General features: G+C 64.5%; 52 protein-coding genes and 1 tRNA gene (1 of these 53 only partly in view). 30 read left to right on the top strand and 23 right to left on the bottom strand.

Going from position 1 to position 56,157, the window contains the following annotated elements:
- The 8 genes from glmM to phoR form a co-directional block, all read left to right on the top strand.
- Positions 1-1,060: the 3' portion of a phosphoglucosamine mutase gene (glmM, locus tag BBA01S_RS15550; RefSeq protein ID WP_027817264.1), read on the top strand. Its footprint begins 293 nt before the window's first position; the window shows 1,060 of its 1,353 coding nt (coding positions 294-1,353); its start codon lies off the left edge, out of view; it ends in the stop codon at positions 1,058-1,060.
- Between the two features lie 423 nt (positions 1,061-1,483).
- Entirely contained in the window at positions 1,484-2,515 is a 1,032-nt protein-coding gene (gene pstS, locus BBA01S_RS15545) for a phosphate ABC transporter substrate-binding protein PstS (RefSeq protein ID WP_027817263.1), read from the top strand.
- A 241-nt stretch (positions 2,516-2,756) separates the two neighbouring features.
- On the top strand, positions 2,757-3,743 hold the full coding sequence (gene pstC / locus BBA01S_RS15540) for a phosphate ABC transporter permease PstC (protein ID WP_027817262.1): 987 nt from the start codon (positions 2,757-2,759) through the stop codon (positions 3,741-3,743).
- An 8-nt stretch (positions 3,744-3,751) separates the two neighbouring features.
- Positions 3,752-4,636, top strand: coding sequence for a phosphate ABC transporter permease PstA (gene pstA / locus BBA01S_RS15535; protein ID WP_407668312.1), 885 nt, complete (start codon positions 3,752-3,754; stop codon positions 4,634-4,636).
- A gap of 16 nt (positions 4,637-4,652) precedes the next feature.
- Positions 4,653-5,489 (top strand): phosphate ABC transporter ATP-binding protein PstB, encoded by an 837-nt coding sequence (gene pstB / locus BBA01S_RS15530; protein ID WP_027817260.1) that lies wholly within the window; start codon positions 4,653-4,655, stop codon positions 5,487-5,489.
- A 41-nt stretch (positions 5,490-5,530) separates the two neighbouring features.
- Positions 5,531-6,235, top strand: coding sequence for a phosphate signaling complex protein PhoU (gene phoU / locus BBA01S_RS15525; protein WP_027817259.1), 705 nt, complete (start codon positions 5,531-5,533; stop codon positions 6,233-6,235).
- Between the two features lie 124 nt (positions 6,236-6,359).
- Complete coding sequence (phoB, locus tag BBA01S_RS15520) at positions 6,360-7,061, top strand: phosphate regulon transcriptional regulator PhoB (RefSeq protein WP_027817258.1); 702 nt, start codon at positions 6,360-6,362, stop codon at positions 7,059-7,061.
- 116 nt (positions 7,062-7,177) lie between these two features.
- Complete coding sequence (gene phoR, locus BBA01S_RS15515) at positions 7,178-8,491, top strand: phosphate regulon sensor histidine kinase PhoR (RefSeq protein ID WP_027817257.1); 1,314 nt, start codon at positions 7,178-7,180, stop codon at positions 8,489-8,491.
- 113 nt (positions 8,492-8,604) lie between these two features.
- Here phoR and ppk1 read toward each other — a convergent pair whose 3' ends face one another.
- Positions 8,605-10,668: a polyphosphate kinase 1 gene (ppk1, locus tag BBA01S_RS15510; protein WP_027817256.1), complete on the bottom strand. Its 2,064-nt coding sequence runs from the start codon at positions 10,666-10,668 to the stop codon at positions 8,605-8,607.
- A 238-nt stretch (positions 10,669-10,906) separates the two neighbouring features.
- On the opposite strand from ppk1, the gene ppx reads away from it, so the two are divergent.
- Positions 10,907-12,496 (top strand): exopolyphosphatase, encoded by a 1,590-nt coding sequence (gene ppx, locus BBA01S_RS15505; protein ID WP_174479172.1) that lies wholly within the window; start codon positions 10,907-10,909, stop codon positions 12,494-12,496.
- A 103-nt stretch (positions 12,497-12,599) separates the two neighbouring features.
- Here ppx and BBA01S_RS15500 read toward each other — a convergent pair whose 3' ends face one another.
- The 4 genes from BBA01S_RS15500 to BBA01S_RS15485 all read right to left on the bottom strand — a co-directional run bounded on the left by BBA01S_RS15500 (position 12,600) and on the right by BBA01S_RS15485 (position 16,171).
- Complete coding sequence (locus tag BBA01S_RS15500; RefSeq protein ID WP_027817254.1) at positions 12,600-13,418, bottom strand: GNAT family N-acetyltransferase; 819 nt, start codon at positions 13,416-13,418, stop codon at positions 12,600-12,602.
- A 244-nt stretch (positions 13,419-13,662) separates the two neighbouring features.
- A complete protein-coding gene (sixA, locus tag BBA01S_RS15495) occupies positions 13,663-14,142 on the bottom strand; it encodes a phosphohistidine phosphatase SixA (protein WP_027817253.1) in 480 nt (159 codons plus the stop codon).
- Positions 14,143-14,242: 100 nt separating this feature from the next.
- Positions 14,243-15,865 carry an NAD(P)/FAD-dependent oxidoreductase gene (locus BBA01S_RS15490; protein WP_027817252.1) on the bottom strand — a complete coding sequence of 541 codons (1,623 nt, stop codon included), beginning with the start codon at positions 15,863-15,865 and terminating at the stop codon, positions 14,243-14,245.
- A 229-nt stretch (positions 15,866-16,094) separates the two neighbouring features.
- Positions 16,095-16,171 (bottom strand) — tRNA-Pro (locus BBA01S_RS15485).
- Positions 16,172-16,461: 290 nt separating this feature from the next.
- Between BBA01S_RS15485 and imuA the strand changes: the two genes are divergently transcribed.
- Genes imuA through BBA01S_RS15470 form a run of 3 tightly spaced genes read left to right on the top strand, consistent with a single transcriptional unit; the run spans position 16,462 to position 22,315 of the window.
- Complete coding sequence (gene imuA, locus BBA01S_RS15480) at positions 16,462-17,286, top strand: translesion DNA synthesis-associated protein ImuA (RefSeq protein ID WP_027817251.1); 825 nt, start codon at positions 16,462-16,464, stop codon at positions 17,284-17,286.
- The gene (locus tag BBA01S_RS15475) at positions 17,207-18,865 is read left to right on the top strand and encodes a Y-family DNA polymerase (protein ID WP_027817250.1); all 1,659 of its coding nucleotides are present in this window, start codon (positions 17,207-17,209) and stop codon (positions 18,863-18,865) included. Before imuA ends, BBA01S_RS15475 begins: the two co-directional genes overlap by 80 nt.
- A 30-nt stretch (positions 18,866-18,895) precedes the next feature.
- A complete protein-coding gene (locus BBA01S_RS15470) occupies positions 18,896-22,315 on the top strand; it encodes an error-prone DNA polymerase (RefSeq protein ID WP_042297296.1) in 3,420 nt (1,139 codons plus the stop codon).
- Between the two features lie 121 nt (positions 22,316-22,436).
- On the opposite strand, the gene BBA01S_RS15465 is transcribed toward BBA01S_RS15470, so the two are convergent.
- Positions 22,437-23,360, bottom strand: coding sequence for a dTDP-4-dehydrorhamnose reductase family protein (locus BBA01S_RS15465; RefSeq protein WP_027817248.1), 924 nt, complete (start codon positions 23,358-23,360; stop codon positions 22,437-22,439).
- A gap of 16 nt (positions 23,361-23,376) precedes the next feature.
- A complete protein-coding gene (locus BBA01S_RS15460) occupies positions 23,377-23,583 on the bottom strand; it encodes a heavy-metal-associated domain-containing protein (protein WP_027817247.1) in 207 nt (68 codons plus the stop codon).
- 156 nt (positions 23,584-23,739) lie between these two features.
- Here BBA01S_RS15460 and cueR point away from each other — a divergent pair, with 156 nt between their 5' ends.
- The 3 genes from cueR (at position 23,740) to BBA01S_RS41415 (ending at position 25,272) form a co-directional block, all read left to right on the top strand.
- Positions 23,740-24,156 carry a Cu(I)-responsive transcriptional regulator gene (cueR, locus tag BBA01S_RS15455; RefSeq protein ID WP_027817246.1) on the top strand — a complete coding sequence of 139 codons (417 nt, stop codon included), beginning with the start codon at positions 23,740-23,742 and terminating at the stop codon, positions 24,154-24,156.
- Positions 24,157-24,470: 314 nt separating this feature from the next.
- Positions 24,471-24,617, top strand: a complete 147-nt coding sequence (locus tag BBA01S_RS45900) for a DUF3563 family protein (protein ID WP_084162190.1) — start codon at positions 24,471-24,473, stop codon at positions 24,615-24,617.
- A gap of 268 nt (positions 24,618-24,885) precedes the next feature.
- Positions 24,886-25,272, top strand: coding sequence for a hypothetical protein (locus BBA01S_RS41415; RefSeq protein ID WP_042297295.1), 387 nt, complete (start codon positions 24,886-24,888; stop codon positions 25,270-25,272).
- A 23-nt stretch (positions 25,273-25,295) separates the two neighbouring features.
- On the opposite strand, the gene BBA01S_RS15440 is transcribed toward BBA01S_RS41415, so the two are convergent.
- Together BBA01S_RS15440 and BBA01S_RS15435 are read right to left on the bottom strand one after the other, a co-directional pair.
- Positions 25,296-26,141, bottom strand: coding sequence for a 23S rRNA (adenine(2030)-N(6))-methyltransferase RlmJ (locus BBA01S_RS15440; protein WP_027817245.1), 846 nt, complete (start codon positions 26,139-26,141; stop codon positions 25,296-25,298).
- A 206-nt stretch (positions 26,142-26,347) separates the two neighbouring features.
- On the bottom strand, positions 26,348-27,319 hold the full coding sequence (locus BBA01S_RS15435) for a potassium channel beta subunit family protein (protein WP_027817244.1): 972 nt from the start codon (positions 27,317-27,319) through the stop codon (positions 26,348-26,350).
- 290 nt (positions 27,320-27,609) lie between these two features.
- Between BBA01S_RS15435 and BBA01S_RS15430 the strand changes: the two genes are divergently transcribed.
- On the top strand, positions 27,610-28,413 hold the full coding sequence (locus BBA01S_RS15430) for a 3-hydroxybutyrate dehydrogenase (RefSeq protein ID WP_042297293.1): 804 nt from the start codon (positions 27,610-27,612) through the stop codon (positions 28,411-28,413).
- A gap of 15 nt (positions 28,414-28,428) precedes the next feature.
- On the top strand, positions 28,429-29,748 hold the full coding sequence (locus tag BBA01S_RS15425; protein ID WP_027817242.1) for a DUF3734 domain-containing protein: 1,320 nt from the start codon (positions 28,429-28,431) through the stop codon (positions 29,746-29,748).
- A 130-nt stretch (positions 29,749-29,878) separates the two neighbouring features.
- On the opposite strand, the gene BBA01S_RS15420 is transcribed toward BBA01S_RS15425, so the two are convergent.
- Positions 29,879-31,078 (bottom strand): amino acid aminotransferase, encoded by a 1,200-nt coding sequence (locus BBA01S_RS15420; RefSeq protein WP_027817241.1) that lies wholly within the window; start codon positions 31,076-31,078, stop codon positions 29,879-29,881.
- A gap of 434 nt (positions 31,079-31,512) precedes the next feature.
- On the opposite strand from BBA01S_RS15420, the gene uvrB reads away from it, so the two are divergent.
- From uvrB to BBA01S_RS46835, 7 genes are all read left to right on the top strand, one after another.
- Entirely contained in the window at positions 31,513-33,594 is a 2,082-nt protein-coding gene (uvrB, locus tag BBA01S_RS15415) for an excinuclease ABC subunit UvrB (RefSeq protein ID WP_027817240.1), read from the top strand.
- Positions 33,595-33,913: 319 nt separating this feature from the next.
- A complete protein-coding gene (locus BBA01S_RS15410) occupies positions 33,914-34,462 on the top strand; it encodes an iron transporter (RefSeq protein ID WP_027817239.1) in 549 nt (182 codons plus the stop codon).
- A 132-nt stretch (positions 34,463-34,594) separates the two neighbouring features.
- Positions 34,595-34,939, top strand: coding sequence for a cupredoxin domain-containing protein (locus BBA01S_RS15405; RefSeq protein ID WP_407668316.1), 345 nt, complete (start codon positions 34,595-34,597; stop codon positions 34,937-34,939).
- A gap of 83 nt (positions 34,940-35,022) precedes the next feature.
- Complete coding sequence (locus tag BBA01S_RS15400) at positions 35,023-35,868, top strand: FTR1 family iron permease (protein WP_027817237.1); 846 nt, start codon at positions 35,023-35,025, stop codon at positions 35,866-35,868.
- Positions 35,865-37,289, top strand: coding sequence for a 4Fe-4S binding protein (locus BBA01S_RS15395; RefSeq protein ID WP_027817236.1), 1,425 nt, complete (start codon positions 35,865-35,867; stop codon positions 37,287-37,289). The genes BBA01S_RS15400 and BBA01S_RS15395 overlap by 4 nt, the downstream gene beginning before the upstream one ends.
- A gap of 132 nt (positions 37,290-37,421) precedes the next feature.
- On the top strand, positions 37,422-37,829 hold the full coding sequence (locus BBA01S_RS15390; protein WP_027817235.1) for a GlcG/HbpS family heme-binding protein: 408 nt from the start codon (positions 37,422-37,424) through the stop codon (positions 37,827-37,829).
- A gap of 114 nt (positions 37,830-37,943) precedes the next feature.
- Positions 37,944-38,120, top strand: coding sequence for a hypothetical protein (locus BBA01S_RS46835; protein ID WP_156965959.1), 177 nt, complete (start codon positions 37,944-37,946; stop codon positions 38,118-38,120).
- Between the two features lie 89 nt (positions 38,121-38,209).
- Here BBA01S_RS46835 and hemP read toward each other — a convergent pair whose 3' ends face one another.
- From hemP to BBA01S_RS15365, 4 genes are all read right to left on the bottom strand, one after another.
- Positions 38,210-38,473, bottom strand: a complete 264-nt coding sequence (gene hemP / locus BBA01S_RS15380; RefSeq protein WP_027817234.1) for a hemin uptake protein HemP — start codon at positions 38,471-38,473, stop codon at positions 38,210-38,212.
- A 181-nt stretch (positions 38,474-38,654) separates the two neighbouring features.
- Complete coding sequence (locus BBA01S_RS15375; RefSeq protein WP_027817233.1) at positions 38,655-39,140, bottom strand: SRPBCC family protein; 486 nt, start codon at positions 39,138-39,140, stop codon at positions 38,655-38,657.
- Between the two features lie 41 nt (positions 39,141-39,181).
- Entirely contained in the window at positions 39,182-39,580 is a 399-nt protein-coding gene (locus BBA01S_RS15370; protein WP_027817232.1) for an OsmC family protein, read from the bottom strand.
- 158 nt (positions 39,581-39,738) lie between these two features.
- On the bottom strand, positions 39,739-40,629 hold the full coding sequence (locus BBA01S_RS15365) for a pirin family protein (RefSeq protein WP_027817231.1): 891 nt from the start codon (positions 40,627-40,629) through the stop codon (positions 39,739-39,741).
- Positions 40,630-40,751: 122 nt separating this feature from the next.
- Between BBA01S_RS15365 and BBA01S_RS15360 the strand changes: the two genes are divergently transcribed.
- Positions 40,752-41,768 (top strand): LysR family transcriptional regulator, encoded by a 1,017-nt coding sequence (locus tag BBA01S_RS15360; protein WP_042297289.1) that lies wholly within the window; start codon positions 40,752-40,754, stop codon positions 41,766-41,768.
- A 488-nt stretch (positions 41,769-42,256) separates the two neighbouring features.
- Here BBA01S_RS15360 and BBA01S_RS15355 read toward each other — a convergent pair whose 3' ends face one another.
- The 9 genes from BBA01S_RS15355 to BBA01S_RS15315 all read right to left on the bottom strand — a co-directional run bounded on the left by BBA01S_RS15355 (position 42,257) and on the right by BBA01S_RS15315 (position 50,109).
- Positions 42,257-42,676, bottom strand: a complete 420-nt coding sequence (locus BBA01S_RS15355) for an ExbD/TolR family protein (RefSeq protein ID WP_027817229.1) — start codon at positions 42,674-42,676, stop codon at positions 42,257-42,259.
- 18 nt (positions 42,677-42,694) lie between these two features.
- A complete protein-coding gene (locus tag BBA01S_RS15350; protein ID WP_027817228.1) occupies positions 42,695-43,429 on the bottom strand; it encodes a MotA/TolQ/ExbB proton channel family protein in 735 nt (244 codons plus the stop codon).
- Positions 43,430-43,513: 84 nt separating this feature from the next.
- Complete coding sequence (locus BBA01S_RS15345; RefSeq protein WP_027817227.1) at positions 43,514-44,248, bottom strand: energy transducer TonB; 735 nt, start codon at positions 44,246-44,248, stop codon at positions 43,514-43,516.
- A gap of 263 nt (positions 44,249-44,511) precedes the next feature.
- Entirely contained in the window at positions 44,512-44,772 is a 261-nt protein-coding gene (locus tag BBA01S_RS15340; protein ID WP_027817226.1) for a (2Fe-2S)-binding protein, read from the bottom strand.
- 272 nt (positions 44,773-45,044) lie between these two features.
- On the bottom strand, positions 45,045-45,911 hold the full coding sequence (murI, locus tag BBA01S_RS15335; protein ID WP_027817225.1) for a glutamate racemase: 867 nt from the start codon (positions 45,909-45,911) through the stop codon (positions 45,045-45,047).
- 127 nt (positions 45,912-46,038) lie between these two features.
- Complete coding sequence (gene bfr / locus BBA01S_RS15330; RefSeq protein WP_027817224.1) at positions 46,039-46,518, bottom strand: bacterioferritin; 480 nt, start codon at positions 46,516-46,518, stop codon at positions 46,039-46,041.
- A 249-nt stretch (positions 46,519-46,767) separates the two neighbouring features.
- Entirely contained in the window at positions 46,768-48,291 is a 1,524-nt protein-coding gene (locus tag BBA01S_RS15325) for a fumarate hydratase (RefSeq protein WP_027817223.1), read from the bottom strand.
- 81 nt (positions 48,292-48,372) lie between these two features.
- Positions 48,373-49,002: a TIGR00645 family protein gene (locus BBA01S_RS15320; protein ID WP_027817222.1), complete on the bottom strand. Its 630-nt coding sequence runs from the start codon at positions 49,000-49,002 to the stop codon at positions 48,373-48,375.
- A gap of 213 nt (positions 49,003-49,215) precedes the next feature.
- Positions 49,216-50,109 carry a DMT family transporter gene (locus BBA01S_RS15315; RefSeq protein ID WP_027817221.1) on the bottom strand — a complete coding sequence of 298 codons (894 nt, stop codon included), beginning with the start codon at positions 50,107-50,109 and terminating at the stop codon, positions 49,216-49,218.
- Between the two features lie 336 nt (positions 50,110-50,445).
- Between BBA01S_RS15315 and acs the strand changes: the two genes are divergently transcribed.
- From acs to BBA01S_RS41405, 5 genes are all read left to right on the top strand, one after another.
- The gene (acs, locus tag BBA01S_RS15310; protein ID WP_027817220.1) at positions 50,446-52,428 is read left to right on the top strand and encodes an acetate--CoA ligase; all 1,983 of its coding nucleotides are present in this window, start codon (positions 50,446-50,448) and stop codon (positions 52,426-52,428) included.
- A 119-nt stretch (positions 52,429-52,547) separates the two neighbouring features.
- Positions 52,548-52,913 carry a DUF4212 domain-containing protein gene (locus BBA01S_RS41410; protein WP_042297285.1) on the top strand — a complete coding sequence of 122 codons (366 nt, stop codon included), beginning with the start codon at positions 52,548-52,550 and terminating at the stop codon, positions 52,911-52,913.
- Complete coding sequence (locus BBA01S_RS15300) at positions 52,910-54,928, top strand: sodium:solute symporter family protein (protein WP_027817219.1); 2,019 nt, start codon at positions 52,910-52,912, stop codon at positions 54,926-54,928. The genes BBA01S_RS41410 and BBA01S_RS15300 overlap by 4 nt, the downstream gene beginning before the upstream one ends.
- 128 nt (positions 54,929-55,056) lie before the next feature.
- Positions 55,057-55,200: a hypothetical protein gene (locus BBA01S_RS46830; protein ID WP_156965958.1), complete on the top strand. Its 144-nt coding sequence runs from the start codon at positions 55,057-55,059 to the stop codon at positions 55,198-55,200.
- A 467-nt stretch (positions 55,201-55,667) separates the two neighbouring features.
- On the top strand, positions 55,668-56,157 hold a 490-nt coding region (locus tag BBA01S_RS41405; RefSeq protein ID WP_042297283.1), incomplete at its 3' end, for a contractile injection system protein, VgrG/Pvc8 family.

The raw sequence follows: 56,157 nt of genomic DNA, 5'->3' as shown, positions 1-56,157 counted from the left end.
CGCGGGCGTGGTGATCAGCGCCTCGCACAATCCGTACTTCGATAACGGCATCAAGTTCTTCTCCGCCGACGGCAACAAGCTGCCCGACGAAGTCGAGACGCAGATCGAAGCGCAACTCGAACTGCCGCTCGACTGCGCGCCGTCCGAGCAACTGGGCCGCGCCCGTCGCCTTGACGACGCGCGCGGACGCTACATCGAATTCTGCAAGAGCACGTTCCCGCAGGCGTTCAGCCTGCGTGGCCTGAAGCTGGTGGTCGACTGCGCGAACGGCGCGGCCTACGACATCGCGCCGCACGTGTTCCACGAACTGGGCGCGGACGTCATCCCGATTGGCGTGTCGCCGAACGGCTTCAACATCAACGACGGCGTCGGTGCGACCGCGCCCGACGCGCTCGTGCGTGCCGTGCGAGCGAATCATGCCGATCTCGGCATCGCGCTCGACGGCGACGCGGATCGTCTGCAGATTGTCGATGCGCAAGGCCGCCTCTATAACGGCGACGAACTGCTCTACGTGCTGGTCAAGGATCGCATGGCGACCGACGGCAAGGTCGAAGGCGCGGTCGGCACGCTGATGACCAATCTTGCGGTCGAACAGGCGCTGGACGGCCTTGGCGTACGTTTCGTGCGGGCCAACGTGGGCGACCGCTACGTGCTGGAGCAACTGCGCGAAAACGGCTGGCAGATCGGCGCCGAAGGCTCGGGCCACATTCTCTCGCTCGACCGCCACACGACCGGTGACGGCATCGTCTCGGCGCTGCTGGTGCTGGCCGCCATGAAGCGCAGCGGCCAGACGCTTGCGCAACTGCTCGACGGCGTCACGCTGTTCCCGCAGAAGCTCATCAACGTGCGCATTGCGCAGGGCGCCGACTGGAAGGGCAACGCCGCCATCCAGAAGTCGATCGCCGATGCGCAAACCGAGCTCAAGGGCCGCGGACGCGTGCTGATCCGCGCCTCGGGCACAGAGCCGGTGCTGCGCGTGATGGTGGAAGCGCGCGAGGAGCGCGACACGCTCCATTACGCGGAATCGATCGCCGAGACCGTCAAGCGCGCGATTGCCTGACTGCCGGCCTGAGCGCCCCGATCCGCCAGACCGGCAAGATCTGGCGGAAATAAGCGGCATCTTGTCTGCGACAAGGTGCCGCGCCTGCATTTTCAGCCTCTGAACGACCGTCCACCGCAATGATTTTTTTGCGGCTGGAGCAAACGTTCCACCGACGGTTTCAGACGGCTTTCAAACAGTCGCACGCAGACCTGCGAGTCCGACCCCGCGACTTCGGCAAATGCCCGCCCCACGGGCTGCCGCGCGCGCCAGCGCACGCGATCAGGGCGTCATTGCGCCTGAAGTAAACGCCTTCTTCATTCTATCCCCGCCTTTCAGCCGGTAATCGTACTGTCACGACTGCTTCATGAATCGTCACGGTACTGTCACAAAGAGGCCCTATTCTTCGCCCTGTCGTTATCCGCTCACACACTTGGAGGTCTCATGAAATTGATGCAAACCGCGCTCGCTGGCGTTGCTGGCGCCCTCTTCGCGATGGCAGCCCACGCTGCTGACATCACTGGCGCGGGCAGCACCTTTGCAGCACCGATCTACACGAAATGGGCGGACGCCTATCAAAAGTCGGGCGGCGGCAAGGTGAACTACCAAGGCATCGGCTCGTCGGGCGGTATCAAGCAGATCGTCGCCAAGACGGTTGACTTCGCAGGTTCGGACGCGCCCCTGAAGGACGACGAACTGGCCAAGGAAGGCCTGTTCCAGTTCCCGACGGTGGTGGGCGGCGTCGTGCCGGCGATCAACGTGCCGGGCATCAAGGCTGGTGAAATCACGCTGTCGGGCGAAGTGCTCGGCGACATCTACCTCGGCAAGATCAAGAAGTGGAATGATCCGGCCATCGTCGCCCTGAACCCGAAGGTCAAGCTGCCGGATCTGGACATCGCCGTGGTTCGCCGCGCTGACGGTTCGGGCACCAGCTTCATCTGGACGAACTACCTCTCGAAGGTCAACGCCGAGTGGAAGAGCAAGGTCGGCGAAGGCTCGACGGTCAACTGGCCGACGGGTACGGGCGGCAAGGGCAACGACGGCGTCGCAGCCTTCGTGCAGCGCCTGCCGGGCTCGATCGGCTACGTCGAATGGGCGTACGCCAAGCAAAATCACATGGTCTACACTGCCATGAAGAACGAGTCGGGCACGGTCGTCGAGCCGAGCACGGACACGTTCAAGGCAGCGGCTGCTGGCGCAGACTGGAAGAAGTCGTTCTACCAGATCCTGACGAACGAGCCGGGCAAGGAAGCATGGCCGGTCGTTGGCGCCACGTTCGTTCTGCTGCACACGGCACAGGACAAGCCGGATCAAGGCAAGGAAACGCTCAAGTTCTTCGACTGGGCTTTCAAGAACGGTACGCCGGCTGCTGACAGCCTCGACTACATCTCGCTGCCGCAATCGGTTGTGAGCGAAATCAAGTCGCAGTGGAAGGAAAAGGTCAAGGACGCTAGCGGCAAGGCCATCGCTGAATAAGGCGAAGGCGGTTTGACCGTGTAGCGCAACGGGCCGCCGCGATACCGCGTGCGGCCCGTACTGCTTCCTGGTTATGCGTTATGCATCCGTAATGCGGTTGCAAAGCAGTCGTAAATCACCCGCTACGATGTACCGCCCTTGGGCATTGATCCGGTCGCATGGCCGGGCCCTGGCGGCAGTCGGTTTCAGAACCGCATCAACGTCGTGAGCTTCGCTCGCGGCAATCTGGATACAGGTCATCATGTCCGACGTCCCGCTCGTCTCGAACCCGCCCGGCGGCAACGCGCAACAACAGGCGCCCAGCCCGGCAGGGGACATCATTTTCGGCGGCCTCGCGCGCGGCGCCGCCATCGTCACGTTGTTGCTGCTCGGCGGCATCATCGTGTCGCTGATCGTCGCTTCCATGCCGACGATCCACAAGTTCGGCCTCTCGTTCCTCTGGACGGCCGACTGGGATCCACCCAGCGACCAGTTCGGCGCGCTCGTGCCCATCTACGGCACCATCGCCACGTCGATCATCGCGCTCGTCATCGCCGTGCCGGTGAGCTTCGGCATTGCGCTGTTCCTGACTGAACTCTCGCCCGCGTGGCTGCGCCGCCCGCTCGGCATCGCCATCGAACTGCTGGCCGCGATCCCGTCGATCGTGTACGGCATGTGGGGCCTGCTCGTGTTCGCGCCGATCTTCGCGCAATACTTCCAGCGCCCGCTTGGCCATCTGCTGGGCGACGTGTGGCTGATCGGGCCGCTGTTCCAGGGCCCGCCGATCGGCATTGGCATCCTGTGCGCCGGCGTGATTCTCGCCATCATGATCATTCCGTACATCGCCTCGGTGATGCGCGACGTGTTCGAAGTCACGCCCGTGCTGCTCAAGGAGTCGGCCTACGGCATCGGCTGCACGACGTGGGAAGTGATGTGGAAGATCGTGCTGCCCTTCACCAAGACCGGCGTGATCGGCGGCGTGATGCTCGGCCTTGGCCGCGCGCTCGGCGAAACGATGGCCGTGACCTTCGTGATCGGCAATACCAATCTGCTCGACAACGTGTCGCTTTTCTCGCCCGGCAACAGCATCACCTCGGCGCTCGCCAACGAGTTCGCCGAAGCAGGCCCGGGCCTGCATACGTCGGCGCTCATGGAGCTCGGCCTGATCCTGTTCGTGATTACCTTCATCGTGCTGGCGATCTCGAAGATCATGCTGCTGCGCCTTGAAAAGTCGGAGGGTGCGCGATGAGCGAGCCGATGATGAAAATTCCCGGAGCGATCTACGGCTCCGAACTCGACAAGATGCGCGGCAAGCTGCAAGGCCGCCGCCGCGTCACCAACGCGATCGCGCTGACGATGTCGCTGGCCGCGATGGCCTTCGGCCTGCTGTGGCTCGTGTGGATTCTCTACACGACGCTCTCGCTCGGTATCGGCGGCCTGTCGGTCGAACTCTTCACGCAGTCGACGCCGCCGCCGAACACCGATGGCGGCGGTCTCGCCAACGCGATCGTCGGCAGCCTGCTGCTGGTCGGCATCGCGACGGCAGTCGGCACGCCGATCGGCATTCTGGCGGGCGTGTATCTCGCCGAATACGGCCAGAAGGGTCTGCTTGCGAGCGTGACGCGCTTCATCAACGACATCCTGCTGTCGGCGCCGTCGATCGTCGTGGGCCTGTTCGTCTACGCGCTCGTGGTGGCGAAGATGGGTCACTTCAGCGGCTGGGCCGGTGCAATCTCGCTGGCGCTGCTGCAGATCCCCATCGTGATCCGCACGACCGAGAACATGCTCAAGCTGGTGCCGAACGCACTGCGCGAAGCGGCTTTCGCGCTGGGCACGCCGAAGTGGAAGATGGTGCTGTCGATCACGCTGAAGGCGTCGATCGCGGGCATCGTGACGGGCGTGCTGCTCGCGATCGCCCGTATCGCTGGCGAAACCGCGCCGCTGCTGTTCACGGCGCTGTCGAACCAGTTCTTCTCGGCGGACATGAATCAGCCGATGGCGAACCTGCCGGTCACGATCTACAAGTTTGCGATGAGCCCGTTCTCGCAGTGGCAATCGCTCGCGTGGGCTGGTGTTTTCCTGATTACGCTGGGTGTGCTGGGTCTGAATATCCTTGCACGCACCATCTTTTCGAAAAAGTAAGGGCGGAGTTCATCCGATGAATATGGCAGAGAGTCACCTCAACACTACCGCGCCGTCCGGCTTCGACCCCGCCCAGGGCAACCGTGGCGCGATGTCGTCGCGTCCGAAGATCGAGGTCAAGGATCTCAACTTCTTCTACGGCAAGTATCACGCGCTGAAGAACATCAACCTGCAGATTCCCGAAGGCAAGGTGACGGCGTTCATCGGCCCGTCGGGCTGCGGCAAGTCCACGCTGCTGCGCACCTTCAACAAGATGTACGCGCTCTATCCGGAACAACGCGCCGAAGGCGAGATCCTGATGGAAGGCGAGAACCTGCTCACGACCAAGCGTGACATCTCGCTGCTGCGCGCGCGCATCGGCATGGTGTTCCAGAAGCCGACCCCGTTCCCGATGTCGATTTACGACAACATCGCGTTCGGCGTGAAGATGTTCGAGAAGCTGTCGCGCCCGGAAATGGACGACCGCGTCGAGTGGGCGCTTACCAAGGCCGCGCTCTGGAACGAAGTGAAGGACAAGCTCGGCCAGAGCGGCTACGGCCTGTCCGGCGGCCAGCAGCAGCGTCTGTGTATCGCGCGCGGCATCGCGATCCGTCCGGAAGTGCTGCTGCTCGACGAACCGTGCTCGGCGCTCGACCCGATTTCGACGGGCCGCATCGAAGAGCTGATCGCCGAACTCAAGAGCGACTACACGGTGGTGATCGTCACCCACAACATGCAACAGGCCGCGCGTTGCTCGGACTACACTGCGTACATGTATCTCGGCGAGCTGATCGAATTCGGCGACACCGAGAAGATCTTCATCAAGCCGGTCCGCAAGGAAACGGAAGACTACATCACGGGCCGCTTCGGCTGATCCGTTCGGTAGCACATTAAGCGGAAGAAGGGAGAAAAGACATGTCCGACAAGCACCTGTCCAGCCAGTTCGACGCCGACCTGAACCTCGTTTCCTCGAAGGTTCTGGAAATGGGCGGCCTCGTGGAGTCGCAGATCATCACGGCGATGCAGGCCCTCAACGAGTTCGACGGCGAAGCCGCCGAGCGCGTGATCGCCGCCGAAGAGCGCCTGAACACGATGGAAGTCGAGATCGACGAAGAGTGCAGCAACATCATCGCGCGCCGCCAGCCGGCTGCACGCGACCTGCGCCTCGTGCTCGCGATCTCGAAGACCATCACGAACCTGGAGCGCGCCGGCGACGAAGCCGAAAAGATCGCCAAGCGCACCAAGCGCCTGATGGAAGACGGCAACTCGCGCGCGGTCAACATCGCCGAGATCAAGGTCTCGGGCGAAATGGCCGTGTCGATCCTGCGCCGTGCACTGGACGCGTTCGCGCGCCTGGACACGGTGGCCGCCGCGCAGATCGTGCGCGACGACAAGGCCATCGACGAGGAATTCCGCGCCTTCGTGCGCAAGCTGGTGAGCTACATGATGGAAGATCCGCGCACGATTTCGGCGGGCCTCGACTATCTGTTCATCGCCAAGGCGATCGAGCGCATCGGCGACCACGCGAAGAATATCGCCGAATTCATCATTTACATCGTCAAGGGCACCGACGTGCGGCACAAGTCGCGCGACGCGCTCGAACGCGAAGCGCTTAGCTAAGTGGTGCGTGGGGCGGTGGAGAAGTGCGCTTTCGAAGCGCATTTTTCATGTCGAGTTCTGAAATCGATTCCGCCCCGTCACTTTCGTAATCCGTATCAACAGGTCTATAGGTCAAGAGGTGCCGATGCCTAGCAGCATTCTCGTCATCGAAGATGAGCCCGCTATTTCCGAGCTGATCTCGGTGAACCTGCAACATGCAGGTCATTGCCCGATCCGCGCTTACAACGCGGAGCAGGCGCAGAATCTGATCAGCGACGTGCTGCCCGATCTCATCCTGCTCGACTGGATGTTGCCGGGCAAGTCGGGCGTGAACTTCGCGCGCGACCTGCGCAACAACGAGCGCACGAAGCACATTCCGATCATCATGCTGACGGCGCGCGGCGACGAGCAGGACAAGGTGCTCGGCCTCGAAATCGGCGCGGACGACTACGTCACCAAGCCGTTCTCGCCGAAGGAGCTGATGGCGCGCATCAAGGCGGTTCTGCGCCGCCGCGCGCCGCAGCTGACCGAGGACGTCGTGGCGATCAACGGCCTCAAGCTCGATCCGGCGACGCACCGCGTGGCCGCGCACGCGGAAGGCTCGGAGATCAAGCTCGACCTCGGCCCGACCGAGTTCCGCCTGCTGCACTTCTTCATGACGCACCCGGAGCGCGTGCATAGCCGCACGCAGCTGCTCGACCAGGTCTGGGGCGATCACGTGTTCGTGGAAGAGCGCACCGTGGACGTGCATATCAAGCGTCTGCGCGCCGCGCTCAAGCCCGCTGGCTGCGATGCTATGATCGAAACGGTGCGCGGCAGCGGTTATCGCCTGGCAAAGAGCGCTTGAGTCGATTCAACCGTAGCCCATCGTAGTCATACGCCGGCGCCGCGTTTCGCGCAGCGCCGGTGCTCCGAATCCGCAGCGCCCCGGTACGGACTGTCACTCTCTTCGATCGCAGGAACATGAACATCATCTGGGCGCGCGCCCTCGTATCGATCGTGCTGCTCGCGCTCGTCTGCACGGGCGTCGGCGCGTTTGTCGGCGTCAAATTCGGGCTGGCCGTCGCCGTCGTGGCGCTGGTCGGCCAAATGGTTTTCAGCACCTTCCACAAGCAGCGTCTCTGGCGCCTGCTCGACGCCCCCGTGTACGGCGAAGTGCCGAGCGCGCCCGGCGTGTGGGGGGAAATCTACTACCGTCTGCACAAGCTCGCGAAGCGCTGGCACGCCCAGGTTCGCCAGGTCGAGCAACAGCATTCGCGTTTCATCCAGGCCATCCAGGCGTCGCCCAACGGCGTGGCCATGCTCGACGACCACGACCAGATCGAGTGGTGCAACGCCATCTCCGAAGTGCATTTCGGTCTCGACGCGAAGCGCGACCTGCGTCAGCACATCACCCATCTCGTGCGTCAGCCCGACTTCGTGCGCTACCTGAACTCGCACGACTACAAGGAAATGCTGATCATGCGCGGCATGGGCGCGAAGCGCCAGAACGTGCTCTCCGTGCAGGTGTTCCCGTACGGCGACAACCGCAAGCTCGTGCTCTCGCAGGACATCACCGAACTCGAACGCACGGACGCGATGCGCCGCGACTTCGTCGCCAACGTCTCGCACGAACTCAAGACGCCGCTTACGGTGCTCTCGGGCTTCCTGGAGACGATGCGCGAGCTGCCGCTGTCCGAGGAAGAGCGCATGCGCTACTTCGACCTGATGGAGCAGCAGGCTTCGCGCATGCGCCACATCGTCACCGACCTGCTGGTGCTCGCCAAGCTCGAAGGCGAAGCGCGCCTGCCGGGCGACCAGATCATCGATATGCGTGCGGTGCTCGTCCACGTACGCGAGGATGCGGAAAGCCTCTCGGGCGGCCATCACATCGTGAGCGCCGATTTCGACGATGGCCTGAGCGTGACCGGTTCGGAGACCGAAGTATTGAGCGCGCTTGGCAATCTCGCGACCAACGCGGTGCGCTATACGCCCGAGGGCGGCCGCGTGCAGCTGTCGTGGCGCCTCGAAGGCGGCAGCGCGGTGTTCTCGGTGACGGACAGCGGCTATGGCATTCCGGCGAGCGACATCCCGCGTCTCACGGAGCGTTTCTATCGCGTCGATCGCAGCCGTTCGCGCGACACGGGCGGCACGGGCCTGGGTCTCGCGATCGTCAAGCATGTGCTGCAACGCCACGACGCCGCGCTCGAAGTGAAGAGCGAGGAAGGGCGGGGCAGCACCTTCACGGTGCGCTTCCCGGCCGCGCGCACGACGCGTCGTCAGCCGACGCCGGCTTGAGTGTGATGCTTCAGTAAATCCCTGAGTTTTACCGAATAAAAAAGCCGCTTCGTCATCATGACCGAAGCGGCTTTTTCGCATCCAGCGCCTTTAAAAACAGGCGCTGGACGGCGTCACGGACAGAACTTCGCCAGCAGGCTCATCTGTGCGTTGCGGATCGCCTTGCCCGCGCGACGGCGCTTGTAGTGACCGTCGCTTTGCATCAGCCACGCCGCCTGGTTGTCGCCAAGGAAGCACGACAGACCTTCGGCGATCACGCGGCGCTTCAGGCGTCGATCGTGGATCGGGAACGCGACTTCGACGCGACGGAACAGATTGCGATCCATCCAGTCGGCGCTCGACAGATAGACGTGCTCCGCGCCGCCCGCATAGAAGTAATAGATGCGATGGTGTTCGAGGAAACGCCCGACGATCGAACGCACCGTGATGTTCTCGGACAGGCCCGGCACACCCGGTTGCAGCGAGCACACGCCGCGCACGATCAGGTCGATCTTCACGCCCGCCTGCGATGCTTCGTACAACTCGTCGATCACCGTGGGTTCGAGCAGCGCGTTCATCTTCGCGACGATGCGCGCCTTCTTGCCTTCGCGCGCGGCCTGGGCCTCGGCGCGAATCGCTTCGACGAGCTTCGGATGCAGCGTGAACGGCGACTGCCACAGGTCGTGCAACTGCAGTTCGCCGCCGATGCCGGTCAGCTGCTGGAACACGTGATGCACGTCCTCGCACATCTTCGGCTCCGAGGTCATCAGGCCGAAGTCGGTGTAAAGACGCGCCGTGCGCGGGTGATAGTTGCCGGTGCCCAGGTGGACGTAGCGGCGCAGTTGCATGCGGCCGTTCACCGGCGTGCGGCGCACAATCAGCATCATCTTGGCGTGGCACTTGTGGCCCACGACGCCGTAGACCACATGCGCACCGACCGCTTCGAGCTGCGACGCCCAGTTGATGTTGGTTTCTTCGTCGAAGCGCGCGAGCAGTTCGACCACCACCGTGACTTCCTTGCCGTTGCGCGCGGCCTGCATGAGCGCGTCCATCAGCGGCGAATCGGTGCCGGTGCGGTAGATGGTCTGCTTGATGGCGACCACGTTCGGATCGTTGGCGGCTTGCAGCAGCAGCTCCAGCACCGGCTGGAAGCTTTCGTACGGGTGATGGAGCAGGATGTCGCCCTGATCGATCACGTCGAACATGCTGCCGCTCGCGGCGATGCGCTGCGGGATCGCCGGCACGTGCGGCACAAACTTCAGGTCTGGGCGGTCGACCATCTCGGGCAGCTGCATGAGACGCACGAGATTGACGGGGCCGTCGACGTAATAGCAGTCCTTCTCGTCGAGGCCGCTTTCGTCGAGCAGCCGCTTCACCAGATGCAGCGGCGTTTCCGCCGACACTTCCAGACGCACCGCATTGCCCAGGTGGCGCGCGGGCAGCTCGCCCTGCAGCGCCACGCGCAGATTGGTGATTTCGTCTTCGTCGACGAACAGTTCGCTGTTGCGCGTAATGCGGAACTGGTTGCAGCTGCGCACCACGAGGCTCGGGAACAGTTCGCCCACGAAGCGTTGCAGCAGCGAGCCCAGCAGCACGAAACCATGCTGGAAGCCCGACAGCTCCTGCGGCATGCGCACGAGGCGCGGCAGCGCGCGCGGCGCCTGCACGATGCCCATTACGGCCTGACGCCCGAACGCGTCCTTGCCTTCGAGCTCGACCACGAAGTTCAGGCTCTTGTTGAGTACGCGCGGGAACGGGTGAGCGGGGTCGAGGCCGATCGGCGTGAGGACAGGCAGCAGTTCGTCGAGGAAGTACTTGCGCGCCCAGTTGGTCTGCGCTTCGTTCCACGCATCGGTGCCGTGGAAATAGATGCCTTCCTGTTCGAGCGCCGGCAGCACGGTGTCGTGCAGCATGCGGTACTGGCGATGCACGAGACGCTGCGCGCGCTCGACCACGAGGTCGTACACGTGCTGCAGCGACATCCCGTCGGGCGACAGCGCACCGGGGTTGTCGCGCATCTGTTCCTGGAGCCCGGCCATACGGACTTCGAAGAACTCGTCGAGGTTGCTGCTGGTGATGCAGATGAAGCGCAAGCGCTCCAGCAAGGGAACGGATGGGTCGGCGGCCTGTGCGAGCACACGCTCGTTGAATCCCAGAATGCCCAGTTCGCGATTGAGAAGGGGATAGCGGATGGACATGGGTATTGAAAGCGGAATTTCAGGGGATGATTCGAACGGACGCTCGGAAATTCTCACAGTAATGTGACTTTATTGTGACATTGAGTGTGTCATAAATTTTACGCCCCATTTTCACGTTCTCGACACCTTGCGCAGCAATCATGCACGCTGGGTAAAGGCGCCCTGAAAGGGCGTTCCTTGCCGCCTGCTGACGATAACCTGAGCGAGGAGCGCCATGGGGAAGTCGGGTACGCTTAAAATGGCATATTTGGACAACGCGGCTACTGCTCAGAGAGCCAGGATGGCCGCGTTCGCACGCATGGAGCCCGCACCCTCGATGGTCACCAATCCGCAACTGCTTGCCGCCGTCGACCTCGGTTCGAACAGCTTTCGTCTGATCGTCGGCCGGGTCGAGGAAACCGACGCCGGCAGCCAGATCTATCCCGTCGATGCCCTGCGCGAACCCGTGCGACTTGCCGCGGGTCTCTCGAAGGACAAGATGCTCGACCGCGCGTCGCAGGTGCGCGGCTGGGACGCGCTCAAGCGCTTCGGCGAGCGCCTGCGCGACTTCCATCCGGATCACGTACGCGCCGTCGCCACCAACACCCTGCGCGTGGCCAAGAACGCCCGCGAGTTCCTGGGCGAAGCCGAGAAAGCGCTGGGCTTCCCGATCGAAGTGATCGCAGGCCGCGAAGAAGCGCGCCTCATCTACGCGGGTGCCGCACATTCGGTGCCCGCGAGCGCGGGCAAGCGCTTCGTGGTGGACATCGGCGGCGGCTCGACCGAGTTCATCATCGGCTCGCACTACACGCCGATCCGCATGGAAAGCCTCTACATCGGCTGCGTGAGCCATAGCCGCCAGTTCTTCCCGGCTGGCAACGTCGACGAATACACCATGCGCCAGGCCGAACTGGCCGCGTCGCGCGAAATCCAGATCATCTCGGCCGACTATCGCAAGACCGGCTGGGACCAGGCGATCGGCTCGTCGGGCACGGCGCGCGCGCTGGCCGAACTCGTCGAGGCGAACGGCTTCAACGATCCGGGCATCACGCACGGCATTTCGCGCGGCGGGCTGGAGCGCCTCAAGCGCGCGCTCATCAAGGCCGAGAACGTCAACCGCCTGAAGCTCGTCGCGCTCAAGCCGGATCGCATTCCGGTGCTGGCGGGCGGGCTGTCGATCATGATTGCGGTGTTCGAGGAACTGGGCATCGATTACGTCGACACCACCGACGGCGCGCTGCGTCTGGGCGTGCTGTACGACCTGCTGGGCCGTTCGCAGCACGAGGACATGCGTACGGTCACGGTGGAGGGCTTCATGCGCCGCTATGGCGTGGATCGCGCGCAGGCGGGCCGTATCGGCGAGCTGGCCATGAGCTTCTACGACCAGTTCGAGGAAGCCGATGCCGAGCGTCGCGAAGAGAACCGCATGTTCCTGAGCTGGGCGGCGTCGCTGCACGAGATCGGCCTGTCGATTTCGCACAGCGCGTATCACAAGCACTCGGCGTATATCGCCAGCAATGCCGACATGCCGGGCTTCTCGCGCACCGACCAGGCGCGCCTGGCGGCGCTGGTGCTCGGTCACGTGGGCAAGCTCGGCAAGCTCTCGCAGGCGCGCGACGTCGAATGGCCGCTGCTGTTCTGCCTGCGCCTTGCCGCACTGCTGAGCCGCCGCCGCGCCGACGTCGGTCTGCCGAAGATCACCGTGGTGCAGGAGCACAACGGCTACGAAGTGATGCTGCCGAACGCGTGGGTGCAGAACAACCCGCTCACCGATTACAACCTCGTCCAGGAAGCGGCGGAGTGGGGCAAGATCGGCATTCCGTATCGCGTGGTTTATACGGACGAATGAGCGGACAAATGAGCGGAAGGCGGATTTGAGCCTGAGCTGAAAACGACAATGCCCGGCCTGAGCGCCGGGCATTGTGCTTTTGAGGCGTCGCTAAACCGAAGTCCTAGCGGCCTGCCGCGTCGCCGAGGAAATGGCGCGCGTAACGCTCGTTGATGTCCGACAGGCGGAACAGCGTAAGGAAGTCGGCCGTATTGAAGTCGGGATCCCAGGCCGGTGCGCCGCAAATCTTCGCGCCCAGGCGCAGATAGCCCTTGATCAGCGGCGGCGGCACGGCGGATGCGCCCGTGCGCAGTTCCTCGACGGGCAGCGGCGTGTGCGGGAAGGCGCGGTACTCGGGGTCCGTCAGCGCGCTGGCGCCCAGCGACGTGTACAGGTTGGCCGCGTAGTGGCCGCCGTCGACCATCGCCACGCTCGCGCAGCCGAGCATCGTCTCGTAGCCGTTGTGCTTCATGTAGGCGCCCAGGCCGCCCCACAGCGACATGATGACCGAGCCGCTGCGGTAGTCCGGGTGCACGCACGAGCGGCCCACTTCGACCATTTTCGGGCGCAGGTGGGCAAGGCGCGAGACGTCGAATTCGCTCTCGGCGTACAGGCGGCCGATGCGCGTGGCCTGGTGCGGCGGCAGCACGCGATAGGTGCCCACGACCTTGAGCGTGTCGAGGTCGCGCACGAGCAGGTGATCGCAGTAGTTGTCGAAGGAATCGACGTCGAGGCCCGCCGGGCCGGACAGACGTGCGCCCATTTCCTCGGCGAACACGCGGTAGCGCAGGCGCTGCGCCTCGCGCAGTTCTTCGTCTGTGCGAGCCCAGGCCACCTGCAGGCGATGCTGCGCGGTGACCGTTTCTTCGGCGCGCGGCAGACTCCGATTCGACTCGAAAAGACTCAAGGCGAACGGCAGGGAGGGCGTCGGCAGATCTCGCATGGGGCGTCCTGTCAAAGGTAAGAGAACTTTCCCGGCAATGTAGTAAGGCGCGGTTACGGTTCCATGAAAACGCAATGACGATTCGATGACGCGCTGTAAGGCAGACGGGGCCGGAGCGCAAGGGAGCGGCGCGCCAGGCTTGCTGGGCGGGGGCGTGCGAGGTGGGGAGGCAGAAAAGCAAAGCGCCGCTTGAGAAGCGGCGCAGGGTGTTGGCGGAATGCTACGCGAGTGAAATCAGACGCGCTTAAACGAGATCGGGCGTGATGGCGGCGAGCAGGACGGCTTCGCCGTCGCCGTTGCGCTCGCGGCTCTTGATCCAGTAGACGCCCGATTTTTTCACGGCCCAGCTGCGGCGCACGCTGCCGTCGCTGTTCACTTCGTTGCCCAGCAGCTGCGCCAGCACCTCGCCGAGCGTCGGCTGATGGCCGACCACCACGACCGTCGAGGCGACGCCGTCAGGCCAGCCAGCGGCCTCCAGCACGGCTTGGACGCTCGCATTGGGCGCGATCTCGCGCACCACGCGGTATTGATCGGTGAGCGCTTCGGCCGTCTGCATCGTGCGCGCGGCAGGGCTGGCGAGGATCACCGCGTCTTCGGGCAGACGCGCGCGCAGCCAGCGCGCGACGCTCTGCGCCTGCTTGCGCCCGCGCGTGGTGAGCTGGCGGGCGAGATCGCTCGCGGCGACGTCTTCGGCTTCGGCGTGGCGCCAGAGGATGAGGTTCATGGGGCGGCTCTCCTGGGGGGATGGCGGAATGCCGTCATTGTAGGGGCGCGGGGGAGGCGGGGCGATGTCGCCCGCCTTCCGCGCGTCCCGTCGCACTTCATCAGGACGCGTTGCCCGAAGTCATGTCGAGCGCCACCGCCTGCGCGACTTCGATACCGTCGATCGCCGCCGAATAGATCCCGCCCGCATAGCCGGCGCCTTCGCCAGCCGGATACAGGCCTTCGACGTTCATGCTCTGGTAGTTGTCCTTGCGGCGAATGCGCAGCGGCGACGACGTACGCGTTTCCACGCCCGTCAGCACGGCGTCGTTCATCGCGAAGCCGGCGATCTTCTTGTCGAGCTGCGGCAGCGCTTCGCGGATCGCTTCGATCACGTAATCGGGCAGCGCCGTGCTCAGGTCGGTCGGCGTGACGCCCGGCTTGTATGACGGCACCACGGAGCCGAGCGAGGTCGACGGCCGCCCGGCGATGAAGTCGCCGACCAGCTGGCCCGGCGCCTGGTAGTTGCTGCCGCCGAGTTCGAACGCGCGCTCTTCCCACTTGCGCTGGAACGCGATGCCCGCGAGCGGGCCGCCCGGATAGTCTTCCGGCGTGATGCCGACGACGATGCCCGCGTTCGCGTTGCGCTCGGCGCGCGAGTACTGGCTCATGCCGTTGGTGACGACGCGGCCCGGTTCCGACGTCGCCGCGACCACCGTGCCGCCCGGGCACATGCAGAAGCTATAGACCGCGCGGCCATTGTTGGCGTGGTGCACGACCTTGTAGTCGGCCGCGCCGAGTTCCTTGTGGCCCGCAAACTTGCCGAAGCGGCTGCGGTCGATCACGCCCTGCGGATGCTCGATCCGGAAGCCCAGCGAGAACGGCTTGGCTTCCATGAACACGCCGCGGTCGTGCAGCATCTGGAAGGTGTCGCGCGCGCTGTGGCCCACGGCCAGCACGACGTGATCGCACGGCAGCGTCTCGCCGTTCGACAGCTTGAGCGCGCGCACCTTGCCGTTTTCGATGTCAATGTCCTCGACGCGGGTTTCGAAGCGCACTTCGCCGCCCAGTTCGTGGATGGTGGCGCGCATTTTTTCCACCATGCTCACGAGCCGGAACGTGCCGATGTGCGGGCGGCTCAGGAACAGGATGTCTTCCGGCGCGCCGGCCTTGACGAATTCCTCAAGCACCTTGCGGCCGTAGTGGTGCGGATCCTTGATCTGGCTGTAGAGCTTGCCGTCCGAGAACGTGCCGGCGCCGCCTTCGCCGAACTGCACGTTCGACTCCGGATTGAGCACCGACTTGCGCCACAGGCCGAAGGTGTCCTTGGTGCGCTCGCGCACGGCCTTGCCGCGTTCGAGAATGATCGGGCGGAAGCCCATCTGCGCGAGGATCAGGCCCGCGAACAGCCCGCACGGCCCCATGCCGATGACCACCGGGCGCGGCCGCGTCGAATGCTCCGGCGCCTTCGCGACAAAGCGATAGGTCATGTCCGGCGTCACGCCGACATGCGGCTTGCCGGCGATCCGCTTGAGCACCTTCGCCTCGTCCTTGAGCTCGACGTCGACGATGTACGTCAGCTTGATATCCGAGCGCTTGCGGGCGTCGTGCGCGCGGCGAAAGACGGTGTAGCGGATGAGCCCGTCCGCCCCGACGCCGAGTTCCGCGAGGCGTCCCCGAATCGCGGCGTCAAGTTCGCTTTCGGCGTGGTCGAGGGGGAGTTTGACTTCGGATAGACGTAACATGGGTGCCAGGGTGCGGTCGCCACGGGAATCGTGGCCGATCTGTATTTTATAAGCTCGTCGGCTTTCCAAATCGAACGAAGCCGGACGACGAAACGCGCTGCGTGCGCTGTGCGCGCTACGTGTTTTCGCGATCTCCGCGCGCTGGGGCCCACAGAAGGACTCAGGAGACCGGGCGGGAGCAAATGAAAAAGGGGCTACAGGCCAATGGCGTGTAACCCCTCGGTATTGCTGGTCGGAGCGATAGGATTCGAACCTACGACCCTCTGATCCCAAATCAGATGCGCTACCAGGCTGCGCTACGCTCCGACGAATCGTGGATTGTAGCGTTCCTTTATCTGTCTCGTCAAATGGGTTTGCATCCGGCGTTCCTGGCGATGTTCGTCCTGCCGGGAAATATCCGGGCAATAGCCCCAAACCGCCGAAATCCTTCCTGTCTGTCCCAACCCGTCCCCTAAAAACCTCCTTCCAGGAAACGCCCCGGATACTGTATAAATATACAGGTCAACGTCGCCGTCCTGGGCGTCGTCCCAAGATCCTCGTCATGCCCCATCCAGCGTTGGGCAGGGCGTCCTATTCCCTTTTTCCAGAGCGCGATCATGGCAGCAGCACTCCAGCTAGCGGCGGCCCACCTGCCGCCCCGGCTGCAAAGCCGGATCTGGCAGGGCAATCAGGTCGGCGGCACGAGCGGGCGAACGGTGTCGAGCGGCCATGACGCGCTCGACGCGCTGCTGCCCGGCGCGGGCTGGCCGGTGGGCAGCCTGACCGAGCTGCTGGCGGAGCAGGGCGGCATCGGCGAAATGCGGCTGGTCGCGCCCGCGCTGCGCGCGCTCACCGCGCAGGCCAGGCGGCACGTGCTGCTGGTCGCGCCGCCGTGGCGCCCTTACGCGTGCGCGCTCGAAGCGTGGGGGATCGCGCTTGAGCGCGTCGTCTGGATCCGCGCGAGCGACGACGAAGCGCCGTGGGCCGCCGAGCAGGCGCTCAAGCAGGACGGCATCGGCGCCGTGCTGCTGTGGCAGCCGAAGGCGCGCGCCGACGCGCTGCGCCGTTTGCAGGTCGCCGCCCAGGATTCGCAGGCGCTGGCCTTCCTGATGCGCCCGAGCGCGGCGCGCAGCCAGTCGTCGCCCGCGCCGCTGCGCATGGTCTGCACGCCGGTGCCGCCGCCCGAAGCCGACACGCGGCTGAATCGCCGTGAATGGATGCAGCACACCGGTGTCTGCGTCGATATTTTCAAGCGCCGCGGGCCGCCGCCCGCCCAGCCACTCGTCGTCACTTTGCCGCTGCAGGAGTCGGTGCTGCCCCAGCCGGGCGCCGCGCCGTTCATGCCGTGGCCCGGGATCAATCATGCTGTGGATCGCCGTCACCTTGCCGTTGTTGCCGCTGGAGGCCGTCAGGCCGCCGCTTCCGTCGATCGGGTCGTTTGAGGGCGCATCTCATGCTGGAGATGAGGCTGAAGCCCAGGCCGCGAACCCGTCCGCGAACCTGGCCGCGCAAGGCCAGCCCGAACGCTGCTACGCGCTCGCCGATCACGCGCGCATCCTGATCGCCGACCGCGCTGCATTCCGCCTCGGCGTGCAGCCCGGCAGCACGCGCGCGCATGCGCTTGCGCTGGCACCTGGGCTCGTGCTGCTCGAAGCCGATGCGGCGCGCGAGGCGCGTGCGTTCGAGGCGCTCGCGCTCGCGCTGCTCGCCTATACGCCGAAGGTTTCGCTCGCGCAGTCGCATACGTTGTTGCTCGAAGTCGGCTCGGGCTTGCGTCTGTTCGGCGGCGTGCGCGCGTTGCTCGCCAAAGTCGCGGCGACGGTGGCCGATTGCGGCCACGCCGCGCGCATCGCCTGCGCGCCCACGGCATGGGGCGCGTGGACGCTCGCCCAGGCGCATGCGACGGCCGGCGCGCACGCCGCGCGGCGCTTTCACGTGCTCAAGGACAGCACGCTGGCGCGCGCGCTCGACGCGTTGCCGGTCACGCTCGCGCCGTTCGCCGCGCAGCACGAGCACGCGCTTACGCAGATCGGTTGCGCGACGCTCGGCGATTTGCGGCGCTTGCCGCGCGACGGCGTCGTGCGGCGTTTCGGCGATGACGTGCTCGCCTGGCTCGCGCAGGCGCGCGGCGAGTCCCCCGATCCGCGCGCGTGGTTTGCCGCGCCGCCGTCGTTTCATGCGGCGCTCGAATTGCAGGCGCGTGTGGAAAGCGCCGAAGCGCTGCTGTTCGCCGCGCGCCGCCTGGTGACGCAGCTGGCGGGCTGGCTTGCCGTGCAGCATGGCGGGCTGTGCGGTTTCGAGCTGCGCCTGGAGCACGAACTGGCATCTCGCCACGCGCCGCGCACGTCGAGCCTGCGCCTGACGTGGGCCGCGGCGTCGCGCGACGCCGCGCATCTGCTGTGGCTGCTGCGCGAGAAGCTCAACCAGACCGAGCTGGCCGCGCCCGTGATCGGCCTCGCGCTGGTCGCCGACCAGGTGAGCGAGTACGCGCCGCCCACCGACACGCTGTTCCCGTCGCCCGAGGCGTCGGACGCCTCGCTCGCGCAGCTGTTCGAGCGCATCGGCGCGCGTATCGGCGAGCAGAACGTGTTGCAGCTGTTCGTCGAGGACGACCATCGGCCCGAGCATGCGATGTCGGCGCGTACGTATCGCGCGCCCGCGCGCCGCCAGGCGCCGCGCAAATCGCGCAATTCGAGCAAGGCTGGCGTGCAGGCCGCCGCGCAGGAGGAAAGCGCGCCGGTGCAGAGCGCCTTCGATCTGCCCGAGGTGCCGCTGCCGACCCAGCCGCGTCCCGCGTGGCTGCTCGAAAAGCCGCTCAAGCTGGCCACGCGCGACGACCGGCCGGTCTATCGCCGCCCGCTCAAGACGCTCACGCGCACCGAGCGCATCGAGGCGGGCTGGTGGGACGGCGAGGGCGTCGGGCGCGACTACTACGTGGCCGCCGACGATCAGGGGCGCATGTTCTGGCTCTACCGCGAGCGCATAGGCGGCCAGTGGTATCTGCAAGGCTTGTTCGGCTGATACCGGCAATCCGTACTTTTTAGAAGCATCATGTCGAACCCAGGAGCGGGCGCATCGTTGCCTGCGCAACCATCGCCAGCGCAGCTACCTGACTACGCGGAACTGCACTGCCTGACCAACTTCACGTTCCTGCGCGGCGCATCGCGCCCGAACGAGCTGGTCGAGCAGGCGATCCGTCACGGCTACAGCGCGCTCGCCATCACCGACGAGTGCTCGTTCGCGGGCGTCGTGCGCGCCTGGAGCGCGCTCAAGGATTTCGACGAAGAGCGCCGCAAGGCCCACGATGCCGCCGCCCGCGCGACGCCCTTCGTGCCTGCGCTGCAACTGCTGACCGGCAGCGAACTGAATCTCGTCGACGAGCACGGCGCGCCGTTCTGCACGCTCGTCGCGATCGCGATGAACCGCGAGGGCTACGGCAATCTCTGCGAGCTGATCACGCTCGCGCGCTCGCGGGCGAACAAAGGCGAGTACCGCGTGAGTCCAGCCGACTTCACCGATCCCGAGCCGGACTTCACGCATCTGCGCCACCTGCGCGACTGCGTGCTGCTGCTCGTGCCGCAGCGCACGGCCACGCTCGCGCAGACGCTGCGCGCCGCGCACTGGCTTGCGGGTTTCGCGGCCGAGCGCGCGTGGATCGCGCTCGAACTCTGGCAGACCGGTGGCGACGATACGCAGATCGAAGTGCTGCGCCATGTCTCGCAGGAAAGCGGCCTGCCGCTCGTCGCGGCGGGCGGCGTGCTGATGCATGCGCGCTCGCGCAAGCCCTTGCAGGACACGCTGAGCGCGGTGCGCATCGGCAAGCCGCTGGCATCGTGCGGCCGCGCGCTAGAGCCCAATGCGGAGCGCCATCTGCGCTCGCGCGTGCGCCTGAGCGCGCTTTATCCGCCTGAGACGCTGGCCGCGACGCTGGAGGTCGCACGCCGCTGCACCTTCGACCTCGGCGAGCTGGCCTACGAATATCCAGAAGAACTCGTGCCCGCCGACGAGACGCCCACCACCTGGCTGCGCAAGCTCGTGATGCAGGGCGCTGACGAGCGCTGGCCCGACGGCATGAACGAGAAGCGCCGCAGCCAGATCGAGCAGGAACTCACGCTCATCACCGAACTGAAGTACGAAAAATACTTCCTGACCGTGCACGACATCGTGCGCTTCGCGCGCGAGCAGAAGATCCTCTGCCAGGGGCGCGGATCGGCGGCGAATTCGGTCGTGTGCTTCTGCCTGAAGATCACCGAGATCGACCCGGTGCGCATGAACATGCTGGTCGCGCGTTTCCTGTCCCGTGCGCGCAACGAGCCGCCCGACATCGACGTCGATTTCGAGCACCAGCGCCGCGAAGAAGTCATCCAGTACATCTATCGCAAATACGGCACGCGCCGCGCCGCGCTGGCGGCGACGCTCATCACCTATCGCTCGCGCAGTGCGTTGCGCGACGTGGGCAAGGCGCTCGGGCTCGACAACACGCTGGTCGAAAAACTCTCGGGCGCGCATCAGTGGTGGGACGGCCCCGATTCGATCGCGCATCACCTGCAGGAAGCGGGTTTCTCGTCCGATTCGCCCGTCACGCAGCAACTGATCCGCCTCACGCGCGAGCTGCGCGGCTTTCCGCGCCATCTCTCGCAGCATGTGGGCGGTTTCGTGATTGCGCGCGACAAGCTCTCGCGGCTCGTGCCGATCGAGAACGCGGCCATGAAAGACCGCTACGTGATCGAGTGGGACAAGGACGATATCGACGCGCTGCGCTTGCTTAAGGTGGACGTGCTCGCGCTCGGCATGCTGTCGGCGATCCGGCGCTCGCTCGAATTCGTGGCGCTGCGGCGCGGGCTGCCGCACTTCGGCGTGAAGGACATTCCGATCGAGGATCCGGCCGTCTACACGATGTGCAGCCACGCGGATACGGTCGGCGTCTTCCAGATCGAGTCGCGCGCGCAGCAGAGCATGTTGCCGCGCCTGCGTCCGCGCACGTACTACGACCTCGTGATCCAGGTGGCGATCGTGCGGCCCGGGCCGATCCAGGGCGACATGGTGCATCCGTACCTCAAGCGCCGCCACGGCGAGGAAAGCGTCGAGTACGCCAAGGACGAACTGCGCCCGGTGCTCCAGCGCACGCTCGGCGTGCCGATTTTCCAGGAGCAGGTGATGCACCTGGCAATGGTCGCCGCCGAGTACACCGGCGAGGAAGCCGACAAGCTGCGGCGCGCGATGGCCGCGTGGCGGCGCGACGGCAACCTGAAGCCGTATCAGGAAGACCTGACGAACCGCATGAAGACGCGGGGCTACTCGCAGGAATTCGCCGACCGCATCTGCAAGCAGATCGAGGGTTTCGGCGATTACGGTTTCCCGGAAAGCCATGCGGCCAGCTTCGCGCTGCTCGTGTACACGAGTTCGTGGCTCAAGCGCTATGAGCCCGCCGCGTTTCTGGCCGGGTTGCTCAACAGCCAGCCGCTCGGGTTTTATTCGCCGTCGCAGCTCGTGCAGGACGCGAAGCGGCATGGCGTGCCGGTGCGTGCGCCCGATATCGCGATCAGCGAGTGGCAGTCCGTGCTGGAGGTGCGCAGCAAGCCGGGCGTGCGGCTCGACGACGAGACCGCGCGCGTGCGCCGCAAGCGGGTGGCGCATTACCGCGCGCGTCTGCATGCCGCCGTGCAGCGCCGTGGCGTGCCGCGCCTGCGCGAGCTGATGCGCCGGCATCGCTGCATCGAGCGCATGCGTGCCGCGCAGGCGCCGGAACATTACGGCAGCGGCGGCCCGGCGGTGCGCCTGGGCTTCAGCCTGATCAAGGGGTTTTCGCAGGACGCGGCGCACCGCGTGATGGCGGCGCGCGCGCAGGCGCCGTTCGCCGATGTCGACGATCTCGCGCGCCGCGCCGCGCTCACGCGCCGCGAACTGGAAGCGCTGGCGGCCGCCAATGCGCTCGCGTGCATCGCGGGCCATCGGCGCGAGGCGTGGTGGGCCGTGACCGCGCAGCACGCGGTGCCCGCGCTATTGCGCGACGCGCCCGTGGCCGAGGCGCGCATCGACTTGCCGCGTGCTTCCGAAGGCGCGGAAATCGTCGCCGATTACGCGAGCCTGCGCCTCACGCTCAATCGTCACCCGCTCGAACTCCTGCGCGAGGGCCTCGCGAAGCAGCGCTTTCTCAGCGCGGCGCAACTGGCGCTGTGCGGCCACGGCAAGCTCGCGCGCGTGTGCGGCATCGTCACGGTGCGCCAGCGACCCGGCACGGCCAAGGGGACGATCTTTGTTTCGCTGGAAGACGAGACCGGTTCGGTCAACGTGATCGTGCATGCGGCGCTCGTGGAGACGCAGCGCAAGGAATTGCTGGGTGCGTCGCTGCTGGCGGTCGCGGGCGTCGTGCAGCGCGAAGGCGAGGTGGTGCACCTGGTCGCGAACCGGCTGGAAGACCATAGCCGCTTGCTCGGACGTCTGGCGACGCAGAGCCGCGATTTTCATTGAGTGCGGTGAAGCGGTGCGTTAAGGCGAGGCAGTGACGTGACGCAGTGACGTGAAGCGGGCGCACGGCGTCGGTTCGCCGCGCGCTGCGGATTTTCGCTTTGCGTTTCGCTTTACATTGCGTTTACGGCTGCGCGCCGCCGTATTCCGCTTCGAAAGCGTCGATCACCGCACGGATGCCCGCATCGAACGGCGTACGCTTGCCGATCCCCAGCGCTTCGAGCCGCCCCGAATCGAGGTGGCAATCGCGTGGGCGCGGCGTGGCGTCGGCGGGTTCGGTCTGGGCGACGAGGCGAGCGTCGATACCGAGCGCTCGCGCGATGCGCTGCGCGATCTCGTACTTGGTCATCGGTTCGTCGCCTGACCATTGCGCGAGGCCGCGCACGGCGTCGCCGTCCGCGCAGCGCGTGAGCAGCTCGCGGATCACGAACGCCACATCGGGCGTGAAGGTGGGATAGCGCGTGGCCCACGCGTCCATCACGGCGGGCGCGCTGCCCGCCTTGGCCGAGGCGCGGATCGCGGGCACGAGGCTCGTCACCGCCGACTCCTGCCAGTTGACGATCGGCCCGTAGAGCAGCGGCAAGCGCAGCACCAGAGCGTGATCGGTGGCGTCGAGCAGCGCGCGCTCGCCTTCGAGCTTGCTGCGCCCGTAGGCGTTGAGCGGGTTCGGCCTGGCGTCGGGCAGGTAGGGCGGCGCGCTGCCGTCGAACACGTAGTCGGTGGAAATCGACAGCACCCACGCGCCGCGCGCTCTGGCCGCCGCCGCGACGTGACGCACCGCGTCGACGTTGAGCGCGCGCGCCGCAGCGGGATCGTGCTCGCAGACATCGGGGCGTCGCTCGGCGGCGGCGACCACGATGGCGTCGGGCGCTTCGCGCGCGACGAAGGCCTCGACCGCGCGCGCGTCGCGCACATCGAGTGCAACCTGCTGCGCGCTCACGCGGCTGAAAGCCGTCTGCACGACCTGCCAGCCGGTCTGCGCGGCCAGCTCACGCTCCAGCGCGCGCCCGAGCAGCCCCGATGCACCGACGACGGCGACCTTGAACATGGTGCGGCGCCTCGCGTCAGGCTGCGGCCGTGGCCGTGACGGTGTAGCCGGCTTCGTCGATGGCGGCCTTGAGCACGTCGGCGCTCTGGCTCGATTCGACGCTCACACGGCCCGCGGCCAGGTCGATCTGGACTTTCGCGGCGGCGTCCTGTTCGTGGATCGCGCGCGTGACGGCGCCGACGCAATGCTGGCAGCTCATGCCTTCGACGTTGAACTGGATCATGGTGAATTCCTTTGACTGAGAACGGAGGGGAAAAGCGTCGGCCGATTATGCCAGCGGTGTTCTGGCTGAACGGTCGAGGCGGCTGTACCTTCCCATCGTGGGAAGGTGTAGGATCGAAAAACTGGCAACTCGCCCGGCAACCCGCAGGAGAGCAGCATGAACATCGGTGAAGCGGCGCGCGCCTCGGGCGTGACGGCGAAAATGATCCGCTACTACGAGAGCGTTGACCTGATCGTGCCGAAGGCGCGCACGGAGTCGGGCTACCGCGTCTACGGCATGGAGGAGGTGCACGCGCTGCGCTTCATCCGTCAGGCGCGCCGACTGGGTTTTCTCGTCGACGATATCCGCCGCCTGCTGGCGCTCTGGCATGACCGCTCGCGCGCCAGCGCCGAGGTGAAGGCCATCGCCCTCGAACATGTCACTGAGCTCGACCAGCGTATCGCCGAGCTCACGCAGATGCGCGACACGCTGCGCCACCTTGCGGCCCATTGTCACGGCGACGACCGTCCGGACTGTCCGATCATCGAACGACTGGCCGATCCGGAGCCGGTTGCACAAAGCGTTGCGGGTTGAGGTTGCGCAAGTTTTCGGCGAAAGGTGCAACCCACTCGCGCAAACGATCGCAACTTTTGCGTTTTCATGCACAATTGTGGTGCAGTTTTTTGCATTAGCTGCGTGGCCTGTGCGAATCACCCGAAAAATCTGCCGATAAATCATGATGTTGCCAAATGTCCGTCGTGCACCATTCCAGATTGGAATGCACTGTATGCGAGCAATTCACTGGAAAAATCAGGTGCAACCGCTATAATGCGGGTTATCCCTTACGAGGGTAATCCCTGATGTAAAAATCCACCGGGGATACATACCGATCCTTGGAGAACACCATCATGTTTGCGTACTTCCTCGAAAAGCTGAGCACCTGGTTTGAAACTGCCGAACGCCGTCGCCGCGAAACGTACCTCGCCTCGTCGACCGACATCGTGCAGCTCGAACAGCGTATCCGCTCGCTCGAATCGAACGGCTACTCGCTGTAAGCAGTCCGCTGGCCCACGCATCAGGGCCGCAGATTTGCCGCAAGCCCCGCATCTGGCGGGGCTTTGTCATTTCTGGGTCAGATAAAGGTCTTGAGCCGGGCGTGCTGGTGTGCATGCCTTGAAGTGTGAACCTTGCCACTACGGTAAGGTAAAGTCCTTTTTGCGATTAGCCGACAACACAGAGGCCAGCACCGGACTTGCGCACAAGGTCGGCGTCGCCGCTGCTGGCATCAGGCACACCGCACACATCGCATTCCGGGGGCTTTACATGGCGTCAGACCGTTTTTTCCGCCCAACGCTGGCTGTCGCGCTGACCACGCTCACCGCGGTGGCCATCGCGCTCGCAAGCGCGGGCGCGCACGCGGCGGGCAAGCCGTTGATTCTGGATACGGAAACGGGGATCAACGATGGGCAATCGGGCACGGTGCTACAGACCGCGCCGCTTTCGCATCAGCCGATGGTGCAGATGCAGCAGTTGCCCACGCTCAATGGGGACGGCACGGCCGGCTCGCAGCCGATCATCGTCGCGCCGTATGTGGAGGTGCCGGGCGGGGGCGGGCGCCCGCCGCGTCCCCGGCCCGTGCAGCAGCAATATGCGCCCCAGCAGTACGTACCTCAGCAGTACGTACCTCAGCAATACGTACCGCAGCAATGACGCTCAAAGGCAGGTAGCGCGGCTTAGTCGCCGCGCGATTCGATCTTGAACTGCGCGCCGTCGTCGATGCCGAGCGCCTTCACGAGGAACGGCATGGTTTCCTTGAGCTGCGCCGCGAGCGTGTAGGGCGGGTTCAGGATGAACATGCCGCTGCCAAAGAGCCCGAAACCGTCCTTGGGCGGATGGCTCACCGACAGCGAAACGTGCAGCCAGCTCTTTTCCTGAATACGCTTGAGCTGATCCGGAAAACGCTGCGATTCGGGGCGCGTCACCTGCGGATACCAGACCGCATACGTGCCGGTCGCAAAACGCTCAAGGCTTTCTTCCAGGCATTTGATCGTGCGCGAGTAGTCGCGCTTGTCCTCGAACGACGGGTCGATCAGCACCAGCGCGCGGCGCGGCGGCGGCGGCAGGAGCGCCTTGACGCCTTCGAAACCATCGCCGGGATAGATCATCACGCGGCGGCCCGCGTCGCGAAAGCGATGACGCAGCACGTCGATTTCGGTGCTGTGCATCTCGAACAGGCGCATGCGATCCTGCTCGCGCATCAGACGCCACGCCAGATACGGCGAGCCGGGATAGAAACGCAGATGGCCGTCCGGATTGAGCGCCGAGACTTCATCGACGTACTCCGAGAGCATCTCGGGCAGGTCGGTGCGGCCCCACAGCTTGCCGATGCCGGTGTCGTATTCGGCGTTCTTGGTCGCGTAACCCTCGCGCAGTGCGTAGGCGCCCGCGCCCGCGTGGGTGTCGATGTACCAGAACGCCTTGTCCTTCTTGCCGAGGTGGTTCAGCAACTGCACGGCGACGGCGTGCTTGAGGACATCGGCGTGATTGCCGGCGTGAAAGGCGTGACGGTAGCTCAGCATGATGGGGCCAAAGGCAAGTTCGGGCGGCGGCGCGTCTCAAGCAAATGGGAAAACGCGCGCATGGCCCGATGGCGGGTGAGACGGATCGGCGGCGCATCGTGCGCGCCGCCGGAGAAAGGCCGCGTATTGTACAGCGCGTACAGCCGCGTACAGGCGCCGTGGCCTGCAACCAGCCCTGCGGCCAGCGCGAGCCCGAGCGCCGTCGCTCAATCGTAGGCTTCGCCGACGATCGCTTCGATCTTTTCCTTGACCTCAGGCGTGATTTTCTCGGCCACATCGCGCGCCTTCATGTTCTCGCCGATCTGCTCGACACGCGAAGCGCCCGTGATGACCGTGCTCACGTTCGGATTCTTGAGAATCCACGCCAGCGCCAGTTGCCCGACGGTGCAGTCCAACTCCTTCGCGAAATCCGCGAGCTTGCCGACGATGGCGTTCTTGTCCGCGTCCGTGACCTGCTTGCGCAGCCAGTCATAGCCCTGCAATTGCGCGCGGCTGTCCGCCGGTACGCCGCCGCGATACTTGCCGGTGAGCAGCCCCGAAGCAAGCGGGCTCCACGTCGTCAGCCCGAGGCCGATGTCTTCATAGAGACGCCGGTATTCGTCCTCGACGCGGCGGCGATGGAACAGGTTGTACTGCGGCTGCTCCATGACGGGCTTGTGCAGATGATGACGTTCCGCGATTTCCCACGCGGCGCGAATCTCGTCGGCGCTCCATTCCGAGGTGCCCCAGTACAGCGCCTTGCCGCGCGTAATCATGTCGCTCATCGCCCAGACGGTTTCCTCGACCGGCGTGTTCGGGTCGGGGCGATGGCAGAACACCAGGTCGACGTAATCGAGCTGCAGGCGCTTGAGCGAGTGGTCGATGGCGTCCAGCAGATATTTGCGATTGAGCGTGTGGTACTGGTTGGGGGCCTCGTTCAAGCCCCAGAAGAACTTGGTGGACACCACATAGCTCACGCGCGGCCACGCGAGTTCCTTGAGCGCCTGGCCCATGATTTCTTCGGATTGGCCGCCTGCGTAGACTTCGGCGTTGTCGAAGAAGTTGACGCCCGCGTCGCGCGCGGCGGCCAGCGATTCGCGCGCGAGGTTTCGATCGACCTGATTGCCGTACGTGACCCACGAGCCGATTGACAGTTCGCTGACTTGCAGGCCGGAGCGGCCCAGTCGCCGATAGTTCATGAACGTCTCCTTTGCGTAGAGCAGGCAAGTTAGCACGATCCGCGAGCGTGCGCAGAGGGTCTGCGCCGCGCCGCGACATGCGCGCAGACATACGCCAGCCACGCCGTGGAAGGGGCCTGCCAGCTTCACGCGCGTGACAGACGGGTTCATGCACAATAGCGCGGTTGATCGCGGCGCAACATTCCGCCGAATGGCTTATGCCGTTTGGTATAGACCGTTCGGCCGATTTGACGGCGTGTGCGCGTCGAGGTCTCATCTTGTCCACTCTGCCCACTTTCTGGAGGTGCTCGATGTCGTCTCTTTCTCTGAATTCGAATCTCAATGGCAAGGTCGCGGTCGTCACCGGCGCCGCAAGCGGCATCGGCAAGCAGATCGCGCTCACGCTGGCCCAGGCGGGCGCGGCCGTCGCCATCGCCGACCTCAACCAGAGCGGCGCCGACGCCGTGGCGGAAGAGATCAAGGGCGCAGGCGGCAAGGCCATCGGCATCGCCATGGACGTAACGAGCGAAGAAGCCGTCAACGACGGTATCGACAAGGTCGCGGCCACCTTCGGCTCGATCGACATTCTCGTGTCGAACGCCGGCATCCAGATCGTGAATCCAATCGAAAACTATTCGTTTGCCGACTGGAAGAAAATGCAGGCGATTCACGTCGACGGCGCGTTTCTCACGACCAAGGCCGCACTCAAGTACATGTACAAGGACGACCGTGGCGGCGTGGTGATCTACATGGGCTCGGTGCATTCGCATGAAGCGTCGCCGCTGAAGTCGGCGTATGTGACGGCCAAGCACGGTCTGCTGGGCCTCGCGCGCGTGCTGGCCAAGGAAGGCGGCAAGCACAACGTGCGCTCGCATGTGGTTTGCCCGGGCTTCGTGCGTACGCCGCTGGTGGACAAGCAGATTCCGGAGCAAGCGAAGGAACTGGGCATTTCCGAAGAGGAAGTGGTCAAGAAGGTGATGCTCGGCGGCACGGTGGATGGCGTGTTCACGACGGTCGAAGACGTGGCGCAGACGGTGCTGTTCCTGTCGGCGTTCCCGAGCGCGGCGTTCACGGGCCAGTCGTTCGTCGTCAGCCACGGCTGGTTCATGCAGTAACGCGGAGGGCCGGCCATGGCGCAGCGCAAGAAAGGGCAGGTCCAATCGAGCGCGGTCGGCGAAGAGGCCGTCGCGTATACCGGGGCGGGCACGCAGCCCCCGCAGGCGAGCGACGCAACCGCTTCGCACGAAGCGCACGAGCCGCGCGCGCAGCCACGCACGTCCCGCTGTAGCAGCGAGTCCGCGCAATGGGAAACCGTCGCGCTCACGCTGCAAGGCGGCGGCGCGCTGGGCGCGTATCAGGCGGGCGTCTACGAAGGGCTTTTCGAGGCCGGCATTGCGCCCAACTGGATCGCGGGCATCTCGATCGGCGCGCTCAATACGGCGCTGATCGCGGGCAACGCGCCCGAGCATCGCGTCGCGCGCCTGCGCGAGTTCTGGGAGACGATCTGCCAGCCGGCCTGGAGTCCGCCGTTGCCGGCTTTCCTCGAACATGCGCTCTTCAATGCGGGCGATGCGATCCGCAAGACCTTCACGGCGTTTCAGGCCGCGGGCGCAGTCGTGGAAGGGCAGAAGGGCTTCTTCACGCCGCGCTTTCCGCCGCCGCTGCCCAATGCGTCCGGCCAGCCCGGCAAGGCGAGCTATTACGACACGACGCCGCTGAAGGCCACGCTTGAGCGCCTGTGCGATTTCGACCGCATCAACTCGCGCGAAGTGCGCGTGTCGCTGGGCGCGGTGAACGTGGGCACGGGCAACTTCGTGTACTTCGACAACACCACCACGAAGCTGCGCCCCGAGCATTTCATCGCCTCGGGCGCGTTGCCGCCGGGGTTCGCGGCTGTGGAAATCGACGGCGAGTATTACTGGGACGGCGGCCTGATGTCGAATACGCCGCTCTACGAGGTGATCCAGACCACGCCGCGGCGCGACACGCTCGCGTTTCAGGTCGATCTGTGGAGTGCGCGTGGGCCGGTGCCCGACAACATCACCGACGTGCAAGGTCGCATGAAGGACATCCAGTATTCGAGCCGTACGCGTCTCGTGACCGACATGCTGCAACGCTCGCAGCGTTTCCGTCACGTGCTGCGCGAAGTGCTGGAGCGCGTGTCGCCCGAGCATCGGCAGGATGCGTGGGTCGAGCTGGCGGACGAGCTGTCGTGTTCGAAGAAGTACAACGTGATCCATCTGATCTACCGGCAGAAGGAGTACGAAGGCCACTTCAAGGACTTCCAGTTCGGCACCACGACGATGCGCGAGCATTGGTCGAGCGGCTTGCAGGATATCCGCGCGACGCTGGAGCAACCGGGCTGGCTCGACAAGCCTGACAACGACTCGGGCTTCGTCACGCACGACATCCATCGCGACGCGCGTGGGCCGGGCAGCGCCCCCAGGTAAATCGAAGTCGAAGTTCTTCGCGCGATCGAAGACACCGCACCAAAACAAAAGGCGTCCGTTCTTGCGAACGGACGCCTTTTTTATCGTTTCAGCAGCGAGGCGCTGCTGAAACGATGACTTTGGCGACGAATTACTTCAGCACAGCCGAAACAGCGCTCGCGACGGCGTCGAGGTTGCGCGTGTTCAGTGCGGCCACGCAGATGCGGCCCGTGCTGACGGCGTAGATGCCGAACTCTTCGCGCAGGCGGTCGACTTGCGCCGCCGTGAGGCCCGAGTACGAGAACATGCCGCGCTGCACGTTGATGAAGTTGAAGTCGCGGTCGACGCCGGCAGCTGCCAGGCGCTCGACGAGGCCCGTACGCATCGCGCGGATGCGGTTGCGCATTTCGCCGAGTTCGGCTTCCCACATCGCGCGCAGGTCGGCCGAGCCGAGCACCGCAGCGACCACCGAGCCGCCGTGCGTCGGCGGGTTCGAGTAGTTCGTGCGGATCACGCGCTTGAGTTGCGAGAGCACGCGCGACGATTCTTCCTTGCTGGCCGTGAGGATCGACAGCGCGCCGACGCGCTCGCCGTACAGCGAGAACGACTTCGAGAACGACGACGACACGAACACGTTGAGTTCCGAAGCGGCGAACAGACGCACGACTTCGCCGTCTTCCGCGATGCCGTCACCGAAGCCCTGGTAAGCGATGTCGAGGAACGGCACGAGCTCGCGCGCCTTCACGACTTCGATGACCTGCTTCCACTGGTCGATCGTGAGGTCGACGCCGGTCGGGTTGTGGCAGCACGCGTGCAGCACGACAACCGTGCCAGCGGCGTAGCCGTTCAGCGCCGAGAGCATGCCCTCGAAGTTCACGCCGTTGGTCTGTGCGTCGTAATACGGGTAGGCGACGACCTCAAAGCCTGCGCTTTCGAACAGCGCGCGGTGGTTTTCCCAGCTCGGGTCGCTGATCGCGACCTTGGCAGCCGGGTTCACGCGCTTGAGGAAGTCGGCGCCGATCTTCAGTGCGCCCGTGCCGCCGATGGCCTGCGCCGTGACGACGCGGCCGGCTGCGATCAGCGGCGAATCGTCGCCGAGCAGCAGTTTCTGCACAGCGGCGTCATAGGCGGCGATGCCTTCGATCGGCAGGTAGCCGCGCGGCAGGCCGGCTTCCACGCGGGCCTTTTCCGCTTCGCGCACCGCGCGCAGCAGCGGAATCTTGCCTTCCTCGTTGGTGTACACGCCCACGCCGAGGTTCACCTTGGTCGCGCGTGCGTCGGCGTTATAGGCTTCGTTCAGACCCAGGATCGGGTCGCGGGGGGCGAGTTCGACAGCGGAAAAGAGGGACATGATGGTTCGGCAAAAGTGGAGGGAGAAGCTCGGTGGTCCGCGCGCCGCGGGTGTGACGAAAGACTTCTGGTACGCGCCTGAAACGGCAGGCGCGCGGGGCGGCCGGCCACGCAACGCGCTATTGTAACGAATCCTCAAGCCGGTTTTTCGCCGACTGTGACGCCAGCGTGGCCTTTATGCCCAGCTTTTCCCTATAGGCAAACGCAAAAACTCGGTGCCTGGCCTCTTGCAGCCTTGGGCTTGACGCCCCATCTGCCTGATATCAAACATCGACCCAGCAGCGCAAAAACACCCGCCGATAAGGTTCCACATCGAGGTTCCCCATCGGCCCGCGCCGTCGCCGGGTTCTCCCGTCACACCCCCAAAAGCACCTCGCGCCCGCCCGTTGGCGAAACGCTAGAATGCTTGTTTGCTCCGCGCACAGGATGTCCTCCATGTCCGACCACACCGTCGCCGACGCCCCGGCGCTCGACGAGTCGAAGTTCGTCCACTACGACGGCTCGCCGTTCCAGCTCTACCAGCCGTATCTGCCGGCCGGCGACCAGCCGACGGCCATCGAAACGCTCGTGGAAGGCGTGGAAGACGGCCTCTCGTTCCAGACGCTGCTGGGCGTGACGGGTTCGGGCAAGACCTTCACGATGGCCAACACCATCGCGCGTCTGGGCCGCCCGGCGATCGTGTTCGCGCCGAACAAGACGCTCGCCGCGCAGCTTTACGCGGAATTCCGCGAGTTCTTCCCGCGCAATGCCGTCGAGTACTTCGTCTCGTACTACGACTACTACCAGCCGGAAGCCTACGTGCCGCAGCGCGATCTCTTCATCGAGAAGGATTCGTCGATCAACGAGCACATCGAGCAGATGCGTCTGTCGGCCACCAAGAGCCTGATGGAGCGCCGCGACGTGGTGATCGTGGCGACGGTGTCGGCGATCTACGGTATCGGCAATCCGTCCGAGTACCATCAGATGATCCTGACGCTGCGCCAGGGCGACAAGCTCGGCCAGCGCGACATCATCGCGCGCCTGATTGCGATGCAGTACAACCGCAACGAACAGGATTTCCAGCGCGGCACCTTTCGCGTGCGCGGCGACACCATCGACATCTTCCCGGCCGAGCACGCCGAAATGGCCGTGCGCGTGGAGCTGTTCGACGACGAGGTCGAGACGCTGCAACTGTTCGATCCGCTCACGGGCCGCGTGCGCCAGAAGATTCCGCGCTTCACGGTCTATCCGTCGTCGCACTATGTGACGCCGCGCGAGACCGTGCTGCGCGCCGTCGAGACCATCAAGACCGAATTGCGCGACCGGCTGGAGTTTTTCTACGCCGAAGGCAAGCTGGTGGAGGCGCAGCGGCTGGAGCAGCGCACCCGTTTCGACCTGGAAATGCTGCAGGAACTGGGCTTCTGCAAGGGCATCGAGAACTACTCGCGGCACTTCTCGGGCGCGCTGCCCGGCGAGCCGCCGCCCACGCTCGTCGATTACCTGCCCAGCGACGCGATGATGTTCCTCGACGAGTCGCACGTGCTGATCGGCCAGTTCAACGGCATGTACAACGGCGACCGCGCGCGTAAGGAAAACCTCGTCGATTACGGCTTCCGGTTGCCTTCGGCGCTCGATAACCGGCCGCTCAAGTTCAACGAGTTCGAAGGCAAGATGCGCCAGGTGGTGTTCGTCTCCGCCACGCCCGCCGACTACGAAAAGAAGGTCACGGGCCAGATCGCCGAGCAGGTGGTGCGGCCCACGGGCCTGGTCGATCCGACGATCGAAGTGCGCCCGGCCTCCACGCAGGTCGACGACGTGCTCTCGGAAATCAACGCGCGCGTGGAAGTGGGGGAGCGCGTGCTGGTGACGACGCTCACCAAGCGCATGGCCGAGCAGCTGACCGAGTTCCTCGCCGATCACGGCGTCAAGGTGCGCTACCTGCACAGCGACATCGACACGGTCGAGCGCGTGGAAATCATTCGCGACCTGCGCCTGGGCACCTTCGACGTGCTGGTGGGCATCAACCTGCTGCGCGAGGGGCTGGACATTCCCGAGGTCTCGCTGGTGGCGATTCTCGACGCGGACAAGGAAGGCTTCCTGCGCGCCGAGCGCTCGCTGATCCAGACGATCGGGCGCGCCGCGCGTAACGTGAACGGCAAGGCGATTCTCTACGGCGACCGCATCACGGATTCGATGCGCCGGGCGATCGACGAAACCGAGCGCCGCCGCGCCAAGCAGATGGCCTTCAACGAAGCGAACGGCATCGTGCCGCGCGGCGTGGTCAAACGCATCAAGGACATCATCGACGGTGTCTACAACGTCGACGATGCGCGCGCCGAACTGCGCGAGGAGCAGGAGCGCGCGAAGTTCGAGGACATGTCCGAAAAGCAGATCGCGAAGGAAATCAAGAAGCTCGAAAAGCAGATGATGGATCACGCGAAGAATCTCGAATTCGAGAAGGCCGCGCAGGCGCGCGACCAGTTGGCGGTGCTGCGCCAGCGCGTATTTGGGGCCAATGTGGGCGATCATCCGGCCTGACGGCAAGCGGTTTCAGCGAAAAGAAGGGCGCACGGTCTGGTACCGTTTGCGCCCTTTTTATTGCGCCTGGAATGTCTGGCGATCGACTCTGGCTTTCTATTAAGCGTGCATTGAAAAACATTTGGTGGCTTGCCGTAAGCCTGCGTTAACCCAACGCTGCTAAAACCCTGCTGCGAAGGGGTTCTCCCCTTGCAGCAATTTGTTCCCCATCGGCTTCAGTGTTAAACTTCGCTATTATTGAGAATTGTTCGCATTAACGTTTTTACGTAGATGCACTCGATGATTCGGTTGTACCTCTCATAAAAAATCAGGAGTTTCGATGCGGATCCATTCTTTCGTGCGCGGCACCGCCGTCATCGCGGCTGCGGCCGCTGCGTTTTCGGCTCAGGCGGCCGAGTACCCGATCGGCAAGCAGCAGATCCAGGGCGGCATGGAAATCGGCGCGGTCTATCTGCAGCCGATCACCATGGAACCGGAAGGCATGATGCGCAAGGCGTCGGATTCCGACATCCACCTGGAAACGGACATCCACGCGGTCAAGAACAACCCGACCGGTTTCGCCGAAGGCGACTGGATGCCGTACCTGCAGGTGCACTACGAGCTGACCAAGCCGGGTTCGAGCTACGTGCAAAAGGGCGACCTGATGCCGATGGTGGCTAACGACGGCCCGCACTATGGCGACAACGTCAAGCTGGCTGGCCCCGGCAAGTATCACCTCAAGATGATCGTCGAAGCGCCGATGCAAATGGGCCACATGGCGTTCGGCCGCCACGTCGACAAGGAAACCGGCGTGGGCCCGTGGTTCAAGCCCATCACGATCGAATACGATTTCCCGTTCGCGGGCATCGGCAAGAAGGGCGGCTACTAAGAGGGCTGCGACCACGAGGGCGAAGGCCTGGCGCTTGCCAGGGCTTCAACCGGCAGCTCGCGCGGCGGCGCGCATCTCGTGCAGCGCCGCCGCATGAATGTCAGCAAGGAGCAGGTAAAAGCAATGACTGGAATGCGAAAGTTTGCGGCGCTCGCGCTCAGCGCGTCTTTTGCGGTGTCGCTCGCGGGCGTGGCCACGGTGGCGCACGCCGCGGATCTGCCCACGTTCAAGCTCGAAATGAACGATGGCAAGCTGAACCCCGCGCGCATCGAAGTGCCGGCGGGCACGCGCATCAAGATCGAGGTGCGCAACACCGGCAAGGGTGCGGCCGAGTTCGAGAGCGTCCAGTTGCGCAAGGAAAAAGTGCTGGCGCCGGGCGCGGATTCGTTCGTCGTGATCGCGCCGCTCGATCCGGGCGAGTACAAGTTCTTCGACGATTTCCACCAGCAGGCACAGGGTGTGATCGTCGCCAAGTAAGTGTTGCGAAGGAAGGGTGGCGAAGTAAAGGCTGCCAGGTAACAAAGCGCGGTCAGCAGACGGCTGGCGGCAGGAGGTGTTGAATGGGTCAGGTATTGTTCATCGTCTGGCGTGAGAGCGTGGAAGCGCTGCTCGTCGTCGGCATTCTGTATGCGTGGCTGAAGAACGGCGACGCCGGTGCGCGGCGCGGCCTGCCGTATCTGTGGGCAGGCGTGGGCCTCGGCATTCTGGCGGCGGTGGCGCTGGGCGCGGCGCTGGTCGGCTTCACCGAAGTGCTGTCGGGCGACGCCCAGGATTACTTCCAGACCGCCATGGTGCTGGTGGCCTGCGTGCTGATCGTGCAGATGGTGCTGTGGATGAAGCAGCATGGCCGCACGCTCAAGCGCGAGATGGAAGAGTCGCTGGAAAAGACCACACGCGACGCCAACTGGTGGGGCATTACGGTGCTGGTCGCGCTCGCCATTGCACGCGAGGGCAGCGAGACGGTGATCTTCCTCTACGGCCTGGGTTTCGGCCAGTCGGGTCACGTCGACGCGAGCCAGTATGTGGCCGTGCTGCTGGGCCTTGGCCTCGCGTTCCTGACGTTCTATCTGCTGCAACTGGGCGGCAAGATTTTCTCGTGGCGCCTCTTTTTCCGCGTCACCGAAATCATGCTGCTGTTCCTCGGCGCAGGCCTGTTCCAGACCGGCGTCGACAAGCTGATCGACAAGGAAATCTTGCCGACCATCGTCGACCAGGTGTGGAATTCGTCGGCGCTGCTCGACGATTCGAGCACCTTCGGTTCGCTGGTCGCGACGCTCACGGGTTATCGCGCGCATCCGGCGCTGATGAACCTGATCGCTTACGCCGTGTACTGGCTCGTGGTGTGGTTCCTCGCGCGTCGCGCGAGCGGACGTAACGCCGCCGTGGCCAGGGGGAAAGCAGCATGAGTTGTGCATCGGCCCAGCCGCCCGGCATGCGGCGGCAGGGCAGGCTGACCCAGGCAGGCCAATGGATGCAGCGGCACGGCGCGGTGATCCGCGGCGTGCAGTGGGTCGTGGTCGCCGTCTACGCGTTCCTGATCCTCGTGCCGGCGGTCATGCCGCTGCCCGACGATACCTCGCACCTCTGGAACAACCTGACGCTCGCCGCGCAGTTCGTGTTCTGGGGCATCTGGTGGCCGTTCGTGCTGCTTTCGATGGTGATGCTCGGACGCGTGTGGTGCGGCGTGCTGTGTCCGGAAGGCGCGCTCACCGAATTCGCCAGCAAGTTCGGCCGTGGCTGGGCGATCCCGCGCTGGATGCGCTGGGGCGGCTGGCCTTTCGTGGCTTTCGGGCTCACGACCATTTATGGCCAGATGGTGAGCGTCTACCAGTACCCGAAAGCGGTGTTGCTGGTGCTGGGCGGATCGACGCTCGGCGCGATGGTGATTGGCTTCCTGTACGGACGCGAGAAACGCGTCTGGTGTAAATATCTCTGCCCCGTGAACGGGGTTTTTGCGCTTCTGGCGCGGCTCGCGCCGTTTCGCTTCAAGGTCGATGAAGACGCGTGGCGCAACTCGTACACGCATGGCGAGCACGGCGGGCATCGCGTGATTCCCGTCAATTGCGCGCCGCTCGTGCCGCTGCGCAATATGAAGGGCGCGGCGCAATGCCATATGTGCGGCCGTTGCAGCGGTCACCGCGACGCGATCTCGCTGTCGTGGCGCTCGCCGGCCGAAGAAGTCGTCGAATTGGGCGACAGCCAGGCCAACGGCTGGGACACCGCGCTGATTCTGTACGGACTGCTTGGCATTGCCATCGGCGCGTTCCACTGGACGGGGTCGCCGTGGTTCATCGGCATGAAGCAGTGGCTCGCGGGCTGGCTCATTGACCGCGATATCACCTGGCCGCTCGACACCAACGCGCCGTGGTTCCTGCTCACGCATTATCCCGAGCAGAACGACGTGTTCTCGTGGCTCGACGGCACGATGATCGTCGGCTACATCGTCGCGACGGGGCTTGTCTACGGCACGGCGCTGTTCGCGATTCTCGCGGCTTCGACGGCCACGCTCGGGCGCTTCGAGATGCGCCGCCTGCATCACTTCGCACAATCGCTGATTCCGCTGGCGGGCGCGGGCGTGTTCCTTGGTCTGTCGGCGACGACGCTTTCGCTGTTGCGCGCCGAGCATGTGCCGCTCGACTGGGCAACCGAAGTGCGCATCGCGATTCTCGTCATCACGAACCTGTGGAGCGCGTGGCTCGCGTGGCGCGTCACGGGCCGCTACAGCACGCGTTTCTGGCAGCGGGGCCTGGCGATGGTGGGCTTCGCGCTCGCGCTCGCCGTGGTCGACAGCGCGTGGTGGCTCATGTTCTGGGGCTGGACGCGTTGAGCATTTTTCCTGCGCCGCTGATATAGGCGGTATACGCCGCATTGGGGCGTCGCAGCGTCAGTCCGGGTGCTACTCTCAAAAAACCAGGTCGGCCATTGGGTCTGCCTGGTTTTTTACTTTTCGGAGACACCCATGCGAACGCGAGCAGTACTGACCGACGAAGATGTGATCCGCGCAGCCGATGCAGCCGTCGCGCACGCCCGCGCAAATGAATGGAACGTGACGATTGCGATTGTCGACGATGGCGGCCATCTGCTGTACCTGCGCCGCCTCGATGGCGCGGCGCCCGTTAGCGCCGAGATCGCCCACGGCAAGGCGCGCACGGCCGCGCTGGGCCGCAAGGAAAGCAAGGTGTACGAAGAAGTCATCCGCCAGGGCCGCACGGCATTCCTGAGCGCGCCGCTCACGGCGATGCTCGAAGGCGGCGTGCCTATCGTCGTCAAGGGCGACGTGATTGGAGCGGTGGGTGTGTCGGGCGTGAAGTCCGACCAGGACGCGATGATCGCCCAGGCCGGCATCGCCGCGCTGCGCATCGAATAAAGAAGGGGTTTACGAGTAGGGGGAGGTCGCGGTTATAATCGCGCCTCGGTATCGCCGAATCAGATCGTGCCCGCACGTTGATTCACATAAACGCGAACCGCCGCTGCCTTCCCCATGCAGCAAAGCAACAACGGCAAAAAAGCAAAAGCCGCGGACTATGCCGCGGCGCTCGCCCAGGACGGCAACGCTTCGCGCGCCGCTCCCGTTGATACAGGTGAGAACAAAAAAATGGCTTGGCTTGCTATGACGGCCGGCTTGAAGCTTGAAGGATGTATGCACGAAGGGGTCTAGATCTCGCGTGCAAGCCGTCGTTGCTGGCTACTGCCCAACGCCTCTCGATGGAGGCGGTCCCCACAATACCCGGTACTAAAACTAGAACCTCACTTGGTGAGAATCAGCTTGCCCAATCGCGTGGCGCGCAGCTGATAGGTCTCGCCGTTGTGCAGGATGCTCACATGGCTGCGGCCTTGCAGCAGGGCCGTGCTGTCCAGCGAGCGCTCGCTGCTGGCGGGCGTGCTGCTGGCCGGTTCGGTGCTGTGACGCGTGACGGCGGCGGGTGCGATGGCCTTCGGCGCTCGCGGGCCGGTCAACGCGGAGCCCGAACGGCGCAGGCTAAGTGTTGATGAGCGGTTGAATTCAGTCATGAACGTGACGGTTGGTCTGTGTCTCGATTCGATGGATGAATTCTAAATGATAATTGTTCTTATTTTCAATTGCGATAAATTCATCGAAAACGGGTAGCGATAGCTTTATGCCTGTTGCACCCGCGCGTCCCTGAAAAAACAACGCCCGGCGCGGGGCCGGGCGTGATGGGGTGAGCGAAATTCAGTGCAGCGGCGCTTCCGGCTCGCCCGGGCCCTGCACGTACTGGCGAATCAGTCGCACGGTGTCGATATCGGACTCGCGATAGGCCGACTTCACGATCTCCGAGGTCTCGTGCTCCTCGCCGGACTCGGCGGTCGGCAGCGTCGTGCGGTACTCGAAGCGCAGGAACAGCTCCAGCGGCTCCGGTTGCTCGATTGTCATCGTGAGCGAGCCGCCCACGTATTCGGCGGTCGCGAGGATGTCGTAGCGCACGCTCTCGTTGGGCGTGAGCGTGACGCGGTCGCGCACGGTGGCGTGGCCGTAGTGCAGCTCGCGCTCGAGCGTATTGGCTTCGCGCGTGAGGATCTCGCAGCTATCGAGGCCCAGCACGAAAAGTTGCGGCTGCTCGGCGCGCAGCACGAGGCCCTCCCAGAGCTGCTCGCGCGTCATCGGCTGCACGAGCGGATTCGTCGGGTCGTTGATCTGGATGAGGTGTTCGAAATTCAAGGCGACAGCTTCCTGTGATGTCCGTGCTTGTCCGTGCGCACTCACGCGGCGACGAGGCCCGAGCGGATATGGATGGTGTTCGTGAGGATCTTATGAACCGGGCAGGCGTTGGCGATCTGCAGCAGTCGTTCGCGCTGCTCGTCCGAGAGCGGGCCTTCGAGCCCGATCTGGCGATCGATGGTCGTGCCTTCGCTGCCGGTTTCCATCGACAGTTTCACGCGCACGCCTTCGAGCGGCCACTCCTTGCGCTGAGCGTACATCTTCAGCGTGATTGTGGTGCAGGCGCCGAGGCTCGACAGCAGCAGCGAGAAGGGCGTCGGCCCGCGGTCGCCGCCGCCGAGCGAGGCCGGTTCGTCGGCGATCCACGTGTGAGTGCCGTCGTCGAACTGCACCTGATAGTTCGTCGAGCCAATGTGTGCGGTGACTGCGGTGTCGGCCATGCGCTCCTCGCGGACGGAACGGTTGAGTGGAATCCGCCGCGCCCGGACAGGAAGTCCGGTGCGCGGCGTCAAAAACCTTATTGTGACAAAAAGCGGCGATCGTTGTGGGCAAGCCTCGGCGCGCATAGCGCGTGCCGAAGCTTGCTAAACCGCTACGTTCAGTGCGAGATCTGCCCCATGCGCCCGGCCTGGTAATCGAGCACGGCCTGGCGGATCTCCTGCTCGGTGTTCATCACGAACGGGCCGTAGCGCACGACCGGCTCGTTGAGCGGCAGCCCGCCGATCAGCAGCACTTCCACCGGCTCGCTCGCATCGGCGGGCGCTTCGATCGTCACGGTGTCGCCGTTGCCCGCGAACGCCACCATCTGCTGCGCGCCAATCGACTCGCCTTCGGCGCCTTCAGCACCATAGCGCGCCGTGCCCGAAATACCGTACGCGAACACATTCCACGCCGACGGCACCGGCTGCTCCACGCGCGCGCCGGGCGCGAGTGTGAAGTGCAGATACAGGATAGGCGTGCGCGTGTCGATGGCGGCCTTCGCGCCCAGCGATTCGCCCGCGATCACCTTGACCGTGGCCTTGCCGTCCGCCGAGCGGCCTTGCGGAATGCCTGCGTGCGGCATCTCCTGATAGCGCGGCGCGATCATCTTGTCCGTGGCCGGCAGGTTCACCCACAACTGCAAGCCGTGCATGCGGCCGCCCGTGCGCGTGAATTCGGGGTCAGGCATTTCGCTATGAATGACGCCCGAGCCCGCCGTCATCCACTGGACGTCGCCGGGGTTGAGCGTGCCCGAATGGCCCGCCGAATCCTTGTGGCCGAAGCGGCCCGCGAGCATGTACGTGACGGTCTCGAAGCCGCGATGCGGGTGGTCGGGCGCGCCCTTGGCCGCGCCGGGCGCGTAGTCGGTGGGCCCCATCTCGTCGAGCAGCAGGAACGGATCGAAGTCCATCAACTGACGGGTAGGGAAGGGACGATGAACGACGAACCCACCGCCCTCGGTGGTGCGAACGGCGGGAAAAACGTGGGCGATCGAGCGGACGGCCGACATGGATATCACCTCGAAAAAATGGGAATTGAGCGATATGCGAAACAAACCGCTATTATAGGTAGCCGATTTGGCCTGTTTGACCGCCTGATCGCAATGGATTGTCCCATCGCTGGAACGACGACATGAAAATCGATTCGCACAACCTGAACGACCTGATGTATTTCTCGCAGGTCGTCGAACACGGCGGATTCTCGGCGGCCGAGCGAGTGCTCGGCATTTCCAAGTCGCGGCTGTCGCGCCGCGTGAGCGAACTGGAGGCGTCGCTGGGCGTGCGCCTGCTGCAACGCTCCACGCGCAAGCTCGCGCTGACCGAGGCGGGCGAGCTGTTCTACCAGCACTGCCGCGCGATGCTCGCGGAGGCGCAGGCCGCCGTGAACGTCGTGCAGTCGCTGCGCTCGTCGCCGCGCGGCACGGTGCGCGTGAGCGTGCCGGTCACGCTCTCGCAGACCATCTTTTCGCAGATCATTCCCGAATTCATGCATCGCTTCCCCGAAGTGCGGGTGGTGATGCGCGTGACCAATCGCGTGATCGATCTGTTCGAGGATTCCGTCGATATCGCGCTGCGCGTGCGCTCCGAGCCGCCGCAGAACGCCAACATCGTGGTGCGCCCGTTGTGGCGCACCGAGCAGATGCTGGTGGGCGCGCCCAGCCTGCTCGCGCAGAACGCGCCGCCGCTCACGCCCGACGATCTCACCCGCTTCGAGACGCTCGATACGCCCACGGGCGACGGCCGCCATGTGTTCCACCTGATCGCGCCGGACGGCACGCGTCATTCGCACGAACACGAGCCGCGCCTCATCAGCGCCGACCTCACGACGATCCGCGAAGCCGCGCTGCAAGGCCTCGGGATCGCTGCGATGCCGGAGATGATGTACGGCGCCGCGCTGCGCTCAGGCAAGCTCTCGCCGGTGATGCCGGGCTGGACGCTGCCGGTGCCGCAGCTCTATGCGGTGTTTCTGTCGCGCCAGGGCATGGTTCCGGCCGTGCGCGCATTTGTCGATTACCTCGTCGAGGTGCTCGACGCCGACAAGAGCCTGCAACAGGAATGCCCGCTTAAAAGCGATATCGACGCATTGATCGCGAAGAACGGTATCGAGGCGCAGCGCGCCAAGGCCGTGAGCAATATCGAAACGGCTTGATGGCCCGCGCGGCTGCGACGCGCGAGAGCTTTGCGAACATGCACGCATGTTCGTTTGTATGAAGGCTTGTACCGGTTAGCGGCGTGTTTGCTTTTTGGCATTTAAGCGCCGCCGGCAATCGTTACTTTCAATGGCCGAAGTCTTGAAGCCGGGGAGCGAGAGGAATATATTGAAGTCCTCTCGCCAAGCACCGGTCTTGTGCGGGAATTGATGGCCGCTATCATAGTGAGCCTTCAGGGCCGTAAGCGCAGTCCGTGTCCAACACGGCAGTCGCATGTGCCGACGTGAACCGAGCGATTGTCGGGGAGTGTCGCCACCGCCCGAATGCGCCGCGTGCGCTCAAAAAAAGGCCTTCATCCGACGATGGAGGCCTTTTACTTTGTACATCGATAATTCGGCATCCGAATCAATCGGCGCAAAAGAAAACGCGCGGCCCTGGAGCCGCGCGTTTCGCATCGCGCATGCGCTACAACGTAGCGCAGTGCTGCTTACTTATGCGCCGGATCGGTCACGAAACCGAGCTTCGTGAGGCCGCCGCTTTGCGCCGCCGACATCACCTGCGCCACCTTCTCGTACTGCACCTTGCGGTCTGCGTTCAGGTGCAGCTCCGGCTGCGGTTCCTGCTGGGCGGCCGCCGCGATCTTCGCGTTGAGCTGTTCGTCGCTCACGGCATTGCCGTCCCACAGCACCGTGCCGTCCGCTTCGATCGAAATATTGATCTGCGCGGGCTTGGTGTCTTCCTTCTGGCTGCTCGCGTGCGGCAGGTCGATCTTCACGGCGTGACGGATCACGGGGATCGTCACCATGAAAACGATCAGGAGAACCAACATGACGTCGACGAGCGGCGTCATGTTGATTTCGTTCATGAGGCCATCGTCGTCGTCGCTGGCAAAAGGGCTCATCGCCATGTTGCTTGCCTCCGCGGATTAATGGTTGCGTGCGGCGACGCGCAGGTTGCCGGCGTTGCCGCCCTTGGCCGTCGACGACAGGCGTGCGCCCGTCACGAAGAAGGCGTGCAGGCCGTGCGCGAAGCGGTTGAGCTTCGTGACGATGGCCTTGTTGGCGCGCGTGAGCGCGTTGTAGCCGAGCACCGCCGGAATCGCGACGAACAGGCCGAACGCCGTCATGATGAGCGCTTCGCCGACCGGGCCCGCGACCGCGTCGATCGAGGTCTGGCCCGATGCGCCGATCGAGAGCAGGGCGTGATAGATGCCCCACACCGTACCGAACAGGCCGACGAACGGCGCCGTGCTGCCGATCGAGGCGAGGATCGCGAGGCCCGACTGCATCTTCGCGACCGACTCGTCCATCGTGTCCTTCAGGCAGCGCGTGACCCAGTCCGACACGTCCATGCGGTCGTGCAGATGCGGTTGCGTCTGGTGGTGGTGATCGGCGGCTTCCTGGCCCGAGAGGGCGAGGGCGAGGAACGGATTGTCGTCGCGCGTGCCGCTACCGAGCTTCTTCACGCCGTCCGCGAGATCGTCCGAGTGCCAGAACTGTTGTTCGGCGTTCTTGGTCTGGCGCTTCAGGCGCGCGACGTTCCAGCCCTTCACGACGATCACGCACCACGACAGCACCGACATGATGAACAGTGCCAGCGCGATGCCGCGCGTCACGAAATCCCCTTGCGCCCAGACGTGGGCGATACCGTAGTTCTGCATGCTTTTTCCTTTAATTCAATTCATCAAAACAGTGTGATTCTCATTCAGGCGCGCGAAGCTGGCCGCGCGCCCGACACCTGTGCGTCAATCGTGCAGGCTGAAATCGAAGGGCTGCGTGTACGCTGCGCGCACCGGCTGGCCGTCCTCCAGGTACGGCTTGCAGGCACTGCTGCGCATGGCGTCCATCGCGGCGTCGTCGAGGCGGCTGTAGCCGCTGGACTTGCGCAACTCGATGTTTTCGATCTTGCCGGTGAGGCCCACCACGAAGTGCACGAGCGCCGTGCCGGTCTCGCCGCGGCGCTTGGAGAGCGTCGGGTAGTCCGGCTCGACGATGCGGCAGTCGAGGTGCGAAACGTTCTTGGGCGCGGACAGCGCCATCACGGGCTTGGCCGGTGCGGCCGCGGCCGCTTGTGGCGGCGGGGGCGCGACCGGGGCGGGCGGCGACGGATCGGCGGGCGCGGGCGTTTCGATAGCGTGCTGCGAGGGCGCGGCGGCGACCGGTAGCGGCGGCGTGGGCGTCGGCTTTTGCTTCGGCTGGGCCTTGGGCTTTTCGCGTTTGATGGGTACCGGCTTGGGCGGCGGCGGAGTCGGCGTGGACTGGATCGCGGCCGGCGCGGCGACTGGCTCAGGCTTGAGCAGCTCGGCCGTGATGGCTTGCGATTCGAGTGCGATGGGCTTGGCGTCGTCGTGGTGCGTGAGCACGACGGCGATGAGCGCGGCGTGCAGCGCAAGGACGATCGCCGTCGCGATTACGACACGGCGATTCGTGCGTAAGGCGGGGAAGGTCAGCGCGTTGGCGGTGGTTTGAGAAGCCTGCATGTTAGCGTGGCCGCCCTGTAATCGACGGCGCACAAGGCAGACAACGCGTCGCTACGGGCAGCTTTATGGGCGAAAGATCAACAGCGAGATGCACACGGTGGTCACAAATCCGATCAGCAATTCCATCCCGTCCTCCAGAAAAAGGTGCGAGCGGTAGCTGGCTGGTCGTGAAACTGGCTTGCTGTCGGCGATAAAGCGCTCGGTTATCTGAGCGTTTTTGCGGCGCGCGCCTCAGCAGGCTTGAAACGCGCACCACGGAAAAATCAGGCGGCCTTGCGCTCGTAGAACGTCATCGGCACGACGTGCGGCACGGCGACGACCGGGTGAGCGTGGTGATGCGTCACGCCGCAACGGCTTGCACAGACACCGCTTTGCGCCATCACGTCGCGAACAGATTCTTCGCACTTGCCGCAGCAGGTCGCGACGCCGAGCTCGAATTGCAGCTCGTCGAAAGAGTCCATGCCCTCGGCAATCGAGGCACGGATCGTACGGTCGGAGACGGACTTGCACACGCAGACAATCATGATGGAGCGCAATAGAGAGAGTTAATGCGAATTATTATCATTATGTTTGGCTCGTTTGGCAAGCACTTGGCGAGCATGCAGTCGGAATTTTTGTAACAAAACCGGATGCTTAGCAGGGATTTTGCTCTGGATCAGCCAGACGGCAGATCGGGGCGCGATCGCACAAGGCCGTGGCTAGCGCCCGTCAGGCGGGGCCAGATGGCGAAAGACGGGTGTAAGAATGGGGGCGGAACGGGCGACCGAAAAGGCGCCGGTTGGTACGCCTGTTGTATTCAGGCAGCGTCGGATTCGAGCTCGCGGGTGCGGCGCGAAGGGATCTGGACGCGTTCGACCGGCGCATCGATATCGAGCAGTGCAGCGGCGAGCGCGCGCAGGTGCGTGCCGTCACTGGTCGAGCAAAGCCGCACGTCGGCGGCGGCGGCACGGCCGGTCGTCGCAGGCCGCAGGCCGTGCTGGTCGAGCACGCGTTCGAGCTGGCGCGCAATGGCCACGCTGGTATCGATCAGCGTCATGCGCTCGCCGACGATCGAGCGGATCGCCGCATCCAGAAACGGATAGTGCGTGCAGCCGAGCACCAGCGTGTCCGCGCCCGCGTCGAGCATCGGCTGGACGTAGCCGCGCAGCAGCGCGACGAGTGCCGGCGAATCGATGTCGCAGCGCTCGACCGCTTCCACCAGACCGTGGCCGGGCTGGCAGAGCACGCGCAGGTCGTCGGCGTGGCGCTCGACCAGCGCCTGGAAGCGCGCGCTGCGCAAGGTCACCTGGGTGGCGAGCACGCCGGCCACACGCGACTTCGACTGCTGTGCCGCGGGCTTCACGCCCGGCTCCACGCCCACGAGCGGGATCGGCAGGCGCGCGCGCACGAACTCGATCGATTGCGCCGTCGCGGTGTTGCAGGCGACCACCAGCGCCTTTGCGCCCTGCGCCACGAGCCATTCGCCGATCGCGAGCGTGCGGTCGGCGATGAAGTCGTCGTCGCGCTGGCCATAGGGCGCATAGCGCGAGTCGGCCACGTAGACGATCCGCTGCTCAGGCAGGTGCGCACGCACGGCGCGCAGCACCGAAAGGCCGCCCAGCCCGGAATCGAAGATGCCGATGGGCGCGACAGGCGTGGCGCAGTCAGGAGCCGGATGGTTCACGTGAGTCGGAAACGGAGAACGGGAGAGGGTACAAAAGGGTACAAAAGGGTACTTAAGGTACTGAAAAGCTGGCGTTGCGAAGGCCGCACCCACGGGAGCGCGGGTGCGGCCGTACAGCAATCCGGGATCAGGATTCTACCGAACCCATCATGGTCTGCTGATAATTCTGGATGCCGACCTTGCCGATCAGGTCGATCTGCGTTTCGAGCCAGTCGATGTGCTCTTCGGTGTCGTCCAGAATCTTCGTGAAGATTTCACGCGAGACGAAATCGCGCACCGATTCGCAATAAGCGATGGCTTCCTTGCAGGTGCCCTGGGAGATGTACTCGAGCTTCAGGTCGCATTCGAGCACTTCCTGGGTTTCTTCGCCGATCAGCAGCTTGTGCAGATCCTGAAGGTTGGGCAGGCCGTCGAGCATGAAAATACGTTCGATGAGCCAGTCTGCGTGACGCATTTCGCCGATCGACTCGTCGTATTCGTGCTTGCCGAGCTTTTCGAGGCCCCAATGCTTGTACATGCGGGCGTGCAGGAAGTACTGGTTAATCGCGGTCAGCTCGTTCTTGAGCTGCGCATTCAGATATTCGATGACTTTCTTGTCGCCTTGCATAGTTTTTCCTTCCTTGTGGGGGCGTGCAGGTTTTAACACTGGGATCAAACAATAAACGCTCAATACACAAAAGCCAAGACACAATCTGCGTCAAATTGCAGCCAAATCCAGCTATTTGCAGCGTGCTGAGAATTAGTCTCAGTACGTTTCGCGTTACTCAAATAAAAACCGGGGCGCTGGGCCCCGGTTTTCTAGTTCGGCGTTGCTATTGAGCGCCGATTATCTCTCATATCGAGAATCATCAAGCGATCAAGCCGTCGCGACCGGAATCTTGCCGATCTTCGCCTGCCATTCGGCGGGGCCGGTCTTGTGAACCGACGTGCCCGACGAATCGACCGCGACCGTCACCGGCATGTCCTGGACGTCGAACTCGTAGATGGCTTCCATGCCGAGGTCTTCGAACGCCACGACCTTCGAGCCGCGGATCGCCTTCGACACGAGGTACGCCGCGCCGCCCACGGCCATCAGGTACGCCGCCTTGTGCTTCTTGATGGCGTCGATGGCGACCGGGCCGCGCTCGGCCTTGCCGACCATCGAGATCAGGCCCGTCTGCGAGAGCATCAGGTCGGTGAACTTGTCCATGCGCGTGGCGGTGGTGGGGCCTGCCGGGCCGACCACTTCGTCGCGCACCGGATCGACCGGGCCGACGTAATAGATCACGCGGTTCTTGAAGTCCACCGGCAGCTTCTCGCCCTTGGCGAGCATGTCGGCGATGCGCTTGTGCGCGGCGTCGCGGCCCGTGAGCATCTTGCCCGAGAGCAGCAGCGTCTGGCCCGGCGTCCACGAAGCGACTTCTTCCGGCGTGAGCGTGTTCAGGTCGACGCGCTTGCTGGTTTCCGTGTTCGGTTCCCAGTTGACCTTCGGCCATGCGTCGAGCGACGGCGCTTCCAGCTTCGCCGGGCCCGAGCCGCCCAGCACGAAGTGGGCGTGGCGCGTGGCGGCGCAGTTCGGGATCATCGCGACCGGCTTCGAAGCCGCGTGCGTCGGCGCTGCGTGAATCTTCACGTCGAGCACGGTGGCGAGGCCGCCCAGGCCCTGCGCGCCGATACCGAGCGCGTTGACCTTCTCGTGCAGTTCGACGCGCAGTTCTTCGATCCAGTCCTTCGGGCCGCGCTTGATGATGTCCTGAATGTCGATGGACTCCATCAGCGATTCCTTCGCCATCAGCATCGCCTTTTCAGCGGTGCCGCCGATGCCGATGCCGAGCATGCCCGGCGGGCACCAGCCTGCGCCCATCGTCGGCACGGTCTTGAGCACCCAGTCGACGATCGAGTCGGACGGGTTGAGCATGACGAACTTCGACTTGTTTTCCGAGCCGCCGCCCTTGGCCGCGACCTGCACGTCGACCTTGTCGCCCGGCACGATCTCGTAGTGGATCACGGCCGGCGTGTTGTCCTTGGTGTTCTTGCGGCCGCCTTCGGGCGGCGACACGATCGACGCGCGCAGGACGTTGTCCGGGTTCAGGTAACCGCGGCGCACGCCTTCGTTGATCATGTCGGTGACGCCCATCGTCGCGCCGTCCCAACGCACATCCATGCCGACCTTCACGAAGATCGTGACGATGCCCGTGTCCTGGCAGATCGGGCGGCGGCCTTCGGCGCACATGCGGCTGTTGGTGAGGATCTGCGCGATCGCGTCTTTCGCGGCCGGACTCTCTTCCAGCTCATAGGCGCGGCCAAGCGCTTCGATGTAGTCCTGCGGATGGTAGTAGCTGATGTACTGGAGCGAATCCGCAACGCTCTGGATCAGGTCTTCCTGCTTGATGACGGTCATGGCTAGCTTCTATGGGGACGGGGTGATTCGAACTGTGGAATTGTGTTTTGACCTGGCCGGTTGGCGTCCGGCTCTATCTATCTAATCTGCTTCAGCAGCCTCGCGCACCGCCGTCGGCACCGGATGGCGCGCGGCGAGATCGTGATAGTGCTCGGGATGCGTATGCGTGGTGATACGGTCGATCCAGGCCATCACCAGCGCGGACAGCAGGAAGGCGATGTGAATGGCCACTTGCCAGATCACGGTGCGCTCCGAAACGGCGTCCGGGTTGATGAAGGTTTTCAGCAGATGAATCGACGAAATGCTGATGAGCGCCATCGCGAGCTTGACCTTCAGCACGCCGGCGTTCACATGATCGAGCCATTCGGGCTCGTCGGGATGGCCTTCCAGGCCCATGCGCGACACGAAAGTCTCGTAGCCGCCGACGATCACCATGATGAGCAGGTTGGAGATCATCACCACGTCGATCAGGCCGAGCACGGCGAGCATGATGCTCGTCTCGTCGAGCGACATCGCGTGGGTGACGAGGTGCCAGACTTCCTTGATGAAGAGTACGCAGTAGACCGTCTGGCCGACGATCAGGCCCAGGTAAAGCGGCACCTGGAGCCAGCGGCTCATGAAGATGATGCTGGGCAGCACGCCCATGCGGCGGCGAGGCAGGGCGAGGGCGGCGGACTTCGCGGCGGGCGGCTTGGGGCGTGCGGCGGACATGGGCGTTTCACGTAGGGCGGAAATCGGGCGAGGCCCACGCTGCGCCGGGCGCGCCGCGCCGAGTCTCAGAAGGCCCGCGCCGTTCGCGCCGCAGCTCCGCAGGGGGCCGGGCGGGCGCTATTGTAACGCGTCGGCGCGACACTTCGCCGCGATCCGGACAGCCAAACTTTCAGGGTCATTACACGATTTCAGGACGACGCGCCGGAAGCCCCATCACGAGGCGACGGGCGGCACGCGTTTGCCCTTGAAGCTCGCGAGCGCGATGCCCGCGACCACGCAGGCCAGCGCCACGCCATGCGCGGGCGTGGGCCGTTCGCCCAGAAACACCATGCCGTAGACGGCGGCGGCCACCGGCAGCACGGCCGTGAAGACGCCCGCGATGCTGCCCGGCACGTGACGGATGCCCATCATCCACAGCACGAACGAGAACACGCTGGCCGACAGCCCGTACCACAGCACGAGGCCCCAGATGCCGGCCGGCACGCTCGCGTAGTCGAACGAGAACGCGCCGGACAGCCCCACCGGCAGCATCAGCAGCAGGCCGAACAGATGCGTGTACGCGCAGATTTCGAGCGGCGCGAGCGTCTGCGTGAGACGGCGCGAAAGGATCACATAGAGCGATTCGCAGCAGACCGCGCCCAGCACCATCAGGTTGCCGGCGAACGAGCCGGGACTGGCGGCGCTGGCATCGACATGCGCGAGATTGATGACGGCAATGCCCGCGATCGCGAGCGCAATCGACGCGAAGGCGCGCGCATCGGGGCGCTCGCGCAGGAACAGCCACGAGAACAGCGCGACCACGGCGGGAATCGTGCTGGTGATGACGCCCGCGGCGACGGCGCTGGTGCGATGCACGCCGCCGAGCATCAGCAGCGTAAACCCGAATGTACCGAAGAGCGCCTGCAGGAACAGATTGAGCCATTCCCCGCGCTTCACGCGGCGCATGCGCGCAAGGCGCAGCAGGGGCCACAGCACGGCGAGGGCGATCACGAAACGCAGCAGCGCGAACAGCTCAACGGGCAAATACGCAACGATCGTTTTGCCGATGCCGACATTGCTGCCCACGAGCAGCATGGCGGCGACGAGAAAAAGTGAATGACGGTTCAAGCTGGAATCCTGGCGCTCAGATCAGTTAGCATTCTAAATGGCCGTTTAAGAGGTCGCTATCGCGAGACCGTTGCCAGGCGCGCGCCAGATCGGTGCGCTGCGTAAGTAGCGGGTAAGTTGCGGCGCTTAATCTTGCACGGACGCGAACCGATGGACAGGCGCGAGAGTCCATGCTGGACGCAACAAAGAATGGCAGCACAGAACCGCAGCAAAGAACCGCCGCCCGCGCTCAAGCCGCAGAGGGCGCGGCGGCAAACAGGAGACGGCGCGCGCAGGCATCGACGATGCCGCACGCGTCCATGAGTTTGACGTTTCATCTTCACCAAGGGGTTGTCGATGTCTGCGATTGAATCGGTTCTTCAGGAACATCGTGTCTTTGCGCCGTCCGCGCAAACGGTGGCAAACGCGACGGTGTCCGGCATGGACGCCTACAAGGCGCTCGCCGCCGAAGCCGAACGCGATTACGAAGGTTTCTGGGCGCGTCTCGCGCGCGAAACGCTGAGCTGGCAAAAGCCCTTCACGAAGGTGCTCGACGAATCGAAAGCGCCGTTCTACACCTGGTTCGAAGACGGCGAACTCAACGCCTCGTACAACAGCCTCGATCGCCACGTCGAAGCGGGCAACGGTGAGCGCGTCGCCATCGTCTTCGAAGCCGACGACGGCACCGTCACCAACGTCACCTACAAAGACCTGCTCGCGCGCGTCTCGCGCTTTGCCAACGCGCTCAAGGCGCGCGGCGTGAAGAAGGGCGACCGCGTCGTCATCTACATGCCGATGTCGGTGGAAGGCGTGGTGGCGATGCAGGCCTGCGCGCGCATCGGCGCGACGCACTCGGTGGTGTTCGGCGGCTTCTCGTCGAAGTCGCTCAACGAACGCATGGTGGACGTGGGCGCGGTCGCGCTCGTCACCGCCGACGAACAGATGCGCGGCGGCAAGGCGCTGCCGCTGAAGAACATCGCCGACGAAGCCCTCGCCATGGGCGGCTGCGACGCCGTGCAGACCGTGTTCGTCTATCGCCGCACGGGCGGCAAGGTCGCGTGGAAGGAAGGCCGCGACCTCTGGATGCACGAAGCCGCGGCAGCGGAAAGCGACACCTGCGCGCCGGTACCGGTGGGCGCGGAACATCCGCTCTTCATCCTCTATACGTCGGGTTCGACGGGCAAGCCGAAGGGCGTCCAGCACAGCACGGGCGGCTATCTGCTGTGGGCCGCGCAGACCATGAAGTGGACGTTCGACTACAAGCCCGACGACGTCTTCTGGTGCACGGCCGACATCGGCTGGATCACGGGCCATAGCTACATCGCCTACGGGCCGCTGACGATCGGCGCGACCCAGGTCGTGTTCGAAGGCGTGCCGACCTTCCCGAACGCGGGCCGCTTCTGGGACATGATCCAGAAGCACAAGGTCACGCTGTTCTATACGGCGCCCACGGCGATCCGCTCGCTCATCAAGGCGTCGGAAGCCGATGCGAAGGTGCATCCCAGGAGCTATGACCTGTCGTCGCTGCGCATCCTGGGTACGGTCGGCGAGCCGATCAATCCGGAAGCGTGGATCTGGTACTACGAGAACGTGGGCGGCAAGCGCTGCCCGATCGTCGATACGTGGTGGCAGACCGAAACCGGCGGCCACATGATCACGCCGCTGCCGGGCGCAACGCCGCTGGTGCCGGGTTCGTGCACGCTGCCGCTGCCGGGCATCATGGCGGCCATCGTCGACGAAACCGGCCAGGACGTGCCGAACGGGCAGGGCGGCATTCTGGTCGTCAAGCGCCCGTGGCCCGCGATGATCCGCAACGTCTGGGGCCAGCCGGAGCGCTACAAGTCGGGCTACTTCCCCGAGGAACTGGGCGGCAAGCTGTATCTCGCCGGTGACGGCAGCGTGCGCGACAAGGAAAGCGGCTACTTCACGATCATGGGCCGCATCGACGACGTGCTGAACGTCTCGGGCCACCGCCTGGGCACGATGGAAATCGAGTCGGCGCTGGTGGCCAACCCGCTTGTGGCCGAAGCCGCCGTCGTGGGCCGTCCGGACGACACGACCGGCGAAGCCGTGGTGGCCTTCGTGGTGCTCAAGGCGACGCGCCCGCATGGCGACGAAGCCGTGAAGCTCGCCAACGAACTGCGCGCATGGGTGGGCAAGGAAATCGGGCCGATCGCCAAGCCGAAGGACATCCGTTTCGGCGAGAACCTGCCGAAGACGCGTTCGGGCAAGATCATGCGCCGATTGCTGCGCTCGCTCGCGAAGGGCGAGGCGATCACGCAGGACGTCTCGACGCTGGAGAACCCGGCGATTCTCGATCAGCTCGGCGAATCGCTTTAAGCGGATTGGCTCAATCGCTCAAGGACGCCGCGCGCTGCGCGGCGTTTTTGCCTGGTCGCTCGCGTCTCCTTCGCATTCCTCCCAATTGCCGCGCCAGCGCCTTTTTGCTACACAGGCGCATGGCCGTGCCACACACCCAACCGCACAACAACCTCAATCCCGCACCCGAGCCGCCGCCGGTCAGCCGGGCGATGGCGCTCGCGCATCGGCGTTACTGGCGCTTTAACCTCGCGCTGATCGGCGTGCTGATGACGATAGGCTTCGCCGTGTCGTTCGTCGCGCCACTCTTTGCGCGCGCGCTCGATACGGTGCGCTTTGCCGGCTTCAGCCTGTCGTTTTACATCGGGGCGCAAGGGGCGATTCTGGTCTACGTGGCGCTGGTGATCGTCTACATTGTGCTGATGCAGCGCGCCGACCGCGAATTGCAGGCCGCACGCGAAGCCGAAGACGCGATCCGCGACGCTCGCCAGGCGCCGCAACCATGAAGCTCGCGCATCGGCTGATCCGCTCCTACGCGCTCTATACACTCGGCTTTCTGGCCTTCGTCTACGTGATGGGGCGCATCGAACGCGTCACCGGCCCCGGCATGTGGATCGGCTACGTGTTCCTGTTCGTGCCGATCGCGGTCTATGCGGTAATCGGCCTGTTGTCCCGAACCTCGGATCTCGTCGAATACTACGTCGCGGGGCGGCGTGTGCCCTCGGTGTTCAACGGCATGGCAACGGCCGCCGACTGGCTTTCGGCGGCCTCGTTCATCGGCCTCGCGGGTTCGCTCTACGCAAGCGGCTACGACGGCCTCGCGTACCTGATGGGCTGGACGGGCGGTTACTGCCTGGTCGCGTTCCTGCTCGCGCCCTATGTGCGCAAGCTCGCGCGCTACACGATCGCGGATTTTCTCGGCACGCGCTTTTCCAGCAATCTCGTGCGCGCGCTGGCGGTGCTTGCGACGATACTCTGCTCGTTCGTGTATCTGGTCGCGCAGATCCAGGGCGTGGGACTGATTGCCGTGCGGTTTATCGGCGTGGACTTTGCGATCGGCATTTTCTGCGGGCTGGCCGGCATTCTTGTGTGTTCGTTCCTGGGCGGCATGCGTGCCGTCACGTGGACGCAGGTCGCGCAATACATCATCCTGATCGCGGCGATTCTGATTCCGGTGTCGTTGATCGCGCATCGAGATGGGCTCGGCTGGGTGCCGCAATTCGATTACGGCAAGGTCATGCAGCGCGTGGAAACGCTCGAACGCGATGTGCGCGATTCGGGCGCCGAAGCGAACGTGCGCGAGGAATATCGCCACCGTGCGGCGCTGTGGCAGTCGCGTCTGGATGCGCTGCCGCAGTCGTACGTGGAGGAGAAGACGCGCCTGGTCGATTCGCTCGCGGACTTGCGCCGCCACAATGGGCCACTGCGCGATATCGATTCGCTCGAACGCGAGGTCGCGCATTTCCCGCGCGACGCGGAAGCCGCGCGCGCGGCGTGGACGCAGCGTCGCGACGACCTGCTCGCGCGCGCCACGCCGCCCGTGCCGATGCACGAACCGTTTCCCGCCGAAAGCGACGACGCGCGGCGCATTCACGAGCGTAATTTTTTGTCGCTGTTGTTGTGTCTGTCATTGGGAACCGCGAGCCTGCCGCATATTCTCACGCGCTATAACACGACGACTTCGGTGGCGTCGGCGCGGCGGTCGGTGGGGTGGACGCTGTTTTTTGTCGCGCTGTTTTATTTGACCGTGCCAGTGCTGGCGGTGCTGATCAAGTTCGAGATTCTTTCGCACCTGGTCGGGCAGCACTTCGACGACTTGCCGCATTGGGTCATGCAGTGGCGGCGTATCGAACCGTACATGATCGGTATTTCCGATGTGAATAGCGACGGCATTGTGCACTGGAGCGATATCCAGATGCAGCCCGATATGGTGGTGCTGGCCGCGCCGGAAATTGCGGGGCTGCCTTATGTGATGTCGGGATTGATTGCATCGGGGGCACTGGCGGCGGCGCTGTCCACCGCCGATGGCTTGCTGCTGACGATTTCGAATGTGCTTTCGCACGACGTGTATTACCACATGGTCGATCCCAATGCGTCGAGTCAGCGGCGCGTGACGATGTCGAAGATTTTGCTGCTGGGCGTGGCGCTATTTGCTTCGTGGGTCGCTTCGCTCAATGCGGGGAATATTCTGTTTCTGGTGGGCGCGGCGTTTTCGCTGGCGGCTTCGAGTTTGTTTCCGGTTTTGGTATTGGGTGTCTTCTGGAAGCGGACGACGCGGCTGGGCGCAGTGGCGGGCATGGTGGCCGGGCTGGCTGTGTGCGTGTATTACATCGTTTCGACTTATCCGTTCTTTACGCAACTGACGGGTTTTGAAGGGGCGCGGTGGTTTGGCATCGAGCCTATTAGTTCGGGGGTGTTTGGCGTGCCCGCGGGGTTTCTGGCGGCGATTCTGGTGAGTCTTGTGGATCGCAAGCCGGATGAGTATACGGTCGCGCTGGTGGATTATATTCGGCATCCTTAGGGTTGCATTGCGGTATCGGATTTCGATACTTGTGGTGGTGCTTTTTTGAGCGAATTTGTCGGGATCGGTGGGCTGGGATGCGAAGCGCAAGAATGCGTTCTTTGCAACCAGACCCAACGGGATTCCCGATGATTTCCATTGCTGAACATCGCCATTCCAGCGTCAGCTTGAATGCGGCGACGCTGCTCGAAGTCGGCGACCTGGTTTTTATTCGCGTCAGGGCGCGGCCGTTTCTCGAAGTGTCGGCGGCGACGGCGTGCTGGAGCACGTGATTGGCTCCCAGGCCTTCTGCGCGCTCGCACGCAAGGTGTTGGTAACGGCAAAGGACGAGGGCTAGGAGCGACACATTCTGGCCCGCGCCAAGTCCACATCGCGCCGGACGATGTCGGCTTTGCCTATCCATGACCGTCCTTTTGTAGATTGATCCTTGTTCGAGCCCATACGCGGTGTCTTGACTGCACGCGCACGCGCACGCGCACGCGCGGCAGCAGCCGCTGACCTGAACTGAATCAAAGTAATCCGGTTCTGCGCGCAGGCGAAGCTCCTGTTTCGGATTTTTCTGATGGGCCGCCTGTCTGGCGCGATGGAGATTTACAGTTCCGTGGCCGCTTTCTTCCTGCACACCGGTATCCCGCAGCAATAACGATCAAAGCAAAGGAGCTGGCTCCATGCGTCGCCCGTTTCACGTTGTCCGCCTCGTTGTCTACCTGTGTGACCGCAAGCCGGGAGGCTACCCGGCATGAAGAACAAAAACATCTTTGGCGCGTGGTGGCCCGGCGCCCAGAAACGCACCATGACCGTGACCGGCCCCGCGCTGCCCGAACAGGCCGATGGCGAACCGGTCTTCGTGCTCAGCGCCATCAAGGGCGAGGAACGGCTTTCCACCGTATGCCAGTACGACCTGATCCTGACCACGTCGCTTGGCGTGCCTGAAATAGAGGCCGCGTCCCTCGACATGAAGGCACTCATCGGCACGGAACTGACCGTCACGATTGAACTGGAGGGCATGGGTGCGGTTGCGGGGGCGATGAACATCGGCGCGGGCGCGCGCGAGATTTCCGGCATCGTGACCGAGGCGCGCTTCCTCAAGCGCCTGAACCGCCAGTGCCAGTACGCGGTGGTGATCCAGCCGTGGATTGCATTGCCTGGAAAGTCGACTGATTACCGGATTTTCCAGAGAAAATCCGTTATCGAGATCGTTGAGGAAGTCCTTCAGGGCCTCATCTACT

Origin of the sequence: Paraburkholderia bannensis NBRC 103871 (genome assembly GCF_000685015.1) — a bacterium.
In the GTDB taxonomy this organism is placed as follows: Bacteria; Pseudomonadota; Gammaproteobacteria; order Burkholderiales; family Burkholderiaceae; genus Paraburkholderia; species Paraburkholderia bannensis.
Note: the sequence above shows the minus strand (reverse complement) of the source record. Positions and strands in the feature narration are given on the sequence as shown.

Excerpts from the sequence above, each read along its gene's own strand:
- pstA (WP_407668312.1), top strand. The coding sequence starts at position 3,752 with ATGATGAAAATTCCCGGAGCGATCTACGGCTCCGAACTCGACAAGATG.
- BBA01S_RS15345 (WP_027817227.1), bottom strand. The coding sequence starts at position 44,248 with ATGCAGGCTTCTCAAACCACCGCCAACGCGCTGACCTTCCCCGCCTTA.
- ppk1 (WP_027817256.1), bottom strand. The coding sequence starts at position 10,668 with ATGTCCATCCGCTATCCCCTTCTCAATCGCGAACTGGGCATTCTGGGA.
- phoR (WP_027817257.1), top strand. The coding sequence starts at position 7,178 with ATGAACATCATCTGGGCGCGCGCCCTCGTATCGATCGTGCTGCTCGCG.
- phoU (WP_027817259.1), top strand. The coding sequence starts at position 5,531 with ATGTCCGACAAGCACCTGTCCAGCCAGTTCGACGCCGACCTGAACCTC.
- sixA (WP_027817253.1), bottom strand. The coding sequence starts at position 14,142 with ATGAACCTCATCCTCTGGCGCCACGCCGAAGCCGAAGACGTCGCCGCG.
- BBA01S_RS15500 (WP_027817254.1), bottom strand. The coding sequence starts at position 13,418 with ATGCGAGATCTGCCGACGCCCTCCCTGCCGTTCGCCTTGAGTCTTTTC.
- bfr (WP_027817224.1), bottom strand. The coding sequence starts at position 46,518 with ATGCAAGGCGACAAGAAAGTCATCGAATATCTGAATGCGCAGCTCAAG.
- BBA01S_RS15465 (WP_027817248.1), bottom strand. The coding sequence starts at position 23,360 with ATGTTCAAGGTCGCCGTCGTCGGTGCATCGGGGCTGCTCGGGCGCGCG.
- BBA01S_RS15325 (WP_027817223.1), bottom strand. The coding sequence starts at position 48,291 with ATGACCGTCATCAAGCAGGAAGACCTGATCCAGAGCGTTGCGGATTCG.
- cueR (WP_027817246.1), top strand. The coding sequence starts at position 23,740 with ATGAACATCGGTGAAGCGGCGCGCGCCTCGGGCGTGACGGCGAAAATG.
- BBA01S_RS15400 (WP_027817237.1), top strand. The coding sequence starts at position 35,023 with ATGGGTCAGGTATTGTTCATCGTCTGGCGTGAGAGCGTGGAAGCGCTG.
- BBA01S_RS15395 (WP_027817236.1), top strand. The coding sequence starts at position 35,865 with ATGAGTTGTGCATCGGCCCAGCCGCCCGGCATGCGGCGGCAGGGCAGG.
- pstB (WP_027817260.1), top strand. The coding sequence starts at position 4,653 with ATGAATATGGCAGAGAGTCACCTCAACACTACCGCGCCGTCCGGCTTC.
- BBA01S_RS15440 (WP_027817245.1), bottom strand. The coding sequence starts at position 26,141 with ATGCTGAGCTACCGTCACGCCTTTCACGCCGGCAATCACGCCGATGTC.
- BBA01S_RS15470 (WP_042297296.1), top strand. The coding sequence starts at position 18,896 with ATGTCGAACCCAGGAGCGGGCGCATCGTTGCCTGCGCAACCATCGCCA.
- pstS (WP_027817263.1), top strand. The coding sequence starts at position 1,484 with ATGAAATTGATGCAAACCGCGCTCGCTGGCGTTGCTGGCGCCCTCTTC.
- ppx (WP_174479172.1), top strand. The coding sequence starts at position 10,907 with ATGGCATATTTGGACAACGCGGCTACTGCTCAGAGAGCCAGGATGGCC.
- acs (WP_027817220.1), top strand. The coding sequence starts at position 50,446 with ATGTCTGCGATTGAATCGGTTCTTCAGGAACATCGTGTCTTTGCGCCG.
- BBA01S_RS15430 (WP_042297293.1), top strand. The coding sequence starts at position 27,610 with ATGTCGTCTCTTTCTCTGAATTCGAATCTCAATGGCAAGGTCGCGGTC.
- BBA01S_RS15365 (WP_027817231.1), bottom strand. The coding sequence starts at position 40,629 with ATGTCGGCCGTCCGCTCGATCGCCCACGTTTTTCCCGCCGTTCGCACC.
- BBA01S_RS15320 (WP_027817222.1), bottom strand. The coding sequence starts at position 49,002 with ATGTCCGCCGCACGCCCCAAGCCGCCCGCCGCGAAGTCCGCCGCCCTC.
- BBA01S_RS15390 (WP_027817235.1), top strand. The coding sequence starts at position 37,422 with ATGCGAACGCGAGCAGTACTGACCGACGAAGATGTGATCCGCGCAGCC.
- BBA01S_RS15475 (WP_027817250.1), top strand. The coding sequence starts at position 17,207 with ATGCTGTGGATCGCCGTCACCTTGCCGTTGTTGCCGCTGGAGGCCGTC.
- BBA01S_RS15300 (WP_027817219.1), top strand. The coding sequence starts at position 52,910 with ATGAAGCTCGCGCATCGGCTGATCCGCTCCTACGCGCTCTATACACTC.
- hemP (WP_027817234.1), bottom strand. The coding sequence starts at position 38,473 with ATGACTGAATTCAACCGCTCATCAACACTTAGCCTGCGCCGTTCGGGC.
- phoB (WP_027817258.1), top strand. The coding sequence starts at position 6,360 with ATGCCTAGCAGCATTCTCGTCATCGAAGATGAGCCCGCTATTTCCGAG.
- BBA01S_RS15460 (WP_027817247.1), bottom strand. The coding sequence starts at position 23,583 with ATGATCCAGTTCAACGTCGAAGGCATGAGCTGCCAGCATTGCGTCGGC.
- uvrB (WP_027817240.1), top strand. The coding sequence starts at position 31,513 with ATGTCCGACCACACCGTCGCCGACGCCCCGGCGCTCGACGAGTCGAAG.
- BBA01S_RS46830 (WP_156965958.1), top strand. The coding sequence starts at position 55,057 with ATGATTTCCATTGCTGAACATCGCCATTCCAGCGTCAGCTTGAATGCG.
- imuA (WP_027817251.1), top strand. The coding sequence starts at position 16,462 with ATGGCAGCAGCACTCCAGCTAGCGGCGGCCCACCTGCCGCCCCGGCTG.
- BBA01S_RS15425 (WP_027817242.1), top strand. The coding sequence starts at position 28,429 with ATGGCGCAGCGCAAGAAAGGGCAGGTCCAATCGAGCGCGGTCGGCGAA.
- pstC (WP_027817262.1), top strand. The coding sequence starts at position 2,757 with ATGTCCGACGTCCCGCTCGTCTCGAACCCGCCCGGCGGCAACGCGCAA.
- BBA01S_RS45900 (WP_084162190.1), top strand. The coding sequence starts at position 24,471 with ATGTTTGCGTACTTCCTCGAAAAGCTGAGCACCTGGTTTGAAACTGCC.
- BBA01S_RS41415 (WP_042297295.1), top strand. The coding sequence starts at position 24,886 with ATGGCGTCAGACCGTTTTTTCCGCCCAACGCTGGCTGTCGCGCTGACC.
- BBA01S_RS15350 (WP_027817228.1), bottom strand. The coding sequence starts at position 43,429 with ATGCAGAACTACGGTATCGCCCACGTCTGGGCGCAAGGGGATTTCGTG.
- BBA01S_RS41410 (WP_042297285.1), top strand. The coding sequence starts at position 52,548 with ATGGCCGTGCCACACACCCAACCGCACAACAACCTCAATCCCGCACCC.
- BBA01S_RS15435 (WP_027817244.1), bottom strand. The coding sequence starts at position 27,319 with ATGAACTATCGGCGACTGGGCCGCTCCGGCCTGCAAGTCAGCGAACTG.
- BBA01S_RS15420 (WP_027817241.1), bottom strand. The coding sequence starts at position 31,078 with ATGTCCCTCTTTTCCGCTGTCGAACTCGCCCCCCGCGACCCGATCCTG.
- BBA01S_RS46835 (WP_156965959.1), top strand. The coding sequence starts at position 37,944 with ATGCAGCAAAGCAACAACGGCAAAAAAGCAAAAGCCGCGGACTATGCC.
- BBA01S_RS15370 (WP_027817232.1), bottom strand. The coding sequence starts at position 39,580 with ATGGCCGACACCGCAGTCACCGCACACATTGGCTCGACGAACTATCAG.
- BBA01S_RS15490 (WP_027817252.1), bottom strand. The coding sequence starts at position 15,865 with ATGTTACGTCTATCCGAAGTCAAACTCCCCCTCGACCACGCCGAAAGC.
- BBA01S_RS15355 (WP_027817229.1), bottom strand. The coding sequence starts at position 42,676 with ATGGCGATGAGCCCTTTTGCCAGCGACGACGACGATGGCCTCATGAAC.
- BBA01S_RS15405 (WP_407668316.1), top strand. The coding sequence starts at position 34,595 with ATGCGAAAGTTTGCGGCGCTCGCGCTCAGCGCGTCTTTTGCGGTGTCG.
- BBA01S_RS15410 (WP_027817239.1), top strand. The coding sequence starts at position 33,914 with ATGCGGATCCATTCTTTCGTGCGCGGCACCGCCGTCATCGCGGCTGCG.
- BBA01S_RS15340 (WP_027817226.1), bottom strand. The coding sequence starts at position 44,772 with ATGATTGTCTGCGTGTGCAAGTCCGTCTCCGACCGTACGATCCGTGCC.
- BBA01S_RS15360 (WP_042297289.1), top strand. The coding sequence starts at position 40,752 with ATGAAAATCGATTCGCACAACCTGAACGACCTGATGTATTTCTCGCAG.